Raw genomic sequence first — 45,281 nt, 5'->3', positions numbered from 1 at the left:
GTCCGCCAGTACATCGAGGGCCAGAAACGACCCATCTGACCGTCACCGAAGCCGCGCAGCGAACTCCGGCGCTGCGCGCCTCCGAGCCGAGGATGTATTTCCCTCCCCGGCTGAAGCCGGGGATACCCGGCTGAAGCCGGGGATACCCACGCAAGATCAAGGATGGTGACCGTCGGCGTGGTCGGCGGTCAGCCGCCGGCCGACTTCGCCACGAGCCTGATGGCAGCGTTTTGGAAGTCGACATCGTTCGCCACCTTCAGCGCCGACACCGTGAGTGAACCCGATCGACGTGCTGTGAGGACCGAGCAGTTCGCTGCCGCGAGCCGCGGCGAACTGCAGACGGTGGTGCACGAGACGAGCTGCTGCCGCTGGAGCAAGCCGTGCCGGCGCACCGGAAGATGGACGCCGGCGAGGTGTTCGGCAGGATCGTGCTGACTCCGTAGCTCAGCGCAGTGCGCGCGAGCCCGGGGTTTCTCCACCCACCGGTATGGACCAATTCCGTCATTCTCCTTGACACGCGGATTGGTCCATACCAACTTGGGTTGCGCATCGTTTCGCATGTCCCTGCCACTCCCGAACACCCCACGTCCTCCAGGGAGATCGCGTGCGCACCACACTCAGGCGTTCCAGACGCCGACTCCTCGCTCTGCTCGGTTCCGCCGCTCTGGCGGTCGGTGGAGCCGTCGCCCTTCCGGGCACGGCCCAGGCGGCCAACATCCTGACCAACCCCGGCTTCGAATCCGGTTCCCTCTCCCCCTGGTCCTGCACCGGGAACCTCGGCTCGGTCGTCTCCTCGCCCGTGCACGGGGGGTCCAAGGCCCTTCAGGGTGCGGTGAGTTCGAGTGACAACGCCCAGTGCAGCCAGACCGTGGCGGTGAACCCGAACACGACGTACACGCTTCAAGGCTGGGTGCGGGGCAGCTACGTCTACCTCGGCGTCGACGGCGGCGCCTCCACGTGGACGACGTCCCCGTCGGCCTACAGCCAGCTCTCGGTGTCCTTCACCACGGGTGCCTCGCAGACCAGTGCCACGATCTACGTTCACGGCTGGTACGCCCAGGGCCCCTACTACGCCGACGACATCAGCCTCGACGGCCCCGGCGGAGGTGGCGGCTCGGACACGCAGGCGCCGACCGCTCCCAGCGGACTGACCTCCACGGGCAAGTCGTCCTCGAGCGTGTCGCTGAAGTGGAACGCCTCGACGGACAACGTCGGTGTGACGGCGTACGACATCTACAGCGGCTCGAGCCAGGTGCTCAGCGCCTCCGGTACGACCGCCACGGTCGGCGGGTTGTCGCCCAGCACCTCCTACACCTTCACCGTGAAGGCGCGGGACGCGGCCGGGAACACCTCCGCGGCCTCCAACTCCGTGACCGTCACCACGGACGCGGGCACCGGTGGCGGCACCGGCTTCAAGCAGGCCGCGCCCTACCTGTACGAGGGCTGGGGCGACCCGCCGAGTCCGACGACGGTGATGAGCGCGACGGGCATCAAGTGGTTCACCATGGCCTTCGTGCTGGACTCCGGTGGCTGCAACCCCGCCTGGGACGGCAGCAGGCCGCTGACCGGCGGTGCCGACCAGACCGCCATCAACGCCGTCCGCTCCGGCGGCGGTGACATCGTCCCGTCGTTCGGCGGCTGGCAGGGCAGCAAGCTCGGCGCCAACTGCTCCTCGGCGAGCGCGCTCGCCGGGGCCCTGCAGAAGGTAATCGACGCCTACTCGCTCAAGGCGATCGACATGGACATCGAGAACACCGACGAGTTCGAGAACGAGGCCGTCCAGGCGAAGATCCTCACCGCCCTGAGGACGGTCAAGGCCAACAACCCCGGCCTGAAGACCATCGTCACCTTCGGGACCTCCACCACCGGCCCGACGTACTACGGCAACCGCCTCATAGAGCAGGCGCAGTCACTCGGCGCCAACATAGACGTCTTCACCATCATGCCCTTCGACTTCGGCGGCGGCTCCGACATGTACGGCAACACCGTGAACGCGGCCGAGGGCCTGAAGGCCAAGCTGAAGTCGACCTTCGGCTGGGACGACGCCACCGCGTACTCCCACATCGGCATCTCCGGCATGAACGGCCTGTCCGACCAGCAGGAGAACACGACCCCGGCGATCTGGACCCAGGTCAAGGACTGGGCCAACTCCCACCACATCGCCCGTCTCGCCTTCTGGTCGGTCAACCGCGACCGGCCGTGCCCGGGCGGGGGCGTGGTGAGCAACTGCTCCGGCATCAGCCAGAACAACTGGCAGTTCACCTCGGTCACGGCCGGCTTCACCGGCTGAGCGAGGAAGCCAGGAACGGGAAAGGGGGGTGCCCGGCACGTGGGCACCCCCCTGACCGTCAGAAGCGGCCCGAGCCCCGGTACAGCTCCAGCTCGCCGTCCAGCTCGACCGCGAGGACGGTGGCGTACGGGTCCAGGTCGGCCACGGACGGCGGGTCGATCCACAGCACACCGACCGCCTCGTGCAGTCCCCCGACGACCCGGTGGCCGAGTTCGGTGCCGGTGCCGAGCACGGTGACCTTGCGGACCGGTGTGGCGAGGCCCCGGACGCCGATCTCGGCGCGCGGAATGTCGAACAGGGTCAGGTAAAGGGTGCGGCGGTCGGCGGCGAGGGTGCTGGGGCCGTAGTGGTGACCGGCCGGGAGGCCGCGCACCGTTCCGTACACCGCCTCCGCATGCCTGCGGATCCACTCCCCCAGGCCTTCCAGACGCTCCACCTGGGGCTGCGGGATGGTGCCGTCCTCCCGCGGGCCGACGTCCAGGAGCAGGTTACCGCCTGAGCCGATGGTCTCGGTGAAGTAGCGGATCAGCTGGGACAGCGACTTGTGGTTGTGGTCGTGGTGCTGGTAGCCCCACGAGTCGTTGATCGTCAGGCACAGCTCCCAGGGGCCCTCCGGCGGAACGATGGGAGCACCCTGCTCCGGGGTGGCGTAGTCGCCCTCGCTGAGCATGCGGGCGTTGAAGACGACGTGGGGCACGTGACTGCGGATGAGCGCGGCGAGTTCGGGGATGCGCCACTGCTCCTCGCTGCGGTCCCACTCGCCGTCGAACCACATCAGATCGGGACGGTAGCGGGAGGCCAACTCCTCGATCTGGCCGTCCCGGTAGGCGATGAACCGTTCCCAGGCCTCAAGGTCCTCGTCCTCGGCCGCCACCTCGGAGTAGCGGTTGTCCTCCAGCTCCGGCGGGCGGCCCGGCTTGCGCGTGGAGGCGTAGTCGGGGTGGTTCCAGTCGGAGTGGGAGTAGTAGAGGCCGACCTTGAGCCCCCGCTCACGCAGGGCCTCTGCGTACGGGCCGATGTAGTCCTTGCCGAGGTTCAGGTCGCCGTACCGCGTGTCCCACAGGGCAACTCCGTCATGGTGACGGCTCGTCAGCACGGCGTACTTGGTGCCGGCGCGGGCGAACAGGTCCGCCCACGCCTTCGGGTCGTAGTTGGCGCCGGTGAAACGCTCCAGCTGGGACATGTACTGATCGTGCGGCACGATGTCGTCGTAGAACGACCAGGACTCCTGGACGCCGTCGACGGCGTAGATGCCCCAGTGCACGAAGATCCCCAACTTGGCGTCGGTGAACCAGGGTTGCATGGCCACGGGTCAGCCCCTCCGCAGACGGAGCGTCACGATCTGGAAGGGCCGAAGGGTGACGGGGACACCGCCGTCGACGAGCTCGGCGTGCTCCAGCGGACGCTCCAGCAGGTCTGTCACCTGGGCGCCGGCGAGCGGGAAGCCCGTGCGCAGCACGCCCTCGGCACGGCCGCCGCGGGACTCGTAGAGCCGTACGACGACGTCACCGGACTCGTCGTCGGCGAGCTTCACCGCCTCCACGGTCACGCCCTCGCCGTCCACGGAGACGACCGGTTCCGGCGCGCCCGCCGCCTCGGCCACCCGGAGGGGGAGATTGAGGGCGTAGCCCTCGGCGACCGCGTCATCGATGGTCGCGCCCGGGAGGAGGGAGTACGTGAAGCGGTGGCGGCCCTGATCGGCGCCAGGGTCCGGGACGCGCGGGGCGCGGACCAGGCTGAGGCGGACCGTGGTGGTCGTACCGCCGTCCTCGCGGACCGTGCGGGAGACGTCGTGGCCGTACGTCGAGTCGTTGATGACCGCGACGCCGTAGCCGGGCTCGGCGATGTGCACCCAGCGGTGGCCGGAGACCTCGAAACGGGCCGCCTCCCAGCTGGTGTTGGTGTGGGTGGGCCGCTGGATGTGGCCGAACTGGATCTCCGCGGAGGAGTGCGGGGCGCGGATGTCGACCGGGAAGCCCGCCTTGAGGAACTTCTCCGCCTCGTGCCAGTCGATGTCCGTCTCGAAGTCGATACGGGGACTGCCGGCGCGGAGCGTGATCGTCTGCGTGATCTTCGACCCCTTGCCGAAGCTCCGCTCCACGCGGATCGCGCCGAGCAGCGGGTCCTCCTCGACGACCGTCACGGAGTCGGCGTCCAGCAGATCCGTGTAGCGGTTCTTGTAGTGCTTGTCGACGTCCCAGGCGTCCCAGTAGTTGGGGAGGTCGGTGTGCAGGCGGAGCAGATTGCCCTTGTCGGCGAGGACCTCACGGCCACCGGCCCGCAGGTCGCGTACGGAGGCCAGCGTGCCGTCCTGCGCCACCTCGACGCGCACGAGGCCGTTGTCGAGCACGAGGCCGCTCACCGTGACCGGCTGCGGCGGGTCGGCGACGGCGACGGGCGCGCTGCCGTTCGCCGGCACCTCGGCGTAGGCCGGGGCGCCCGTGGTCGTGCGGACGACCTCGGCGCGGTCGAAGGGGCTGGTGTTGAAGACACGGCTGCCGCCGGCGCCCAGCGCGGCCACCGCCTGCGCCGTCAGCTCCTCCAGCTCCTGGGCGACGCGGGCGTACTCGGCCTCGGCCTCGCGGTGCACCCAGGCGATCGAGGAGCCCGGCAGGATGTCGTGGAACTGGTGCAGCAGGACCGTCTTCCACAGCCGGTCGAGCTTCGCGTACGGGTACGCGTAGCCCGGCGCGTGCAGCGCGGCCGTCGTCGCCCACAGCTCGGCCTCGCGCAGCCGGTGTTCGCTGCGCCGGTTGCCCTGCTTGGTGCGGGCCTGGGAGGTGTAGGTGGCCCGGTGCAGCTCCAGGTACAGCTCGCCCACCCACACCGGGGCGTCCGGGTACTCCTCGCGGGCCTTGGCGAAGAACGCGTCGGGGTGTTCGACCTCGACCCTGGCGGAGCCCTCCAGGTTCTTCAGCCGCCGCGCCCGTTCCATGATCTCGCGGGTGGGGCCGCCGCCGCCGTCGCCCCAGCCGAAGGGAGCCAGCGAGCGCGTCGCGCCGCCCTTCTCCGAGTAGTTGCGCACCGCCCGGGCCATCTCCTCGCCGCTGAAGCGGGCGTTGTAGGTGTCGACCGGCGGGAAGTGGGTGAAGATACGAGTGCCGTCGATGCCCTCCCACCAGAAGGTGTGGTGGGGGAACCTGTTGGTCTGGTTCCAGGAGATCTTCTGGGTGAGGAACCACTCGTTGCCGGCGAGCCTGGCGAGCTGCGGGTAGGCCGCGGTGTAGCCGAAGGAGTCCGGCAGCCACACGCCCTTGGTCTCGATGCCGAAGTGCTCGATGAAGAACCGCTTGCCGTGGATGAGCTGGCGGGCCAGGGCCTCGCCGCCGGGCAGGTTGCCGTCGGCCTCCACCCACATGCCGCCGACCGGCGCCCACTGGCCCTTCTTCACCGACTCCTGGATACGGGCCCACACGTGCGGGTAGTTGTCGCGCACCCACTCGTACTGCTGGGCCTGGGAGCAGGCGAAGACGAACTCCTCGTACTCGTCGGCCAGGGACGTGACGTTGGAGAAGGTGCGGGAGGTCTTGCGCTTGGTCTCGCGGATCGGCCACAGCCAGGCGGAGTCGATGTGCGCGTGGCCGACGCCGGAGACGATGTGCGCGCTGGCGTGCGCGGGCTTGGCGAGGACGGGCTTCAGCGCCTCGCGCACGGAGGTGGCCGAGCCGGAGATGTCGTCCAGGTCGAGCAGGTCCATCGCCCGGTCGAGGGCGTGCATGATCTCGTGCCGGCGCGGGTCGTGCTCGCCGAGCTCCAGCATCAGCTCGCGCAGCACCTGGACGTCGAGGTCGAGGTGCCAGACGTCCTCGTCGAGGATGGCGATGTCGGCGCGCTGGAAGGTGTAGAGCGGCTTGTCCCCGGCTGTGAGCACATCGCCGAGCGGGGTGGGGGCCGCGAAGTCGTTCGCGAGGATGTCCGGGTTGGAGGCGGCCTCGACCAGGTAGTGGATCTCCTCGCCGCCGACGGCCGGGTGGGCGATCGGGACGTACTGGTTGAGCGGGTTGACGGCCTTCAGCGGCCGGCCGTCGGTCAGGTGCACCAGGGCCTCCGCCTGGTTGCCGGGCCAGTCGCCCACGAAGCCGAGGTCGATGACGGCCTCGACGCGCCGGCCGGCCCACTCCGGGGGCACCTGCCCGCGCATGCGGAACCAGGTGGTGCCCCACGGCGGGCCCCAGGGGGTGCCCATCGCGAAGGGCGCGTACGACGCGGCGGCGGCCTCGGCGAACGGGACCGGCTCCCCCGGGGCCTGCCAGGCCTCCACCTCGAGGGGAACCGTGGCGGCGTAGATCGCGGTCTTGATGCGCTGGTCGTGCAGGCGCTGGACGCGCTCCTCGATCCGGCGGCGTTCGTCGTGCATGTGGTGTCTCCAGGGTGAGCGGGAGGCTAGAGAGGGAGGCAGGGGAGGGAGAAAGCGCTTGCTCCCAGGTGCTCACTTAAGGTACGCGAGCCCAGGATGGACCGCCGTGTAGCCCTCGACCAGCCTGCGGGCCACGTTCACGGAGTCGACCAGCGGATGCAGGGCGAACGCCTTCACGGCCGTCGCGCGGTCGCCGGACTCGGCGGCGGCGAGCACCTCGCGCTCCACCGCCTTGACCGCGCAGACCAGTCCGGTCGCGTGCCCCGGCAGCGGGTCGACGGCCACCGGGTGCGCACCGTTCGCGTCGACCAGGCACGGGACCTCGATCACGGCCTCGGTGTCGAGGACGGACAGGGTGCCGCGGTTGCGGACGTTGAGGATCAGGGTCGTGCGCTCGTCGCGCGCGATGGCCCGCATCAGGGCGAGCGCGACCTTCTCGTAGCCGCCGGACAGGTCGTCCGCCTCGCGCTCGCCGGCGCCCGCGCTCTCGCGGTTCTCGGCCATGTAGGTCGCCTCCCGCTCGGCGCGGGTGCGTTCCCAGGCCTGAAGGGCGGAGGCGTCCGGCCGCGCGACCTGTTCGTAGAAGTGCGCCTGCTGGTCGCGCAGGAAGGCGCCGCGGGTCTTCTCGGCGTGCTGGTAGGCGCGGACGGCCTCGCGGTTGAAGTAGTAGTAGTGCAGATACTCGTTGGGGATCGCGCCCAGCGACTGCAGCCACTCCGTCCCGAAGAGCTTGCCCTCCTCGAAGGAGCCGAGCAGGTCGGGGTCGGCGAGCAGGCGCGGGAGCTCGTCGCGGCCGGCGATGCGCAGGCCGCGGACCCAGCCGAGGTGGTTGAGGCCGACGTAGTCGATCCACGCCTCCCTCGGGTTCGCGCCGAGCACCCGGGCGATACGGCGACCGAGGCCGACCGGTGAGTCGCAGATGCCGATGACGCGGTCGCCGAGGTGGCGGGACATGGCCTCCGTGACGAGGCCCGCCGGGTTGGTGAAGTTGATGACCCAGGCGTCGGGGGCGAGCCGGGCCACCCGCCGGGCGATGTCGACGGCGACGGGGACCGTGCGCAGCCCGTAGGCGATGCCCCCGGCGCCGACCGTCTCCTGGCCGAGGACACCCTCCTCGAGGGCCACGCGCTCGTCGTTCGCCCTGCCCTCGAGGCCGCCGACGCGGATCGCGGAGAAGACGAAGTCGGCGCCGCGCAGGGCCTCGTCGAGATCGGTCGTGGCGCTCACCTCGGGCGCGTCGGGCACCCCCGTGGCCTGCTCGGCCAGGACCCGGGTCACGGCCGAGAGCCGGCCCGCGTCCAGGTCGTGCAGCACGACCCGGGTGACGCGGCCCTCGGCGCGGTCCGTCAGGAGCGCCCCGTACACGAGCGGGACGCGGAAGCCGCCACCGCCCAGAATCGTCAGCTTCACGCTTGCACCTTTCCTGCCACGATCACCTCGACGCCCGCCTCGTCCAGCGAGGAGCGGGTCGCCGCATTGACCGGCGCGTCCGAAACCACCACATCCAGGTCCTCGGGACCGCAGACCTTCGCCATACCCGTACCCGGGAACTTGGCCGAGTCGGCGAGCAGGACGACCCTGTCGCTCGCCTTGATCATGGCTCGCTTGACCGGTACCTCGACGACCGTCGTGTCCATCACCTGTCCGCCGGGCCGGACCCCGCTGGTGCCGAGGAAGAGCCAGTCCGCGTGGAGCTGGCGCAGGTTGTCCTCGGTCAGGAAGCCGACCAGCGAGCGGTACTCGCGGCGGACCATGCCGCCGAGCAGCACCAGCTCGATGCCCTCGTCGTCGGCGAGCTCCTCGTAGACGACGAGGTTGCTGGTGATCACGGTGAGCCGGCGGCCGTGCAGCTGGCGGGCCAGGCGGTAGGCGGTGGTGCCGATGTCGAGCAGCACCGACTGTCCGTCCGTGATCATCTCGGCGGCATGCGCGGCTATCGCGTCCTTCTCGGACACCCGCACCTCAGCGACCTCGGCGAAGGGCTGGTCGCCCTCCTCGACGACCGCCCCGCCGTGCACCCGCGTGAGCAGGCCGTCCTCCTCCAGCTTGACGAGGTCGCGCCGGATGGTGGCCGGGCTCACGCCGAGCTGCTCGGAGAGGTCGGTCACTGACGCGGGCCCCCCGGAGCGCAGGACCCGCAGGATGAGTTGGTGTCGTCGTTCTGCCAGCACGCCGCGAACACTACTCGTCATCTTCAATCATTTCTATGCTCACTTCTGCTTGAGTATTGACCAATCTCGTCGAGGAGCGCACGATTCCGTGCACCGAGTTTGAGCAGTTCTGACGAGAGGACCCACGCGGTGGACGACGACCGGCCCGAGGTGCTGTTGACCGGGCTGCTCTTCTACGACCTCGTCCTCACGGGCCTGGGCAAGGCACCGACGCCGGGCGAGGAGATCTGGACGGCGGGCATGGGCTGCGGCCCGGGCGGCATCGCGAACCTCGCGGTGGCCGCCGCCCGCTTCGGCCTGAGGACCTCCCTGGCCACGGTCTTCGGCGACGACTTCTACGGCGCGTACTGCCGGGACGTCATCGGCGACCAGGAACACATCGACCTCTCGCTCTCCCGCACCGCGAACGGCTGGCCCACCCCCGTCACCGTCTCGCTCGCGCTCCCCCAAGCGCTCGGCTCCTCCCCCACTCTCGGCTTCGCTCGAGCGGGGGGACCGCCACGAGCAGGGGGGACCCCCATCGCCGACCGGGCCCTGGTCACGCACGGCCAGGAGCCCCCGTACACGCAGGACGAGCTGATGGGTGAGGTGCCCGAGGCGCGCACCGCCCTGGTGCACCTCGAGGCCGAGCCCCGCGCCTGGCTCGCCAAGGCCGCCGCGAACGGCACCCAGATCTACGCCGACGTCGGCTGGGACCCCACCCGGCGGTGGTCCCGGGACCTGCTCGACCAGCTCTCCCTGTGTCACGCCTTCCTCCCCAACGAGATCGAGGCGATGGCCTACACCCGCACCGACAGCGCGGTCGCGGCGCTCGGCACGCTCTCCGAGCTGGTGCCGGTCGTCGTGGTCACGCGGGGCGGCGAGGGCGCCATAGCCGTCGACCAGACGACGGGCGAGTACGCCGAGGCCCCGGCCCTCGACGTCGACGTACTGGACGCCACGGGCGCCGGCGACGTGTTCGGCGCGAGCTTCGTCGCCGCCTCGCTCGGCGGCTGGCCGCTTCAGGAACGGCTGCGGTTCGCCGTGCTGGCCGCCGGCCTGTCCGTACAGCACCATGGCGGAGCCCTCGCGGCCCCCGGCTGGTACGGCGTCGACCGCTGGTGGCGCTCCCTGACCGACCCCGACCTCAAGCAGGCGTACGGCTTCCTGGCGGACCGCCTCCCGGCGGACGTCGGCCCACCCGTGCGCCACGCCCCCCTCACCCCGCCGATCCCTCACCCGCCCGTCGGACCACGGGCTTCCGCGCGGCGGCACTGACTCTCAACGCCCCTCAGTACCACGAACAGGAACAACAGGAGTGACCCGTGGACCTTTCTCGTAGAGGCTTCCTCCAGGCCGCCGCGCTCACCGCGGCCGCGTCCGGCCTGACCGTCGCATGCGGCGGTGGCTCAGGATCGAGCGGCACCAAGAACGGCAAGGACCTCACCTTGTGGTACTGGGGCGGCGCACTCAGCGACAAGGTGGTCGCGGAGGCCAAGACGCACTTCGGCAGCCAGGTCAAGCTGACCGTCTCCTCCATCGGCGGCGACTTCAAGCAGAAGCTCACCACCACCCTCGCGGCGGGCACCTCCGTGCCCGACATCACCGGCATCAAGGGCGAGGACATGGCGTCCTTCCTGCCCAACGCCGGCCGCTTCCTCGACCTCAACGACCTGGGCTTCAAGAAGATCTCGTCCCAGTACCTGGACTGGAAGACCAAGCTCGCCCAGACCACCGACGGCAAGCAGATCGGCTTCCCGATCGACATCGGTCCCACCGCCCTCTTCTACCGCGCGGACCTGTTCGCCAAGGCCGGGCTGCCCGCCGACCCCGACAAGGTCGCCGCCCAGGCCAAGACGTGGGAGGGCTACTTCGCGCTCGGCACCGAGCTGAAGGGGAAGCTGCCCGGCACCTTCCTGGTCAACAACATCAGCGGGGTGTTCAACATGGCCGTCGGCCAGGGCACTCAGCGGTTCATCGACAAGAACAACCACTTCATCGGCGACCAGGACCACATCCGCACCGCGTGGACCACGGCGGTGCGCCCCTACACCCTCGGCCTCGACGCCAAGATCAACGACAACACCTGGAACGCCGCCATCGGCAAGAGCCTGACCACCGAACTCGGCGCGGCCTGGCACGCGCTGGACATCGAGCAGGCCGCCCCGGGCACCAAGGGCAAGTGGCGGGTGTGCGCGATGCCCGGTGGACCGGCCAACCAGGGCGGCTCCTACCTGGCGCTGCCCAAGCAGTGCCGCAACCCCGAAGAGGCTTTCAAGATCATCAGCTGGATCCTCAGCCCGGCCAACGACGCCCGCGGCTTCACCGACGCCGCCATCTTCCCCGCCACCCCGGCCGCGTACGCGATGCCGGCCATGACGGGCCCCGACGCCTTCTTCGGCGGGCAGAAGATCATCGAGGTCTTCGGCCCGGCCGCGAAGGCCATCCCGGACAGCTACGAGGCGCCCGCCGACGCCGCCGTCATGGCCCCCTACATGACGGAACTGACCAACATCGAGGCCAAGGGCAAGAAGCCCGACGACGCCTGGAAGGACGCGGTCAGCCAGGCCAAGCAGATCGCCCGGCGACAGGGGGTGAACTGAGGTGTCGTCACCTCCGGTCACCGGCCCCGCCACGGTGCCCGAGCACCGTGCCGGGCCGGGCCCGGCCCGGTTCCGCCCGCGGCGCGCCACGCCCGCGAGCACCGTTCGGCCCAGGCGGCGCGGGCTGTTGGGGTACTGGCGGCAGTACCTGGCGATCTCGCCCTTCTACCTGATCTTCATCGCCTTCTCCTTCTTCCCCGTCTTCTACTCGCTGTATCTGGCCTTCCAGCGCTGGGACGGCATGGGCACCATGCAGTTCGTGGGCCTGCAGCAGTTCCGGTTCCTCTGGTCGGACCCGGTGTTCTGGCTGTCGATCCGCAACACCCTGGTGATCTGGGTCCTGTCCACCGTTCCCACGCTCTTCGGCGCCCTGGTGCTGGCGACGCTGCTGCACTCGGTGCGCCGCTTCAAGGGCTTCTACCGCATCGCCCTGTACGTCCCGAACGTCACCTCCATCGTCGCGGTGGCGATCTTCTTCGGGGCGGTGTTCAGCAACAACTTCGGTCTGGTCAACGCGATCCTGGGCATGGTCGGCATCTCACCCGTCCCGTGGCTGAGTAACCCGTGGCTGATCAAACTGGTCATCGCGCTGCTGATGACCTGGATGTGGACCGGCTACAACATGATCATCTATCTGGCCGGTCTCCAGGCGATCCCGACGTCGATCTACGAGGCCGCGAAGATGGACGGTGCCGGCCCCATCCGCACCTTCTTCCAGATCACCATTCCGATCATGCGGCCCATCATCCTGTTCACCGTCATCATCTCGACCATCAACGGCCTGCAGAGCTTCAGCGAACCCCAGGTCCTGTTCGCCAGCAACGCCGCCAACGCGAACCTCGGCGGCCCGGGTCAGGCCGGCCTGACGACGTTGCTGTACTTCTACCAGTCGGCCTTCCTGAACAACGACTACGGCTACGGCGCGGCCATCGTGTGGGCCTTCTTCGTACTGATCATCATGCTGGTCGCCATCAACTGGCGCATCACGCGGGGGAGGAAGTCATGACGACGGCGGACACGACGCGGCCGGCCAGGGGCGCGCGGCGGCTGCGCCGCCCCAAGGGCCTGACCGCGCACATCATCCTCGTGCTGGCCGTCCTGGTCTCGGTCTTCCCCTTCGTGTGGACGATCGTCATGGCGACCAACACCACCCAGGACATCTACAAGAGCCCGCCGAAGCTGACCTTCGGCTCCCACCTGCTGGAGAACATCCGGCACGTGCTGAACACCATCGACTTCTTCGGGTCGATGCTGAACACGGTCGTCGTCGCGTGCGTCACCACCGCCCTGGTGCTGTTCATCGACTCCCTGGCGGCCTTCACCTTCGCCAAGTTCGACTTCCCCGGACGCAAGGTGCTCTTCGGCACGCTGCTGTTGTTCATGATGCTGCCGCTCCAACTGGCCATCCTGCCCCAGTTCATCCTCATGTCCAAGATCGGCTGGGTCGGCATGCTCAAGGCGCTGGCGCTGCCCTCGCTCGCCAACGCCTTCGGCATCTTCTGGCTGCACCAGTACATAGAGAACGGCGTGCCCGACGAACTGCTCGACGCCGCGCGCATCGACGGCGCCGGGTTCTTCCGTCAGTACTGGAACATCACGCTGCCGATGATCAGGCCCGCGCTGTCCTTCCTCGCCATCTATGCCTTCGTCAACTGCTGGAACAACTACATCTGGCCGCTCGTCGTGCTCACCAACCCCGACCATGTGACGCTCCAGGTGGAGCTCGCGCAGCTCAACGTCGGCCACACCACCGACTACAGCATGGTCATGGCCGGTGTGCTCATGGCGGCCCTGCCGCTGGTCGTGGTCTTCAGCATCTTCGCCCGCGGGTTCATAGCGGGCGCCACCGAAGGAGCGGTACAGGGCAGCTGAACCGGTGGCGCGAGAAGGAGGTGACCGGTGACGTACGACGTCGGCGGAGGGCGGCCAGGGCGCGGCAAGGTGCTCGTGGTGGGCATGGACGGGGTGCGCTTCGACCGGCTGAACCGGTCGCCGTCCACGGCCCCCGTGCTGCACGGCCTGATGGCAGCGGGCGCCTTCGGCAACAGCCTGCTGCCCTACGGTGAGGTGGACGGTCAGGCCGAGAGCGGGCCGTCGACCAGCATGGCCTACACCGACTCCGGGCCCGGCTGGTCGAGCGTGCTGACCGGGGTGTGGCCCGACCGTCACGGGGTGAGGGGCAACGACTTCGTGGGCGCCGACTACGCCCGCTACCCCGACTTCCTCAGCCGCGCCGTCGCCGCCCGGCCCGGTCTGCGCGCCGCGGCCGCGGTGTCCTGGCCGGAACTGGTCCGCCGCGGCGCCCTCGGCCCCACCCTCGGCCGGCGTGTGCACTACGACGGCGAGTCCGACGGCTACGACACCGCCGACCGCCTCGTCGCCCGCACCGCCGCACGCTGGCTCATCGAGGACGACCCGGACCTCGTGTTCGTGTACTTCGGCGCCGCCGACGAGGCCGGCCACGCCACGGGCCCCCTCAGCCCCGCCTACGACCATGCCCTCCTCACCCAGGACACCCACCTCGGGCGGCTGCTGGAGGCCATCGACGCCCGGCGCTGCGACCCCGCCCGTGCGGACGAGCACTGGACCGTGCTGGTCACCACGGACCACGGGCACCTCGACACCGGTGGCCACGGAGGCGACACACGTGCCGAGCGAGAGGTCTTCGTAGTCCTCGCCGAGCCCGGCGCGCCCGGCGGCACCCTGCTCCCCACGCCCCGCCTCATCGACATCGCCCCCACCGTCCTCAACCGACTCGGCATCCCCCTCGACCCCGCCTGGGGCCTGCAAGGCCGCGTCCTGAACGGCTCCTCGTCACTCACGTCACCACCGACTTCGGATTGGTCATGACCGACCCACTTCTCGCCCTCCGCCCCTGGCAGGCCCCCGAACTGACGTCCTGGGGGCGCCTGCCCATGAACGCCGTCGACCGGCGCTCCGGAGCACTCCCCCTGGACGGCGACTGGCGCTTGCAGTTGCTGCCCACTCCGGACGCGCCGGTCGGCGGTCCCTGGTCCCCGGCCCACGTCCCCGGCGCCTGGACCCTGCAGGGCACGGACGACCTGCCGCAGTACACCAACGTGCGCATGCCGTTCCCGGACTTCCCGCCAGGCTCGCCGGACGCCAACCCTACGGGCGTGTACGAGCGTGAGGTGGACGTGCCCGCCGAGTGGGCCGGGCGGCGGATCGTGCTCCAGGTCGGGGCCGCCGAGAGCGTGCTGCTGGTGCACGTGGACGGGCGGCCCGTCGGCATCTCCAAGGACTCCCACCTGGCCGCCGAGTTCGACCTGAGCGGGGTCGTACGGCCCGGGGAGCGCGCCACCGTGCGCCTGACCGTCGTCAAGTGGTCCGACGCCTCGCACATCGAGGACCAGGACCAGTGGTGGCACGGGGGCGTCACGCGGTCGGTGCTGCTGTACGCCACCGACCCCCTGCACCTCGCCGACGTGACCGTGCGGGCGCGGCAGGACGGCGAGCTGCGCATCGACTGCCGGGTGCGCGACGCGCGCGGGGCGCTGCCCGACGGGTGGTACGTCAGCGGCGAGCTGGAGGGCCACCTCCTCGCGCAGGACACGGAGTTCGACCGCGTCAACGCCGAGGACGACCGCGTCTCCGACTTCCTCGGCGAGGCCCGCATCCGCGCCACCGTCCCCGACGTGCGCACCTGGAACGCCGAGACGCCGGAGCTGTACGGCCTCACCGTCCGCCTGCACCGCGCCGACGGAACGGTCGCCGACGCCTCGCGGCACCGCGTCGGCTTCCGCGACGTCGAGATCGTCGGCCGGGACCTGCTGGTCAACGGCGAGCGCGTGTTCATCCGGGGCGTGAACCGGCACGACTTCCATCCGCTGACCGGCCGCACCGTGTCGTACGACGACATGCGCGCGGACCTGGTGCTGCTGAAGCGGTTCGGCTTCAACGCGATCCGCACCTCCCACTACCCGAACGACCCCAGCCTGTACGACCTCGCCGACGAGCTCGGCTTCTACGTCGTCGACGAGGCAGACATCGAGTCCCACGACCACGCCCACGAGATCGCCGACGACCCGCGCTATCTGAACGCCTTCGTGGACCGGGTCTCGCGGATGGTGCTGCGCGACAAGAACCACCCGTCGATCATCATCTGGTCGCTGGGCAACGAGTCCGACTACGGCGCGAACCACGACGCGGCGGCCGGCTGGGTGCGGCGGCACGATCCGACGCGGCCGATCCAGTACGAGGGGGCCGCCAAACTCGACTGGGCGGCGACCGACGACGCCTCCGACATCGCCTGTCCCATGTACGCGCCGCTCGAGGACTGCGTGGCCCACGCCCTGTCGGGCCGGCAGACCCGGCCCCTGATCCAGTGCGAGTACTCGCACGCCATGGGCAACAGCAACGGCACGCTGGCGGACCATTGGGCGGCCATCGAGTCCACGCCGGGTCTTCAGGGCGGGTTCATCTGGGAGTTCTGGGACCACGGAATCCTGCAACGCGTGAGCGACGGCAGACCCGCCGGGCGCGCGGGCGCCGGGCTGTACGACAACGGTGTCGCCGCGCCCGGACATCGCTGGGCGTACGGCGGCGACTTCGGTGAGACCATTCACGACGGCGCGTTCATCGCGGACGGTGTCGTCTTCCCCGACCGCACCCCGAAGCCCGCGCTGTACGAGCACCGGGAGATCGCGGCGCCGGTGCGCATCGAGTGCTTCAAGCACGAGGGCGTCGTCCTCGGCAACCACCAGCACTTCAGGGGCCTGGACTGGCTGACCGGCCAGTGGGAGCTGTCCCTCGCGGACGGCCGCACGCTGACCGCGGCCGCCGAACTGCCCGATCTGCGGCCCGGCGAGACCGCGGCGGTACCGCTGCCCTTCGAGGTGCCCCGCGACGGCGGCGAGGCCTGGCTGACGCTGCGGATGACCGTGGCCGAGGACCAGCCGTGGGCGCCGCGCGGCACAGAGGTGTGTGTGCCGCAGGTCCGGCTGCGCGGGCCCGACCTGACCGGGGACACCGCCGTTGACCGGCTCGTGGAGGTCGACGGCGAGGGCCTGCTGGTCCACCCCCTGCTGACGGCCGCCCCGACGCTGTCGCTGTGGCGGGCGCCGACCGACAACGACGAGCTGGGCGGCATGGCGCTGCGCTGGCGGACCTGGGGGCTCGACTCGCTGGTCCGCAAGGTCGTGTCGGTGCGGCAGGACGGCGGCCGGGTGACCGTGGACGCCGAGTACGCCGGAGCCGTCGGGGTCGTGCGGCACCGGCAGGTGTTCACGCCGGTCGAGGGCGGCGTCCGGGTGGACGAAGAGGCCGAGCTGCCCGAGGAGTTCGACGACGTGGCGCGGGTCGGGTCGGTGTTCGAGACGACGCCTGGTCTGGATCTGCTGGAGTGGTTCGGGCAGGGGCCCTGGGAGTCGTACCCCGACCGCGGCGCGGGCGCGCCGGTCGGCCATCACTCCGTCCGCGTCGACGACCTGTTCACCCCTTATCTGCGTCCGCAGGAGAGCGGCGGCCGGCACGGCGTACGCCGGTTCACGCTGTCGGCCCCGGACGCGACCGGCCTCGCGGTCGTGCTGGACGAGCCGCGCCAGGTCTCCGTCACCCGGCATCGCGCCGAGGACCTGACAGCCGCCACACACCACGACGAGCTGGTGCCGCGTTCCGGGTGCGTGGTGCACATCGACGCGGCACACCGGGGGCTGGGCACGGCGTCGTGCGGCCCCGACACCTTCCCCGAGTACCGCATCCCACCGGGGGTCCACCGCTGGAGCTGGACCCTGCGCGTTCTGTAACCCCCCGCCTTTCTTGTCACGTCACCACTCACGGAGCACACGTGTGTACGTCGCATGACCACCATCAGGGCGAGGCCGCGCAGGCCGGTGCCGGAAGACGCAGTTTTCTCAGGGCCGCCGCGCTGCTGGGCGCCGCCGCCACGGCCGGGGGCACGCTGCCGGCCATCGCCGAGGCGGCCGAGAAGAGCAGCTGGCGACCCGATGTCGACAGCCGTCGCTTCACCCTCGCGGTGATGCCCGACACCCAGTACCTCTTCGACGGGCCGAGCATCAACCCGGCGCCCATCGAGGCCTCCCTGCGCTATCTGCTGGAGCATGGCAGGGACGAGAACATCGTCTTCCTCTCCCACCTCGGCGACCTCACCCAGAACGGCGCCGCAGAGGAATTCACCGCCATCAGCGAGGCGTTCGAGATCCTCGACCGGCGGGGCGTCGGCTACAGCGTCCTGGCCGGCAACCACGACATCAAGTCGTCGACGGACGACCAGCGCGGCCCGACGCCGTACCTGGACGCGTTCGGGCCGCAGCGCTTCAGGAGCAAGTCGACGTTCGGGGGCGCCTCCTCGGACGGCTACAACACCTACCACCTGTTCCAGGCGGCCGGGCGCGAGTGGCTGGTGCTGGCGCTGGACTGGCGGCTGTCGGCGAAGGGGTACGCCTGGGCGAAGGACGTGCTCGCCCGGCACCCGAAGGCGCCGGTCATCCTCACCACGCACGAACTCATCGTCGAGGACGACCAGTTGTCGACATACGGCCGGCAGCTGTGGGACCAGCTGATCGAGGACCACGACCAGATCTTCCTGACCCTCAACGGCCACTACTGGCCCGCGGGCCGCGCCACCCGAGAGAACGCGGCGGGCAACGAGGTGCACCTGCACCTGACGAACTACCAGAACCGCTATTTCGGCGGCGCGGCGATGATCCGCCTGTACCACTTCGACCTGGACCGGAACGTCATCGACGTGGAGACGGTCTCCCCGTGGATCCTCGGGCGGGCCGCGAAGGGCCTCAACGAGCTGGAGCGCCAGGAGATCGAGCTGAGCGGTGACGCCGACCGGTTCTCGGTGGAGATCGACTTCGCGGAGCGCTTCTCCGGCTTCGACCCCGTGCCCGCCCGCCCGGCGCGGCCCGTGTCGCAGATGCTGGTACCGGGCACGGTCGCCTACTGGCGCTTCGAGTCGCCCGTCTCCGGCACCCTCCGCGACCTGTCCGGTCGCGGCAACGACCTCACCGTGGTCTCGGTGGGCGGCGGCTCGCTCGGCTGGTCGTCGGACCACCACCCCGACCAACCGGGCCACGGCAGCCTGGAGTTCCAGGGCTTCAAGTCGCCGCTGAAGGGCGCGTATCTGCGCACGGTGGACGGAGCTCCGCTCAACTCGGCCACCTTCGAGGACGGATACACCATCGAGGCCTTCTACTGGCTGCCCGCTGACTGGGACCCCGACCACAACGCCTGGTCGGGCATCGTCAGCCGTACGGGCACGGGCGGCGCGGCCGGAAAGGCCGCTGACGACCCCGACGAGCCGCTGGCCACCCTCTCGCTGTCCAACGACCGCGAGCCGCAGTGGGCGATGCGCCCGCTCAACCAGGAGGGCATCGCCACCAACTGGGGCCAGGAGACCCCGCTGGAGACCTGGTGGCACCTCGCGGTCGTCAACGACGGCGAGCACACGACGCTGTACGTCGAGGGCTGCCCGGTCGTCCGCAACCCGAAGGCCGCCGCGGTCGGGATCACCTCCGTCGGGCTGCCGTGGCTGCTCGGCGGCTACGAATACGCCGGGAAGATCGACCAGATCCTGCACGGCCGCCTCGGCGACGTACGGATCGTCGAAGGCGCGCTGCCTGTCACGTCGTTCATGAACCAGCCGACTGCTCGCCGCCAGGGCGTGGGGCTAGCGGGCTAGCGGGTGACGGGGCCGACGATCACGGTGTGGTCGTCGGGACCGTCGCCCTTGGCGGGCAGGTTCACCCTGAGCCGCAGGATGTGCGGGTGGATCTCACGCGGCAGGGTGATCACCGCGCGGGTGAAGGTCACTCCGCTGCCGCCACCGTAGTTCTGCGGCACGACCAGCAGGAAGGTCGCGCTCCGGCCCGGGCTGAGGACGACGGTGTGCGGGGCTTCGACGCTTCGCCGGGCCCGGACGTGTCCGTCCTTGCCGACCAGGTCCACGTCCGGGAAGCCGTGCAGGGTGCAGGGGGCGGGGCCGGAGTTGGTCAGTCTCACCGGAATGTTCGAGTATGGGCCCTTGCCGTACGCGTCGCCCTTGGCGAAGGTCAGATGGGCGGTCCCGCACCGGGCAGCGGCCCTCACGGTGGTGCGCGGTCCCGCGGACGCCGAGGTGGAGCCGGGCGTCGTGGCCGAGCCGGACGCGCTGCTCGTGCCGCCGGTCGCGGTGCCGGAGGTGGCCGCCGCCGAGGTGCCGCCGCCTGCCGGACCGCTGCCGGAGCCCTGGGAGGCCCCTGACGCGGACGCGGTGGCGGACGGAACGGAGCTCACTCCACTGGTCTTGCCGCCGTCGCCGTTGCAGGCGGTGAGCGCGAGTCCCGCCGCGAGCACCACGGCGGCGGCCGGAACCTTGCGGAACTTCTGGACGCGCATGGGCTTCCCCCTGGTCTGGACGCGGGACCTGCCACGCGGGCCCTGCATGCAAGTTAGACGGGGGAAGGGCGGGCGAGGTTGCGGCGGGCGCGGGGAGGACTCCCGTGCGCATTGTCACCCGCCGCCGGAGGAACCCGGTCGGGGCTTCCGACGTGCGTCCCGCGCCCTGCCCCTGCCCCTGCCCCAGACCGAACGCGCCTGCCTTCGAACGCGCGCCTGAGGCAGAACGCCCTGCCTCAGGCGTAGAACCGCGACAGGCTCTGCAGGACGGCCGCGGGCTTCCCGCCGCCCTCGATCTCTATCGTGCCGTCGACGGCGATCTGCACCCCGCCCGGCACGTCCTCCACCGAGGCGAGCTTCGCGACCAGCCGGATGCGGGAGCCGACCTTCACCGGTGCCGGGAAACGCACCTTGTTCAGGCCGTAGTTGACCTTCGTCGACACGCCCTCGACCTGCAGCAGCTCGGTGAAGAGCGGGATGAAGAGGGACAGGGTCAGATAGCCGTGCGCGATGGGCGCGCCGAACGGGCCGTCCTTCGCCTTCTCCGGGTCGACGTGGATCCACTGGTGGTCGCCCGTGGCATCGGCGAAGGTGTTGATCCGCTCCTGGGTGACCTCGATCCACTCGCTGGTGCCGAGGTCGCTGCCGGCCAGCTTCTTGAGTTCGTCGAGGCCGTTGACGGTGATGCTCATCTGTGGTCCTTTGCCTGGGAGTGGGTGCCGTACCGGGAGCGGACCCGGGACTTCAGGAGCTTTCCGGAGGCAGTGCGCGGGAGGGCGTCCGCGATCACCACCGACTTGGGGATCTTGTACTTGGCCAGCCGACCGGAGAGTGAGGCGATCACCTCGTCCGGGTCGAGCGTGGCGCCCTCGCGCGGGACGACGACCGCGCGCGGCACCTCGCCCCACTTCTCGTCGGGCACGCCGATGACGGCGCACTCGACGATGTCGGGGTGCGCGAGGAGCTGGTCCTCGATCTCGGCGGGATAGACGTTCTCGCCGCCCGAGATGATCATGTCCTTGATGCGGTCGACGATGTAGACGTACCCGTCCTCGTCCACGCGGGCCGCGTCCCCGCTGCGGAACCAGCCGTCGGCGAAGACGGCCGCGGTCTCCTCCGGCAGACCCCAGTAGCCGGACATGACGTGCGGGCCGCGCACCACCACCTCGCCCGTCTCGCCGACGTCGACCGGTGCGAGGTCGGGTCGCACCACCCGTACGTCGCTGAAGAAGTGCGGCACACCGGCCGAACCGGCCTTGCCGACCGCGTGCTCGGCGTCCAGGAAGAGCGTGCCGGGCGCGGCCTCCGTCATGCCGTAGCCCTGGAGGAAGGTGAGCCCGCGCTTCTGATACTTCGCGATCAGCGGGGTCGGCACCGGGGAGCCGCCGCAGGTGAGGATGCGGAGGCTGGACAGGTCGGCCCCGTCCCAGCGCGGATGCCGGGCCACCTGGTCGAACATGGTCGGCACCCCGAACATGAAGGTGATCCGGTGGCCTTCGATCAGGTCGAAGGTGGCATCCGGGTCGAAGGACTTGACCAGGACGCAGGTGCCGCCCTTGAGCAGGACGGGCAGGGTGAGCATGTTCAGCCCGGCCGTGTGGAACAAGGGGGCGGAGACCAGGGCGCGTTCGTCGGCGATCAGGTCGTGGTCGACGAGGACGTTGAACGCGTTCCAGACCAGGTTGCCGTGCGTGAGCATGGCGCCCTTGGGGCGACCCGTGGTCCCCGAGGTGTACATGATGATGCAGGTGTCGTCGAGGGCTACGGGCTGGTCGATCGGCTCGTCGCTCGCGGCGGCCAGCAACTCCTCGTACTCGGCGCCCACTTCCACGTACGTCCGCACATCGGTGCTGCCCGGCAGCCCGGCGACGAGCGCGGCCAGCGAGGGCGCGTAGAGAAGCGCCTTGGCGCCCGAGTCGGCGAGCTGGTAGGCGATCTCGGGTCCGGCGAGGCGGATGTTGAGCGGGACGAAGACCGCGCCGAGGGTGCCCGCCGCGAACAGCGTCTCCAGGTAGGCGGGGTGGTTGGGGCCGAGGTAGGCGATCCGGTCGCCGCGACGGACGCCCCGGGCGCGCAGGGTGTGCGCGAGGCGGGTGGTGCGTTCGTACAGCTCCGCGTAGGTGACGCTCCGGTCGCCGTGGATCAGGGCGGTGCGGTGCGGGGTCTTGCGGGCCCGGCGTGCGGGCCACGAACCCAGTCCCTCGTTGCGCATCTCACGGCCCCTTTACGCTTTCGTCAGCCCGAGCAGGCGGGCGGCGTTCTCCTTGAGGATCTTCGGCCGCACCTCGTCCTTGATCGACAACTTCGCGAAGTCGGCGAGCCAGCGGTCGGGGGTGAGGACGGGGAAGTCGGAGCCGAAGAGCACCTTGTCCTTGAGCAAGGTGTTGGCGTACTGCACGAGCTGCGGCGGGAAGTACTTCGGCGACCAGCCGGACAGGTCGATGTGCACGCCGGGTTTGTGCGTGGCGACCGCGAGGGCCTCGTCCTGCCAGGGGAACGACGGGTGCGCCAGGATGATCTTCAGGTGGGGGAAGTCGGCGGCGACGTCGTCCACGTGCAGCGGGTTGGAGTACTTGAGCCTTATCCCGCCCCCGCCGGGTACGCCGGCGCCGATCCCGGTCTGGCCGGTGTGGAACAGGGCGATGGCGCCGGTCTCCTCGATGATCTCGTACAGGCCGTACGCCACCGAGCGGTCGTTGGGGAAGAAGCCCTGGATGCTGGGGTGGAACTTGAAGCCCTTCACCCCGTACTCCTCGACCAGACGGCGGGCCTGCCTGACGCCGGCCTTGCCGCGGAAGGGGTCGATGGAGGCGAAGGGGATCAGCACGTCCGGGTTCGCGGCGGCGGCCTCGGCGACCTCCTCGTTGGGCACGGGCTCGGTGCCGGTGGCGGACTCGGCGTCGACCGTGAAGATCACGGCGGCCATTTTCCGCTCGCGGTAGTACGCAGCCGTCTCCTCCAGGGTCGGTTTCCGCTTGCCCTCCACCTTGAAGTAGGCGGAGGAGGCGTCGTGCAGGTCGTCGTCCAGCGAGGAGTGCCCCTTGGAGGAGACCTCGGCGTGGGTGTGGACGTCGATCGCGACGAGTTCGTTCAGGTCCATCACGCCTCCGGGAACTTCGGCGCGGGGATGCCGACGGTCTGCGGTTCGGCGCCGACCGAGGTGGCCCACACGTCGGCGAGGGTGTCGGGGGACCAGCCGCCGTCCGCGTACGCCGTCCTGATCTCCTGCGGATGCGACCAGAGTGCCACCTTGTCGCCGCCGATGCCGATGCACTGTCCGCTCACGCCGCGCGCCGCCTCGGAGGCGAGGAAGGGCACGAGGGCGGCGCAGTCCTCGGGGGTGCCGAAGCCCTCGCCCTTGCGGAGGAAGTCCGGCAGCGGCTCGCCGTTCTTCATCGCCTCGATGTAGGGGGCGAAGGCCGGGATGGTCTCGGTCATGGCGGTGGCGGCGACCGGCACGATCGCGTTGACGGTGATGTTCGCACGGGCCAGCTCCATCGACCAGGTGCGGGCCATGGCGGCGATGCCGGCCTTCGCTGCGGCGTAGTTGGTCTGGCCGAAGTTGCCGCGCTGGCCGGCCGGGGAGCCCACCAGGATCAGGGTTCCGCCCTCACCCTGCTCGCGCATCCGGACGGCGGCGGCGCGGGCGCACGTGAACGTGCCGCGCAGATGGGTGGTGATCACCGCGTCGAAGTCGTCGTCGGTCATCTTCCACAACACCTTGTCGCGCAGGATGCCGGCGTTGGTGACCAGGATGTCCAGTCGGCCGAACTCCTCCACGGCGCGGGCCACCAGCCGGTCGGCGGCCTCGCTGGTGCCGACCGCGACGACCTCGGCCACGGCCTTGCCGCCCGCCTCTGCGATGGACTTCACGGCCTGCTCGGCGACGGCCTCGTCGACGTCGTTCACGACCACGGCGGCGCCGTGGGCGGCCAGTGCGTGGGCGTAGGCCAGGCCGAGGCCACGGCCGCTTCCGGTGACGACGGCCACCTTGCCGGTGAGATCGATGCTGGACACGAGCGGGTCCCTTCCAGACGGGTCGGCCACCGGGGCGCGCCGCGGCAGGGCGCCTGCGGGCCGCGGTGGCGTGCGGCTTCGAGATCGAAGCTAAAGACAATCATTGTTGCCGTCAATAGTTGTTGTCGACCGGTCCGTGCGGCATGCTGTGGGCAGCAGTCCGTACCGCCTCCGTCCGGAGGCCCGGCCCAGGGAGCCCGTCATCACCGGCCATCAGCACGTCCCGACCTCCGCCGACCCCATCGACGCCCGGGAGCCGTGGATGCGCGGGCTGCACGCGGACACCGGCTACCTGCTGTATCGGCTCGGGCTGCGCTCGGGTCAGCTGTTCAACGCCTTCCTCCAGGAGTCCGGCCTGCGGCTGCGCCACTACGCGCTGCTGCGCTTCCTGGCCACCTCCGAGGGCGCCCTCCAGCGGGAGCTGAGCACCTCCCTCGGCTACGACCCGAGCGCGATCGTCGGCCTGGTCGACGACCTGGAGAAGCTTGGCTTCGCAGAGCGCCGCCCCTCCCCGGACGACCGGCGCAGCCGTATCGTCGTGCTGACCGAGGCCGGCCGGGCCTTCCTGCGCGACACCGACGAGGCCGGACTCAGAGTCACGGGCGAACTGCTCCGGCCGCTCGAAGCCGACGAGCGGGAGGTCCTGCACGCGCTGCTGCTCAGAGTCGCCGAGACCGGGCTCGGGTGACCCGATACCGATGACCGCCGACGCCCTGCCCTCTCAGGTGGCCCGCTCCGCGCCGGACCGGCTGCTCGCCGTGCTCGCGGCCTTCGACCACGCGCATCCGGCGCTCTGCCTCACCGACATCAGCCGCCGGGCCGGGCTCACCCTCACCACCACGCACCGGCTGGTGGGGGCGCTGACCGAGTGGGGCGCGCTGGAGCGGGACGCGGACGGTGTCTACCACGTGGGCCTGAGGCTGTGGGAGGTCGCGGCGCTCGCCCCGCGCGGGCTGGCGCTGCGGCAGGTGGCGTTGCCGTACCTGGAGGACCTGTACGAGGCGACGCACGAGAACGTGCAGCTGGCGGTGCGCGACGGCACGGACGTCGTGTACATCGAGTGGCTCTCGGGGCGCTCGGCCGTCGGCGTGCACATCCGGGTCGGTGCCCGCTGGCCGCTGCACGCCACCGGGGTGGGGCTGGCGCTGCTGGCCCACAGCGAGCAGGCCTTCCAGGAGGAGTACTGCGAGGGACCGCTGGCCGCGTTCACCCCGTACACCTTCACGGATCCGGTGCGGCTGCGCCGCGAACTGGCCGAAGTACGGCGCTCGGGCGCCGCAGTGAGCAGCCGTCAGATCACGGACGACGCCGTGTCGGTGGCGGCCCCGGTACGCGGCCGCGACGGCAGGGTGACCGCAGCGGTGTCGGTCGTGGTCCCGCACGCGACGGCCCAGGTACCGGCCCTTGTCCCGGCGGTGCGGCTCGCCGCGCGGGGGATCTCGCGAGCGCTGGGCTGGCAGCCGGAGGCGCGGTGAGACCCGAGGGCGCGGCTTCAAGCCTTGGGGCAGGACCCTGAGGTGTCGGCACCCTTGGGCAGGAGCCGCGTTCGCCTGCGGCCGGCGGACGATGGAAGGCACGGCGGAGCCCCCCGGCCAGGCGTCGGGATCGAACGGGAGCGTCGGGGCGCCCCACACGCTCACGCTGAACGACGCTGTCGCGACCACCCTCCCTTCATCCCCTGAACTTCCTCACGCCCGAAGGACTTTCTCTGCTTCACCTCTTGACGACCCGGGTGGCGGAGAGCACATTGAGCGCGCAACCATCGTTGAGAGCGCTCTCAAAGAGCCGCGGGCGCTCTCGGCAGGCACCCGCGCATCGACTCCCCGTACCCGAGAGGCCCCCCATGAGCGATTCCCCCGGCATACCCCGCAGACGGCGCAGTGTGAGGCGGGCGTTCGTCGCCGCCCTCGGCACGACGGTGCTCGCCGTGGCCGCCGCCACGGTCGCCACGCCGTCCGCGAACGCCTCCGCTCCCGCTCCCCCGTCGGGCTGGAGCCAGGTCTTCCTCGACGACTTCAACGGCGCGGCCGGCTCCGGCGTCGACACGTCCAACTGGCAGTACGACACCGGGACGTCGTACCCGGGCGGCCCCGCCAACTGGGGCACCGGCGAGGTCGAGACGATGACCTCCAGCACCGGCAACGTCTCGCTGGACGGCAACGGCAACCTGCTCATCACTCCGCGCCGCGACGCCTCCGGTCACTGGACCTCGGGCCGCATCGAGACCACCCGCACCGACTTCCAGCCGCCGGCCGGCGGCAAACTGCGTGTCGAGGCCCGCCTGCAGATGCCGAACGTGACCGGCACCGCCGCCGAGGGCTACTGGCCCGCGTTCTGGATGCTGGGCGCGCCCTACCGGGGGAACTACCAGAACTGGCCCGGTGTCGGCGAGCTGGACGTCATGGAGAACGTCCAGGGCCTGAACAAGACCTGGGCCACGATGCACTGCGGCACCAACCCGGGCGGTCCGTGCAACGAGACCAGCGGCATCGGCAACTCCACCGCGTGCCCGAACACGACGTGCCAGTCCGGCTTCCACACCTACACCATGGAGTGGGACCGCTCGGTGAGCCCGGAAGCGATCCGCTTCTACGTCGACGGCGTCAACTACCACACGGTCACCGCCAACCAGGTCGACGCGACGACCTGGACCAACGCCACGAACCACGGGTTCTTCGTCATCCTCAACGTGGCGATGGGCGGCGCCTTCCCGGACGCGCTCGGCGGCGGCCTGGACAACGACACGCAGCCCGGCCATCCGATGGTGGTCGACTATGTGCAGGTTCTCCAGTCCTCGGGTGGTGGGAGCGGTACCACGCCTCCGCCGTCGGGCAACCGGGACGCCTACAGCGCGATCCAGGCCGAGTCGTACGACAGCCAGTCCGGCGTGGCCACCGAGACGACCTCGGACACGGGTGGCGGCCAGGACATCGGCTCGCTGGCGAACGGCGACTGGGCCCTGTACAAGGGCGTCGACTTCGGCTCCACGGCCGCGAAACAGTTCTACGGTCGGGTCGCGAGCGGCGCGGCGGGCGGGGTGAGCGGACTGGTCGAGGTGCGCCTCGACAGCCGGAGCAACGCACCGATCGGCAGTTTCGCGGTGGCCAACACCGGTGGCTGGCAGAGCTGGAGGACGGTCCCGGCCAACATCACTGCCGTGACCGGCACGCATGACGTCTATCTGACCTTCACCAGCGGTCAGCCGGGCGACTTCGTGAACGTGAACTGGTTCGACTTCGGGCACTGACCACCTGACGCCCCCCACGGGAATGGGGCCCCACGCGCGCGTGGGGCCCCATTCCCGTGCGCGGGACTCAGCGCAGCTCCGCCCGGAACGCCGCCGGCGTCGTGTCCGTGTGCTGGTGGAAGAACTTGGAGAAGTTCGCCGCGTCGGGGAAGCCCACGGCGGCGCCGACACGGCCTATCGGCAGGTCCGTGTGCGCCAGCAGACGCTTGGCCTCGAGGATGACGCGCCTGTCGATGAAGCCCTTGGGCGTCTGACCGGTGGCGGCGCGGACGGCGCGGACCAGGGTGCGGCGGGAGTAGCCGAGGGCGTCGGCGTAGGCGCTGACACTGTGGTTGGTCGCGAAGTCCTTCTCCACCGCGTCGCGGAAGCGGGTGAAGGTGGTGTCGATCTGGCCGCGGGCCGCCTCCGCGGAGCTGGTCGCGAGGTGCGCGAGGCGGACCAGGAACGCGGTCAGCGAGTGCCGCAGCACTTCGGTGTGCAGGGCGAGCGGCAGCGTGGTGGTGTCCTCGTACTCGCGCCTCAGCTGGGCGAGGGCAGCCCGGAGTGCGGCGAGCTGGGCGGGGTCGGGGTGCAGCAGCGGCGGCAGATCATAGCGGTAGAGGCCCGTGGCCTCCACCGTGTCACGGGGCAGGAAGCCGGGCTGCATGGTGAGCACGGTGCCGCGGTACTCGCTCGCCCGGGAGAAACGGTGGACCTGCCCGGGGCGGATCCACAGAAGGTCGCCGTCGGTCATCTCGTACTCGGCGAAATCCACCATGTGTGTCACGGGGCCGCCAGTGAAGAGCATCAGGACATGGAAATCGATGCGGTGGACACGGTCCAGCGGCGCGTCGTCGTGCCAGGTGCGACCGGGCTCCATGGGGCCCACCTGCATACCGACGCCGCACACGCTCCGGTCGACCGGGAACGCGTACGTCCTGATCCCGTCGCCGTCTTGCATGGTTCTGTCCGCCATGTCCTTCTCGTGCCGCCTCGGTACCACTGCCGATGTCCCACTTTCACCGAAGGCTGACACAGGCGCACCTTCCCCGGCAAAAGTCAGACTTTTAGGTTTGAACGCGTTCCACCAGCGATTCCGCATCCAGTGAGGACTTTTTGAAGATGAGTGCGCAGAGCACCGACGGATTCGAATGGACCGAGCTCGACCGGCGCGCCGTCGACACCGCCCGTATCCTGGCGGCCGACGCCGTGCAGAAGGTCGGCAACGGCCACCCGGGCACCGCGATGAGCCTGGCCCCGGCCGCGTACACGATCTTTCACAAGGTGATGCGCCATGATCCGGCGGATCCGGAGTGGACGGGCCGTGACCGTTTCGTCCTCTCCCCCGGCCACACCTCACTGACCCTTTACACGCAGCTCTTCCTGGCCGGCTACGAGCTGGAGCTGGACGACCTGAAGGCGTTCCGCACGCACGGTTCGAAGACGCCCGGTCACCCGGAGTACGGTCATACGGCCGGTGTCGAGACCACCACTGGTCCGCTCGGCCAGGGTGCCGCGAACGCGGTGGGCATGGCGATGGCCGCCCGCTACGAGCGCGGTCTGTTCGACCCGGAGGCCCCCGCGGGCGAGTCCCCCTTCGACCACACGATCTGGGCCATCGTCTCCGACGGCGACCTGGAGGAGGGCGTCTCCGCCGAGGCCTCCTCGATGGCCGGCCACCAGAAGCTCGGCAACCTCGTCTTCCTGTACGACGACAACCACATCTCCATCGAGGGCGACACCGCGACCGCGTTCTCCGAGGACGTGCTGAAGCGGTACGAGGCCTACGGCTGGCACACCCAGCGCGTCGAGCCCGCCGAGAACGGCGACATCGACGTCCACGCGCTGTACGCGGCGCTGAAGGCGGCGCAGGCCGAGACCGAGCGCCCCTCGATCATCGCGATGCGCACGATCATCGCCTGGCCGGCCCCGAACGCGCAGAACACCGAGGCCGCCCACGGTTCGGCGCTCGGCGCGGACGAGGTCGCCGCCACCAAGCGCGTCCTCGGCTTCGACCCGGAGAAGTCCTTCGAGGTCGCCCCCGAGGTCCTCGCCCACACCCGCCAGGCCCTGGACCGGGGTGCCGAGGCGCACGCCGCCTGGGACAAGCGGATCGCCGAGTGGCGCGGTGCCCAGCCCGAGCGCGCGAAGCTGTACGACCGTGTCGTGGCCGGTCAGCTCCCCGACGGCTGGGAGCAGGCGCTCCCGGAGTTCGAGGAGGGCGCGTCCGTCGCCACGCGTGCCGCCTCCGGCAAGGTGCTGCAGGCGCTCGGTGCGGTCATCCCCGAGCTGTGGGGCGGCTCCGCCGACCTCGCCGGGTCGAACAACACGACGATCGACAAGAACAGCTCGTTTCTCCCGGTCGGCAACCCACTGCCGGAGGCGAGCCCGTACGGCCGCACCGTCCACTTCGGTATCCGCGAGTTCTCCATGGCCGCGGAGATGAACGGCATCGCCCTGCACGGCAACACCCGTATCTACGGCGGCACGTTCCTCGTGTTCTCCGACTACATGCGCAACGCGGTCCGCATGTCCGCCCTCATGCAGCTGCCGGTGACGTACGTGTGGACGCACGACTCCATCGGCCTCGGTGAGGACGGCCCCACCCACCAGCCGATCGAGCACCTGGCCTCGCTGCGCGCGATCCCGGGCCTGAACGTCGTCCGCCCGGCCGACGCCAACGAGACCGCCATCGCCTGGGCCGAGATCCTCAAGCGGCACTCCACCAACCCCGCCCCGCACGGCCTCGCGCTCACCCGCCAGGGCGTGCCGGCGTACGCCCCGAACCCCGAGGCGGCCAAGGGCGGTTACGTCCTGCAGGAGTCCTCCACCGGGACCCCGGACGTCATCCTGATCGCCACCGGTTCCGAGGTGCAGCTCGCCGTCGCCGCGAGGGAGCGGCTGGAGGCCGAGGGTGTGGGCAGCCGGGTGGTGTCGATGCCGTCCGTGGAGTGGTTCGAGGAGCAGTCCGCCGAGTACCGCGAGCGCGTCCTCCCGCCGTCCGTGAAGGCCCGGGTGGCCGTCGAGGCCGGTATCGGCCTGACCTGGTACCGATTCGTCGGTGACGCCGGACGCATCGTGTCCCTGGAGCACTTCGGCGCCTCCGCCGACGCCAAGACCCTGTTCGCCGAGTTCGGCTTCACCCCCGAGAACGTGGCCGCCGCAGCCCGGGAATCCCTTGCCGCCGTCCGCGGTTGATCCGATCGCCCGAAGGAAGATGATCACAGTGACCGAAGCAACCGCAGCAGCGGAGCCCCTGAAGCGCCTGTCCGAGGCGGGCGTGTCGATCTGGCTGGACGACCTGTCCCGCAAGCGGATCGCGTCCGGCAACCTCGCCGGACTCATCGAGACCAAGCACGTGGTGGGCGTCACCACCAACCCGTCCATCTTCCAGGCCGCCATCGGCTCCGGAGAGGGTTACGAGGAGCAGCTGGCCGACCTGGCCGTGCGCGGTGTGACGGTCGAGGAGGCCGTCCGCATGATGACCACCGCCGACGTCCGGGCCGCCGCCGACATCCTGCGGCCCGTGTACGACGCGACGGACGGCCGGGACGGCCGGGTCTCCATCGAGGTCGACCCGCGCCTCGCCCACAACACGGCGGCGACCGTCGCCGAGGCCAGGCAGCTGGCCTGGCTCGTCGACCGCCCCAACGTGATGATCAAGATTCCGGCGACCGAGGCGGGCCTGCCGGCCATCACCGAGGTCATCGGCCAGGGCATCAGTGTCAACGTGACGCTGATCTTCTCTCTGGAGCGCTACCGCCAGGTGATGGACGCCTACCTCGCGGGCCTGGAGAAGGCCCGGGCGGCCGGGCTCGACCTGTCCGCCGTCCACTCCGTCGCCTCCTTCTTCGTCTCGCGCGTCGACACCGAGATCGACAAGCGCCTGACGAAGCTCGGCACCGACGAGGCCCTCGCCCTCAAGGGCCGGGCTGCGCTCGCGAACGCGCGACTCGCGTACGAGGCTTATGAGAAGGCGTTCGCCTCCGAGCGGTGGAGCGCGCTGGAGACCGCGGGAGCGAACAAGCAGCGCCCCCTGTGGGCCTCCACCGGTGTGAAGGACCCGGCGTACAAGGACACCCTGTACGTCGACGAACTTCTCGCGCCGGGCACGGTCAACACCATGCCGGAGGCCACCCTGAAGGCCACCGCCGACCACGGCCACATCCGGGGCGACACGGTGACAGGCGGCTACGAGCAGGCCCGCGCCGACCTCGCGGCGCTGGAGCGGCTCGGGATCTCCTACGACGAGGTCGTGCAACTGCTCGAGGACGAAGGCGTCGCGAAGTTCGAGACGGCCTGGCAGGACCTGCTGGACGCCGTGACGAAGTCCCTGAACAGCAAGGGAGTTGACGCGGAATGACCGACGAGACCATGGCACAGGGCGCGGCTCCGGCCGAGAGCACGCTGGTGCTCGAAGCCGCCCTCACCCCTCCCGACAGCGGTTCGTCCGCCTGGGACAACCCGCTGCGCGACCCCCGGGACCGCCGTCTGCCGCGTATCGCGGGCCCTTCCGGACTGGTCATCTTCGGTGTCACCGGTGACCTGTCCCGCAAGAAGCTGATGCCGGCGGTCTACGACCTGGCCAACCGCGGTCTGTTGCCGCCGGGCTTCTCCCTCGTCGGGTTCGCCCGCCGAGACTGGGCCGACCAGGACTTCGCGCAGGTGGTGCACGACGCGGTGCGCGAGCACGCCCGTACGCCCTTCCGCGAGGAGGTCTGGCAGCAGCTCGCCGAGGGCATGCGGTTCATCCCCGGTGACTTCGACGACGACACCGCGTTCAAGCAGCTGAAGTCCGCGGTCGACGAGTTGGACGCCTCCCGGGGCACCAGCGGCAACTACGCCTTCTACCTGTCGGTGCCGCCGAAGTTCTTCCCGAAGGTCGTCCAGCAGCTGAAGAAGCACGGCCTCGCCGACGCTCCCGAGGGTTCCTGGCGCCGCGCGGTCATCGAAAAGCCGTTCGGCCACGACCTGGCGAGCGCCCGCGAGCTGAACCGGATCGTGCATGAGGTGTTCGAGCCGGACCAGGTGTTCCGCATCGACCACTACCTGGGCAAGGAGACCGTCCAGAACATCCTGGCGCTGCGCTTCGCCAACCAGATGTACGAGCCGATCTGGAACCGGTCCTTCGTGGACCACGTCCAGATCACGATGGCCGAGGACATCGGCATCGGCGGCCGCGCCGGCTACTACGACGGCATCGGCGCCGCCCGCGACGTGATCCAGAACCACCTGCTCCAGCTGATGGCCCTGACGGCTATGGAGGAGTCCATCGCCTTCGACGCGGGATCGCTGGTCACCGAGAAGATGAAGGTCCTGAAGTCGGTGAAGCTGCCGGAGGACCTCGGGGCGCACACCGTGCGCGGCCAGTACGCGGCCGCGTGGCAGGGCGGCGAGAAGGTACGCGGCTACCTGCGGGAGGAGGGCATCGACCCCGCGTCCACCACGGACACCTACGCGGCGATCAAGCTGGAGGTCGACAACCGCCGCTGGGCGGGCGTGCCGTTCTACCTCAGGACGGGCAAGCGCCTGGGCCGCCGGGTGACCGAGATCGCGGTCGTCTTCCAGCGGGCCCCGCACTCCCCCTTCGACACCACGGCCACCGAGGAGCTGGGCCAGAACGCGATCGTCATCCGGGTGCAGCCCGATGAGGGGATGACCGTTCGCTTCGGTTCGAAGGTGCCGGGTACCTCGATGGAGATCCGGGACGTCACGATGGACTTCGCCTACGGCGAGTCGTTCACCGAGTCCAGCCCGGAGGCGTACGAACGGCTGATCCTGGACGTACTGCTCGGCGACGCCAACCTCTTCCCCCGCACGGAGGAAGTGGAGGAGTCCTGGAGGATCCTCGACCCGATCGAGGAGTACTGGGCGACGCACGGCAAGCCCGCGCAGTACGCCTCGGGCAGCTGGGGTCCCGGGGAAGCCGACGAGATGCTCGCACGAGACGGACGGAGCTGGCGCAGGCCATGAAGATCGACCTGACCGACACCACGGCAAGCAAGATCAACAAGGCGCTGGTGCAGGGCCGCCGCGCCCTCGGCACCCCCGCCGTGGGCATGGTCCTGACCATGGTCATCGTGACCGACGAGGAGAATGCCTACGACTCGATGAAGGCGGCCGAGGACGCCTCGCACGAGCACCCCTCGCGAACCCTGGTGGTCATCAAGCGCCAGGCCCGCACCCCGCGCGACCGCACCCAGTCGCACCTGGACGCCGAGGTCCGGGTGGGCGCCGACGCCGGCACCGGCGAGACGGTCGTGCTGCGGCTGTACGGCGAGGTGTCCGACCACGCCGACTCGGTGGTCCTGCCGCTGCTGCTGCCCGACGCGCCCGTCGTCGTGTGGTGGCCGGTGGACGCGCCGGACGACCCGGCGGGGGACCCGCTGGGCGCCCTCGCGCAGCGCCGCATCACCGACCTGTACGCCGTCGAGGACCCGCAGCGCGTGCTGCGGGCCCGGGTCGCCTCGTACGCGCCGGGTGACACGGACCTCGCCTGGACCCGGCTGACGCCGTGGCGGTCGATGCTGGCCGCCGCGCTCGACCAGGCCCGTACTGAGGTGATCTCCGCGGCCGTGGAGGCCGAGGCGGAGAACCCGGCCGCCGAGCTGCTGGCCCGCTGGCTGGAGGCCCGCCTGAAGGTCTCCGTGGACCGGGTCGTCACCGCGGGACCGGTCGTCACGGCCGTCCGGCTGGGCACCGACAAGGGCGAGATCGTCATCGACCGTCCCGAGGGCCCGCTGGCCACGCTCACCCTGCCGGGTCAGCCCTCGCGCACCCTGGCGCTGAAGGTGCGCCCGACCTCCGAACTGATCGCCGAGGAGCTGCGCCGCCTCGACGCGGACGAGATGTACGCCATCGCCCTGCGCGGCGGCGACGGTGCCAAGGAGGGTGCCGCTCATGTCTGACAGCCCGAGGCTCACCCGGCGGCCCGAGTGGGCCGAACTGGAGGACCACCGCGCCCAGTGGCACGCGCACCTGCGGGAACTGTTCGACCAGGACCCCGGGCGTGCGGAACGCTACGTCGTGCGCGTCGGTGATCTGCGCATCGACTACTCCAAGCACCTGATCACCGACGAGACCCTGGCGCTGCTCCAGGAACTGGCGACCGCCACCGACGTGTTCGGGCTGCGCGACGCCATGTTCCGCGGCGAGAAGATCAACACCACGGAGCGCCGGGCCGTGCTGCACACCGCGCTGCGCGCCCCGCGTGATGCGGTGATCGAGGTCGACGGCGAGAACGTGGTGCCCAAGGTGCACGCGGTGCTCGATCAGATGACCGACTTCGCGAACCGGGTTCGCTCGGGCGAGTGGACCGGGTACACCGGCAAGCGCATCAAGAACGTCGTCAACATCGGCATCGGCGGCTCGGATCTGGGCCCGGCGATGGCGTACGAGGCGCTGCGCGCCTACACCGCACGGGAGTTGACGTTCCGGTTCGTGTCGAACGTGGACGGCGCCGACCTGCACGAGGCGGTGCGGGACCTGGACCCGGCTGAAACGCTGTTCATCGTCGCGTCGAAGACGTTCACCACGATCGAGACGATCACGAACGCGACCTCGGCCCGGTCCTGGCTGCTGGACGCGTTGGACAGTGACGAGAAGGCGGTCGCCAAGCACTTCGTCGCCCTGTCGACGAACGCCGGGAAGGTCACCGAGTTCGGCATCGACCCGGACAACATGTTCGAGTTCTGGGACTGGGTCGGCGGCCGCTACTCGTACGACTCGGCCATCGGACTGTCGCTGATGATCGCGATCGGTCCCGAGCGGTTCCGGGAGATGCTGGACGGCTTCCGCATCGTCGACGAGCACTTCCGCAATGCGCCGGCCGAGGCCAACGCGCCGCTGATCCTGGGTCTGCTGGGCGTCTGGTACGGCAACTTCTTCGACGCCCAGTCGCACGCGGTGCTGCCGTACTCGCACTACCTGTCCAAGTTCACCGCCTACCTGCAGCAGCTGGACATGGAGTCCAACGGCAAGTCGGTGGACCGCGACGGGCACCCCGTGCAGTGGCAGACCGGCCCGGTGGTGTGGGGCACCCCGGGCACCAACGGGCAGCACGCCTACTACCAGCTCATCCACCAGGGCACCAAGCTGATCCCGGCCGACCTCATCGGCTTCGCGAACCCCGTCGCCGAGCTCGCCGACGAGCTCAAGGCGCAGCACGACCTGCTGATGGCCAACCTGTTCGCGCAGGGCCAGGCGCTCGCCTTCGGCAAGACGGAGGAGGAGGTGCGCGCGGAGGGCGTGCCCGAGGAGCAGGTGCCGCACCGTACCTTCAAGGGCAACCACCCCACCACCACGGTCCTGGCCACCGAGCTGACCCCGTCGGTCCTCGGCCAGCTCATCGCCCTCTACGAGCACAAGGTGTTCGTGCAGGGCGCGATCTGGAACATCGACTCCTTCGACCAGTGGGGCGTCGAACTCGGCAAGGTGCTCGCCAAGCGCGTCGAGCCCGCCCTGACTCACGGCGCCGATGTCCCCGGCCTCGACCCGTCCACCGCCGCCCTCGTGGCCGCCTACCGCACGCTCAAGAACGCTCAGGAAGAAGTGAACTGACATGCAGCTCGGACTCATCGGTCTCGGCAAGATGGGCGGCAACATGCGCGAGCGGATCCGCCGCGCGGGCCACACCGTCGTCGGCTACGACCGCAACCCCGAGGTCTCGGACGTCAAGAATTTGGGCGAACTCGTCGAGAAGCTCGAAGCTCCGCGTGTGGTCTGGGTGATGGTTCCGGCCGGCGCCCCCACCCAGTCCGTCATCGACGAACTCGCCGCCCTGCTCTCCCCCGGCGACATCGTGGTGGACGGCGGCAACTCCCGCTGGACGGACGACGAGAAGCACGCCACCGAGCTCGGCATCAAGGGCATCGGTTTCATCGACGCGGGCGTCTCCGGCGGTGTGTGGGGCCTGGAGAACGGCTACGCGCTGATGGTCGGCGGCGACAAGGAGCACGTCGACCGGCTCCAGCCGATCTTCGACGCGCTCAAGCCGGAGGGACCGTACGGCTACGTCCACGCGGGCAGGGTCGGTGCCGGCCACTTCTCGAAGATGGTCCACAACGGCATCGAGTACGCCATGATGCAGGCCTACGCCGAGGGCTGGGAACTGCTGGAGAAGATCAAGTCCGTGGACAACGTCCGCGAGGTCTTCCGCTCCTGGCAGGAGGGCACCGTCATCCGCTCCTGGCTGCTCGACCTCGCGGTCAACGCGCTGGACGAGGACGAGCACCTGGACAAACTGCGCGGCTACGCCGAGGACTCCGGCGAGGGCCGCTGGACCGTCGAGGCCGCCATCGACAACGCCGTCCCGCTCCCGGCGATCACGGCGTCCCTCTTCGCCCGCTTCGCCTCGCGGCAGGACGACTCCCCCCAGATGAAGATGATCGCCGCGCTGCGCAACCAGTTCGGCGGCCACGCGGTCGAGTCCGCGAAGGAGTAACAAGCCGTGGGCGACCTCCTGCTGGTCCGCCACGGCGAAACCGAGTGGAGCGTTACGGGACAGCACACCAGCTTCACCGACCTCCCGCTCACCCAGCGGGGTGAGGAACAGGCCAAGTCCCTCGCCCCGCTGCTCGCCGGACGCACCTTCGCGCGCATCCTCACCAGCCCCCTCGGCCGTGCGATACGCACCGCCGAACTCGCCGGACTCTCCGGCGCCGTCCCCGACCCGGATCTGCACGAGTGGGACTACGGCTGCTACGAGGGCATCACCACCGTCGAGATCCACCGCACCCGCCCCGACTGGTACCTGTGGACCGACGGCGTCCCGCAGGGCCCGCCCGGACACCCCGGTGAGTCGCCGGACGAGGTCGGGGCACGTGCGGACCGGGTACTGGCCCGCATCGCGCCCGACCTCACCGAGGGCGACGTGATCCTCGTGGCCCACGCCCACTTCCTGCGCGTCCTCACCGCGCGGCACCTCGGCCTCTCGGCCGCCGAGGGGCGGCTGTTCCAGCTCGCCACGGGCACGCTCAGCCGGCTCTCCACCGAACACGGCCGACCCGTGATCGCGGAGTGGAACACGACCGGAACTTCCGCGACTCCCCGTCAGTTCTCCTCTCGGTTGCTGTAGAGATCTTCAGGGACGAGGGCCCGCCCGCCGGGGGCGGGCCCTTCTCCACGACATAGGGAGTCCGCATGGCTCTGTGGGACCGCATCAAGGAATCCGCCTCGACGATGCAGACGCAGCTCGTGGCGAAGAAGAACGATCTGAAGAGCGGCGCGTTCCGCGACGCGAGCATGGCGATGTGCGCGCTCGTCGCCGCGGCCGACGGCACCGTGGACCCGTCGGAGCGTCAGCGCGTGGCGCAACTCATCGCCACCAATGAGGTGTTGCAGAACTTCCCGGCCGACGACCTGCGCCGCCGCTTCGAGGAGAACCTGAACAAGCTGACCGCCGACTTCGACTTCGGCAAGGTCAGTGTGTTGCAGGAGATCGGCAAGGCGAAGAAGAAGCCGGCCGAAGCGCGGGCCGTCATCCAGATCGGCATCGTCATCGGTGGCGCCGACGGCGACTTCGACAAGGACGAGCAGGCGGTGGTCCGGGAGGCGTGCTTCGCACTGGACCTGCCGCCGCACGAGTTCGACCTGTAGTCCCGTAACCCCGTGACGCCCTTCGTCAACGCACCGGTCGGCTCGCGTGCTGCGCCGCCAGCCGCACCGGTGCGTTCCGGGCGCCGTACCCCCGGTAGCCGCCGTCCCGCTGGACCAGTTCGAAGAAGACGCGGCCTACGGTGTGCGTGTAGCAGTGCAGGAAGACGCCGTCCGCGTCGCGGTCGTAAAGAATGCCGAGGTCGCGGTACGTCTCCAGCTCGCCGTCGGAGAACTCGTACTGAGCGGCCAGGTCGTCGTAGTAGTTCGCGGGCACCTGAAGGAGCCGGCCGCCCGCCTCGCGGAAGCGGCGGGCCGCCGAGACCACGTCTTCGGTGGCGAGCGCGATGTGCTGGGCCCGGGCGCCGTCGTCGGTCGGGGCGGGCCCGATGCTCAGGGCGATGCGCACGCTGCCGTCGGCGTTGGTGACCGCGCGGCTGCGGTGCAGTCCGTAGGGGTCTGCGACCTCGACGCTTTCCTGGGCGTGCAGCCCGAGCACGCTGCGATGGAACAGGGCCGCCTCGTCGAACTGGTGCCAGGGCTGGGTGAGGGCGAGATGGTCGACGCGGTCGATGTCGGCGGCCGGGGCCTTGTGCGGAACGTCCTGGAAGTCCCCGCGCCAGTCGGGGAGTCGGGCCCGTTCGGTGGCACAGAAGAACAGCTCCGTGCCGTCGGGCGCGGACACCGCCTCCAACGGCGCGTCCTGCGGGGCGCGGCGGCGCGGCAGGACCGGGGCGAGCAGCGCCTCGGCGCGCCGGGCGGCTCCTTCCGGGTCCGGGGACTCCAGGCCGATGGCGGCGAGGACGGTGCCGTCACGGCGTGCGGCCGGGCCGGTGTTGACGAGGACGCGGGCGGCGCCCTGCTCCCACAGGTCCACGGGTTTCGTACGGTGCCGGGCCGTGCGGGCGAAGCCGAGCGCGCCGAGGACCGCGGAGACCGGGTCGACGTCCGGGGTGACGAGTTCCGCGAAGGCGACACCGGTCGGCACCACGGGCGGAGGCGGGGCCGCGAGCCCGGTCGCCTCCTGGAGGACGAGCAGTGAGCGGCGGGCGTCCACGGCGGTGAGGGCGGCCTCGGCCTGACGGAAGACGTCGTTGAAGACCTCCAGGGACAGCGGACCGGTGTAGCCGGCGCGCAGCACATGGGCGAGGAGCCCGGCGAGGTCGAAGCCGCCCTGGCCGGGGAAGCAGCGGTAGTGGCGGCTCCACTGCAGGACGTCCATGGCCATCAGCGGGGCGTCGGCCAGTTGCAGGAAGAAGATCTTCTCGCCGGGGATGTCCTCGATGGCCTTCGGGTCGCTGCCCCGGGCGAGGATGTGGAAGCTGTCCAGACAGACGCCGAGCGCCGGGTGATCCGCGGCCTCGACGATGCGCCACGCGTGGTCGTACGTGCTCACGTGCCGCCCCCAGGCCAGTGCCTCGTAGGCGACGCGGATCCCGAACTCCTGGGCGAGGTCGGCGAGTCGGTGCAGATGCCGGGCGGCGAGAGCGTCGTCGTCCTCGGCGTGCGGGGAGACGCTGGAGCAGACCAGGACCGTGTCCGCGCCGAGCCGGTTCATCAGTTGGAACTTGTGCCGGGCCCGGCGCAGATTGCGCTCGAAGGCCGCGGCCGGCACGGCCTCGATGTCGCGCATCGGCTGGTAGAGGTCGATGCTCAGGCCGAGGTCGGCGCAGCGGCCCCGGATCTCCTCGGGGCTCAGCGGGCCGGCGAGCAGGTCGTTCTCGAAGATCTCGATCCCGTCGAACCCGGCGCGGGCCGCGGCGGTGAGCTTCTCGGTGATGGATCCGCCGATCGAGACGGTGGCGATGGAGGTACGCACCAGGGGTCCTTCCCTACTGACGGGCGGCCGTGGCCCCGGCCAGTTCGGTGATGTCCGTGAGCATGCGCATGCCGTCCGGTTCCCGCCCGGTGAAAAGGCGGAACGCGTCGGCGGCCTGGAAGACGGCCATGCCGCCGCCGTCGAGCGTGGCGCAGCCGAGCGCGCGGGCGGTGCGCAGCAGTTCGGTCTCCAGCGGGCGGTAGACCACCTCGGCGACCCACAACCCGGGATGCAGCAGCCGGGCCGGGAGCGGCAGCCCGGGGTGGGCGGCCATGCCGGTGGGCGTCGCGTGCACGAGGCCGTCGGCGCCCGTCAGGACCGCCGGCAGCGCGTCGAGGGCGGCTGCGGTCGCGCGCTCGGCGCCGAAGTGCCGGCCCAGGGAGGCGGTGAGGTCCGCCGCGCGCGCGGGCAGGGCGTCGACGACGGTGACGTGACCGGCGCCGAGCGTCAGCAGGGCGTGCGCGACGGCCGCGCCCGCGCCGCCCGCACCGAGCTGCACCACGCGGTCCAACGGGGCGTCGGGCAGCCCGCGGGCGAAGGAGGCGGCGAAGCCGGTGACGTCCGTGTTGTGGCCGACGGCCCGGCCGTCCTCGAAGACGACGGTGTTCACGGCACCGAGCGCCTCGGCCTGCGGGGCGAGCGCGTCGAGGTGCGGGATGACCAGCTGCTTGCACGGGTGGGTGATGTTGAGCCCGTCGAAGCCCAGGTCTCGGGCGGCCCGGACGAGATCGCCGACGGCCGCGGGACCGGCTCCGAGACGGTCGAGGTCGATCAGCCGGTACAGGTAGCGCAGGCCCTGCCGGTCCGCCTCCCTCTCGTGCAGGGCGGGGCTGAGCGAGGGACCGATGCCCGAACCGATGAGACCGACGAGATACGAGTCCTGGGGCACCGGCGTCCTCCTGGCAGTAATGTACGAACTAGTACGTTAGTCATAGCAGCAGCTGCCGGCCGGCGGAAGCCCTTCAGGGAACGGGATGCCCCCGGGCTTCTACAATCACGGGCACGCGAACGAGTCAGACCGCTCTTCCCTCGTCCCAAGGAGCCCCATGACCAGCGTCGACGAACCGGCACGACCGAACGGCCGCATCCGCGACGCCGCCCGTACGAAGGCCGAGATCCTCGACGTGGCCACCCAGGAGTTCGCCCGCGCCGGGTACGACGGGGCCCGGGTCGACGAGATCGCCGCCCGCACCCGCACCACCAAGCGGATGATCTACTACTACTTCGGCGGCAAGGAGCAACTGTTCACGGCCGTCCTGGAGCGGGCCTACGGGGTGATCCGCCAGGCCGAGCAGGAACTGGACGTCGAGCACCTGGACCCGGTCGCGGCCATCCGCCGGCTCGCCGAGGTCACCTTCGACCACCACGAGCAGCACCCCGACTTCATCCGCCTGGTCAGCATCGAGAACATCCACGACGCCGAGCACATCGCCGCCTCCGAGGAGCTCGGCACGATCGGCTCGCCGGCCCTGGAGGTGACCGGCCGCATCCTCGAGGCGGGCCGGAAGTCCGGACTGTTCACGGCCGACGTCGACGCCGTCGACCTGCACGCGCTGATCAGCTCGTTCTGCTTCTTCCGGGTCGCCAACCGGCACACCTTCGGCGCCCTCTTCGGCCGGGACCTGGTCGCCGCGGACCAGCGCGGACACTACCGCCGGATGCTCGGGGACATGGTGATCGCATATCTGACGGCGGACCGCACGGAAGACTGACCGCCCCACCGGCGCCGTACCGGCGGTCGCGGCACGACCTCTTGACACCGGGGAAACGCGGGCGCAACATCCCACGCACCGCTACTAACTATCCAGTGGGTTAATTAGTCGAATCCGGCGCCTCTCCCCACCTCTCTCCCCATACGCCCACTCCGCCCGCTCGTCTACGGTGGAGTCCCTCGAAGGAGCCCGTCGTGTCCGTCCCCGCCCCGCCCGACGACGCCGCCGCCCCGCCAGGCCAGCCGAGAAAGGCCGCGACGGCCGCCTGGATCGGCAGCGCCCTGGAGTACTACGACTTCTTCGTCTACGGCAGCGCGGCCGCGCTGATCTTCCCGAAGGTCTTCTTCGACGCCTCCGACCCGGCCACCGCGACCCTGCTGTCGCTGGCCACCTTCGGTGTCGCGTACGCGGCCCGTCCCCTCGGCGCGCTGTTCCTCGGCCACTACGGCGACCGGGTCGGCCGTAAGAAGATCATGGTGTTCACGCTGGTCCTGATGGGCCTGTCGACGTTCCTCATCGGCTGTCTGCCCACCCGCGCCGAGGTCGGCACCCTGGCCCCCGTCCTGCTGGTGCTGTGCCGCGTCCTGCAGGGGATCTCGGCGGCCGGCGAGCAGGCGAGCGCCAGCTCCATGAGCCTGGAGCACGCGCCCCCGCACCGGCGCGGGTTCTTCACCAGTTTCACGCTCAGCGGCACCCAGGGCGGCCAGCTCATCGCCACGCTCGTCTTCCTTCCGGTCGCCGCGCTCCCGGAGAGGCAGTTGCTGTCCTGGGGCTGGCGCCTGCCGTTCTGGCTGAGCGTCACGGTCGCCGTCGTCGGCTACGTCATCCGCCGCAGGCTCGCGGAGACACCGGCCTTCGCCCGGCAGGCCGACGCCGAGGGGCCGGCCCGACTGCCGCTGGCGGTGCTGCTGCGCGAACACTGGGCGGACGTACTGCGAGTGATCGCGGGTGCCCTCATCGCCTCGGTGAGCACCATCTTCACGGTCTGGGCGCTGGCGTACGCGACGAGCGACGCGGTGGGCGTGTCCCGCTCCTCCATGCTGTGGGTGGGCGCGCTCGCCAACCTCGTCGCCCTCGCCGCGATCCCCCTGTGGGCGGCACTGTCCGACCGCATCGGCCGCCGCCCGGTGTACCTCGTCGGTGCCGTGGGCAGCGCGGTGACGATGTTCCTGTACCTGTGGGCGATCTCCAGCGGCTCCTATCCGCTGATCCTGCTGACGGGCGTCGTCGCCTTCGGTGTCGTCTACAGCGCCGCGAACGGCGTGTGGCCCTCCTTCTACGGTGAGATGTTCTCCACCCGGGTCCGGATGTCGGGCATGGCGATCGGCACACAGATCGGCTTCGCGGTCGCCGGATTCGCGGTGACGTTCGCCGCCGAGATCGCCGGGCCGGACGGCACCGACTGGCCGTCGGTGGCCCTGTTCACCGCGGCCCTGTGCGTGCCGCCCGTCGTGGCCGCGCTCACCGCCCGCGAGACGCACAAGGTGCCGACGGAACGGCTCGGCGAGCGCCCGGCGGGCGAGGCGGCGAGCCGGGAGACGGTCGCGGCCTGAGCCCCGCGCGTCCGGGTCCCCGACCGCGGCCGCGGTCGGGGACCCGGACGCGCCACCCCCGCCGCTCCCGCGGCGACCGCCCGCGCACCCTCCGCACCCCCGCGCCCGCCCCGGCCCGGGCCGCACACCGTGCGCCCGCCGTCCGAGTGGCCGGCGCCCCGTGTGACCCGCCCGTCATCCGCGCGCCCTAGCCTGGCCGCATGCCCCGTCGTCCGTCCCGTCGTCCCGTACGTGCCCTCACCCTGGCCGCCTCCGTCCTCGCCACGCGGGCGCGACCGTCCGGGCCGTCGGCCGAGCCGCCCTGCGCACCCGTACCGGCTCCGACCGGGCGCCCGATCCGGCCCGTGCCCGGGCGGGTGCTGCACCTGGTCACCAACGGGCTGCCGCACCAGCGCACGGGCTACGGCCTGCGCACCCAGGCGCTCGCCCAGGCACAGTCGGAGGCGGGGCTCGATCCGCACGTGGTGACGCGCATCGGATTCCCGGTCACCCACGGTGTGTTCGACGCCCGGTCGCTGGATCTGTTGGACGGAGTGCCCCAGCACCGGCTCCTGCCCCGGTGGCTGCCCCACGGCGACGGGCCGCTCCTCGCGCGCAACGCCGAGCTGGCGGCGCGGCTCGTCGAGCGACTGCGGCCCTCGGTGCTGCACGCGGCGGGCGACCACGGCAACGGCCGTGTGGCACTCGCCCTGCGCGAGACGTACGGGCTGCCCGTGGTCTACGAGGTGCGCACCCTTCCGGCGGAACCCTGGCCGGCGCGGAGCCCCGGACGTTCGGCCGACGAACCGCGCCTCACCCTGCACCCGTCGCAGACGTACTGTCTGCGCGAGGCCGACGCAGTGCTGGCTCCGAGCGAGGCGCTGAAGGCCGAAATCGTCGTACACGGGGTGCCCGAGGAGCGGGTGCGCGTCGTCCCGGACGTCGTCGATCCCGTCCTTCTCAAGTCCCCGCCCGACGGTGGCGCTCTGCGCGCGCGGTTCGGCATCGTCGCCCGTGACCGCACCTGGTCGCAGATCGCCGCCACGACCCGCGCGGTGTATCAGTCACTCGGATGCCTGTGAGACGTCATGCCTGTGAGACGTCCGACTGTCTCCGGCCTCCTCACCCGGCCCGGCATAGAGCGCGGCACCGAACTGTTGGTACAGCCGAGGGACGTGGTGTCGGCGGCACCCTGATCCCCCGACCGCGGCTCCCCCCAGGTGCCGTGACCCCCCACCAGGCCGCCACCATCCGGAGCAGGAATGAGCGCTGCCACCCCCACTACATCCGCGACCAGGATCCTCCAGGTCTGGCGCCGGGCAGCGCCACACCCGCTCTTCCTGGTCATCCCCCTGGTCTTGATCATCTCCATCCCCGCGGCCGACGCGTTCCTGCCGCCGGACATCCACCTCGCCCATCTCCTGGTCGTCGCCACCGCGGTCACCGCCATCGGTGCCGGTCCGCGACCCACGGCGCTGATCGGTGCCCTCGCGGTACTCGCGCTGGTCGCCGCGGGGGCGGAGAGGCGGACCCTGATCACCGAGAGTGTCCTGGTCGAAATCGCGTCACTCGCCGCGCTCTCCGTCCTCCTGGTCGCCTTCACCCACCTGCGGGACCGGCACCATCGGGAACTCATCAGGGCGCGCACGGTCTCGGACACCGCTCAGCGCGTCGTCCTGCGCCCGCTCCCGGAGCGGACCGGGCCGGTGTCCCTCGCCGCGGAATACCACAGTGCCGAGGCCGACACCTACATCGGCGGCGACCTGTACGCAGCGGCCCGCACCCCCGACTCCACCCGCCTGATCATGGGGGACGTCCGCGGCAAGGGCCTCCCGTCCATCAGCGACACGGCGATCGTGCTGGGTGCCTTCCGCGCCGCGGCCCACCGGCAGATCCCGCTGACGGAACTGGTCGCCTACGTCGAGGACGCCGTCCGCTGGGGCCTGGCGGAGTTCTCGGAATGCGAGCCCGACGCCGCCGAACGCTTCGTGACCGCCGTGGTGCTCGACATCCCGGACGACGAGCCGGTGGTCCACATGATCAGCTGCGGCCATCCGCCGCCGCTGCTGCTGCGCCGGGCGACCGGGACCGCCACCGCGCTCCGCGTGACCGAACCGGCCCCACCGCTCGGCCTCGGCGCCATGTCCGACACCACGTACACGGCGGCGACCTTCCCCTTCCACGAGGGGGACAGGATCCTTCTCTACACCGACGGCGTCACCGAGACCCGCGACAGCGAGGGCACGTTCTACCCGCTTGCCGAACGCGTCGTGCGGTGGACCGACCAGGCGCCCGGGCCGCTCCTGAAGGAGATCACCACCGACCTGCGGGCTTACGCGGGCGGCCTGCTCAACGACGACATGGCCATGATGCTCGTACAGCGGGGGCCGGAGACTGCCTAGTGCTGTGGCCGGAAACGTTTGGATGCACCGCACCGGACGCCGCTGGATGTACTCGGGCGATGCGACAACGCGGCGAGGTGCCGTGCCGGACGTCGCGAGCCGGACCTTTCCGGCCACAGCACTAGGCGCTGTTTCTCGGATCATGAGCGGAGCCAGATGATGAGTGCTGCGAGGGTGACGGTGCCGAGGTAGATGTAGGCCCGTTTCTCGTAGCGT

General features: G+C 70.5%; 35 protein-coding genes and 1 pseudogene. 24 read left to right on the top strand and 12 right to left on the bottom strand.

All coding sequences use genetic code 11. The features are described 5' to 3' along the window. Positions 1 to 159 precede the first annotated feature (159 nt). Positions 160 to 443, top strand: a pseudogene (locus ACZ7L1_RS35210) (zinc-binding dehydrogenase); the annotation flags it as partial. 161 nt (positions 444 to 604) lie between these two features. After that, positions 605 to 2,290, top strand: coding sequence for a carbohydrate binding domain-containing protein (locus ACZ7L1_RS35205; protein ID WP_471443250.1), 1,686 nt, complete (start codon positions 605 to 607; stop codon positions 2,288 to 2,290). A gap of 58 nt (positions 2,291 to 2,348) precedes the next feature. Here the strand turns inward: ACZ7L1_RS35205 and ACZ7L1_RS35200 are convergent, their stop codons facing one another. The 4 genes from ACZ7L1_RS35200 to ACZ7L1_RS35185 form a co-directional block, all read right to left on the bottom strand. Beyond that, positions 2,349 to 3,599, bottom strand: a complete 1,251-nt coding sequence (locus tag ACZ7L1_RS35200; RefSeq protein ID WP_471443248.1) for an alpha-L-fucosidase — start codon at positions 3,597 to 3,599, stop codon at positions 2,349 to 2,351. A 3-nt stretch (positions 3,600 to 3,602) separates the two neighbouring features. Continuing rightward, positions 3,603 to 6,647 (bottom strand): alpha-mannosidase, encoded by a 3,045-nt coding sequence (locus ACZ7L1_RS35195; protein WP_471443246.1) that lies wholly within the window; start codon positions 6,645 to 6,647, stop codon positions 3,603 to 3,605. 72 nt (positions 6,648 to 6,719) lie between these two features. Beyond that, entirely contained in the window at positions 6,720 to 8,057 is a 1,338-nt protein-coding gene (locus ACZ7L1_RS35190; RefSeq protein WP_471443244.1) for a 6-phospho-beta-glucosidase, read from the bottom strand. Further along, positions 8,054 to 8,818: a DeoR/GlpR family DNA-binding transcription regulator gene (locus ACZ7L1_RS35185; protein ID WP_471443242.1), complete on the bottom strand. Its 765-nt coding sequence runs from the start codon at positions 8,816 to 8,818 to the stop codon at positions 8,054 to 8,056. The genes ACZ7L1_RS35190 and ACZ7L1_RS35185 overlap by 4 nt, the downstream gene beginning before the upstream one ends. A gap of 129 nt (positions 8,819 to 8,947) precedes the next feature. Between ACZ7L1_RS35185 and ACZ7L1_RS35180 the strand changes: the two genes are divergently transcribed. The 7 genes from ACZ7L1_RS35180 to ACZ7L1_RS35150 all read left to right on the top strand — a co-directional run bounded on the left by ACZ7L1_RS35180 (position 8,948) and on the right by ACZ7L1_RS35150 (position 19,069). After that, on the top strand, positions 8,948 to 10,075 hold the full coding sequence (locus ACZ7L1_RS35180) for a PfkB family carbohydrate kinase (protein WP_471443240.1): 1,128 nt from the start codon (positions 8,948 to 8,950) through the stop codon (positions 10,073 to 10,075). Between the two features lie 47 nt (positions 10,076 to 10,122). Beyond that, the gene (locus ACZ7L1_RS35175) at positions 10,123 to 11,400 is read left to right on the top strand and encodes an extracellular solute-binding protein (protein ID WP_471443238.1); all 1,278 of its coding nucleotides are present in this window, start codon (positions 10,123 to 10,125) and stop codon (positions 11,398 to 11,400) included. Between the two features lie 124 nt (positions 11,401 to 11,524). Continuing rightward, the gene (locus tag ACZ7L1_RS35170) at positions 11,525 to 12,406 is read left to right on the top strand and encodes a carbohydrate ABC transporter permease (RefSeq protein WP_471443252.1); all 882 of its coding nucleotides are present in this window, start codon (positions 11,525 to 11,527) and stop codon (positions 12,404 to 12,406) included. Further along, entirely contained in the window at positions 12,403 to 13,272 is an 870-nt protein-coding gene (locus tag ACZ7L1_RS35165) for a carbohydrate ABC transporter permease (protein WP_471443236.1), read from the top strand. The genes ACZ7L1_RS35170 and ACZ7L1_RS35165 overlap by 4 nt, the downstream gene beginning before the upstream one ends. A gap of 27 nt (positions 13,273 to 13,299) precedes the next feature. Beyond that, positions 13,300 to 14,250: an alkaline phosphatase family protein gene (locus ACZ7L1_RS35160; RefSeq protein ID WP_471443234.1), complete on the top strand. Its 951-nt coding sequence runs from the start codon at positions 13,300 to 13,302 to the stop codon at positions 14,248 to 14,250. Beyond that, positions 14,247 to 17,165 carry a glycoside hydrolase family 2 TIM barrel-domain containing protein gene (locus ACZ7L1_RS35155; protein WP_471443232.1) on the top strand — a complete coding sequence of 973 codons (2,919 nt, stop codon included), beginning with the start codon at positions 14,247 to 14,249 and terminating at the stop codon, positions 17,163 to 17,165. Before ACZ7L1_RS35160 ends, ACZ7L1_RS35155 begins: the two co-directional genes overlap by 4 nt. A gap of 41 nt (positions 17,166 to 17,206) precedes the next feature. Next, positions 17,207 to 19,069 (top strand): LamG-like jellyroll fold domain-containing protein, encoded by a 1,863-nt coding sequence (locus ACZ7L1_RS35150; protein ID WP_471443230.1) that lies wholly within the window; start codon positions 17,207 to 17,209, stop codon positions 19,067 to 19,069. On the opposite strand, the gene ACZ7L1_RS35145 is transcribed toward ACZ7L1_RS35150, so the two are convergent. The 5 genes from ACZ7L1_RS35145 to ACZ7L1_RS35125 form a co-directional block, all read right to left on the bottom strand. Beyond that, positions 19,066 to 19,764, bottom strand: coding sequence for a DUF4232 domain-containing protein (locus ACZ7L1_RS35145; RefSeq protein WP_471443228.1), 699 nt, complete (start codon positions 19,762 to 19,764; stop codon positions 19,066 to 19,068). The two genes, ACZ7L1_RS35150 and ACZ7L1_RS35145, sit on opposite strands and share 4 nt — an antisense overlap. Before the next feature lie 236 nt (positions 19,765 to 20,000). After that, on the bottom strand, positions 20,001 to 20,456 hold the full coding sequence (locus ACZ7L1_RS35140) for a MaoC family dehydratase (protein ID WP_471443226.1): 456 nt from the start codon (positions 20,454 to 20,456) through the stop codon (positions 20,001 to 20,003). After that, positions 20,453 to 21,976 carry an o-succinylbenzoate--CoA ligase gene (gene menE / locus ACZ7L1_RS35135; RefSeq protein ID WP_471443224.1) on the bottom strand — a complete coding sequence of 508 codons (1,524 nt, stop codon included), beginning with the start codon at positions 21,974 to 21,976 and terminating at the stop codon, positions 20,453 to 20,455. Before menE ends, ACZ7L1_RS35140 begins: the two co-directional genes overlap by 4 nt. A gap of 12 nt (positions 21,977 to 21,988) precedes the next feature. Further along, on the bottom strand, positions 21,989 to 22,864 hold the full coding sequence (locus ACZ7L1_RS35130) for an amidohydrolase family protein (RefSeq protein ID WP_471443222.1): 876 nt from the start codon (positions 22,862 to 22,864) through the stop codon (positions 21,989 to 21,991). Further along, positions 22,864 to 23,781 carry an SDR family NAD(P)-dependent oxidoreductase gene (locus ACZ7L1_RS35125; RefSeq protein WP_471443220.1) on the bottom strand — a complete coding sequence of 306 codons (918 nt, stop codon included), beginning with the start codon at positions 23,779 to 23,781 and terminating at the stop codon, positions 22,864 to 22,866. Before ACZ7L1_RS35125 ends, ACZ7L1_RS35130 begins: the two co-directional genes overlap by 1 nt. Before the next feature lie 262 nt (positions 23,782 to 24,043). Between ACZ7L1_RS35125 and ACZ7L1_RS35120 the strand changes: the two genes are divergently transcribed. The 3 genes from ACZ7L1_RS35120 to ACZ7L1_RS35110 all read left to right on the top strand — a co-directional run bounded on the left by ACZ7L1_RS35120 (position 24,044) and on the right by ACZ7L1_RS35110 (position 27,028). Continuing rightward, the gene (locus ACZ7L1_RS35120) at positions 24,044 to 24,469 is read left to right on the top strand and encodes a MarR family winged helix-turn-helix transcriptional regulator (protein ID WP_388990563.1); all 426 of its coding nucleotides are present in this window, start codon (positions 24,044 to 24,046) and stop codon (positions 24,467 to 24,469) included. Positions 24,470 to 24,479: 10 nt separating this feature from the next. Next, the gene (locus tag ACZ7L1_RS35115) at positions 24,480 to 25,256 is read left to right on the top strand and encodes an IclR family transcriptional regulator (protein WP_471443218.1); all 777 of its coding nucleotides are present in this window, start codon (positions 24,480 to 24,482) and stop codon (positions 25,254 to 25,256) included. 368 nt (positions 25,257 to 25,624) lie between these two features. Next, on the top strand, positions 25,625 to 27,028 hold the full coding sequence (locus ACZ7L1_RS35110; RefSeq protein ID WP_471443216.1) for a glycoside hydrolase family 16 protein: 1,404 nt from the start codon (positions 25,625 to 25,627) through the stop codon (positions 27,026 to 27,028). A gap of 67 nt (positions 27,029 to 27,095) precedes the next feature. Here the strand turns inward: ACZ7L1_RS35110 and ACZ7L1_RS35105 are convergent, their stop codons facing one another. Then, on the bottom strand, positions 27,096 to 27,983 hold the full coding sequence (locus ACZ7L1_RS35105) for a helix-turn-helix domain-containing protein (protein WP_471443214.1): 888 nt from the start codon (positions 27,981 to 27,983) through the stop codon (positions 27,096 to 27,098). A gap of 146 nt (positions 27,984 to 28,129) precedes the next feature. Between ACZ7L1_RS35105 and tkt the strand changes: the two genes are divergently transcribed. From tkt to ACZ7L1_RS35065, 8 genes are all read left to right on the top strand, one after another. After that, positions 28,130 to 30,205: a transketolase gene (tkt, locus tag ACZ7L1_RS35100; RefSeq protein ID WP_471443212.1), complete on the top strand. Its 2,076-nt coding sequence runs from the start codon at positions 28,130 to 28,132 to the stop codon at positions 30,203 to 30,205. 19 nt (positions 30,206 to 30,224) lie between these two features. Then, positions 30,225 to 31,370 carry a transaldolase gene (tal, locus tag ACZ7L1_RS35095; RefSeq protein WP_471443210.1) on the top strand — a complete coding sequence of 382 codons (1,146 nt, stop codon included), beginning with the start codon at positions 30,225 to 30,227 and terminating at the stop codon, positions 31,368 to 31,370. Continuing rightward, a complete protein-coding gene (zwf, locus tag ACZ7L1_RS35090; RefSeq protein ID WP_471443208.1) occupies positions 31,367 to 32,980 on the top strand; it encodes a glucose-6-phosphate dehydrogenase in 1,614 nt (537 codons plus the stop codon). Before tal ends, zwf begins: the two co-directional genes overlap by 4 nt. Continuing rightward, on the top strand, positions 32,977 to 33,915 hold the full coding sequence (gene opcA, locus ACZ7L1_RS35085; RefSeq protein WP_471443206.1) for a glucose-6-phosphate dehydrogenase assembly protein OpcA: 939 nt from the start codon (positions 32,977 to 32,979) through the stop codon (positions 33,913 to 33,915). The genes zwf and opcA overlap by 4 nt, the downstream gene beginning before the upstream one ends. After that, positions 33,908 to 35,566: a glucose-6-phosphate isomerase gene (gene pgi / locus ACZ7L1_RS35080; RefSeq protein ID WP_471443204.1), complete on the top strand. Its 1,659-nt coding sequence runs from the start codon at positions 33,908 to 33,910 to the stop codon at positions 35,564 to 35,566. The genes opcA and pgi overlap by 8 nt, the downstream gene beginning before the upstream one ends. A gap of 1 nt (position 35,567) precedes the next feature. Further along, positions 35,568 to 36,449, top strand: coding sequence for a phosphogluconate dehydrogenase (NAD(+)-dependent, decarboxylating) (gene gnd / locus ACZ7L1_RS35075; protein WP_471443202.1), 882 nt, complete (start codon positions 35,568 to 35,570; stop codon positions 36,447 to 36,449). 6 nt (positions 36,450 to 36,455) lie between these two features. Beyond that, positions 36,456 to 37,082 (top strand): histidine phosphatase family protein, encoded by a 627-nt coding sequence (locus ACZ7L1_RS35070; RefSeq protein WP_471443200.1) that lies wholly within the window; start codon positions 36,456 to 36,458, stop codon positions 37,080 to 37,082. 65 nt (positions 37,083 to 37,147) lie between these two features. Continuing rightward, positions 37,148 to 37,603 carry a tellurite resistance TerB family protein gene (locus ACZ7L1_RS35065; RefSeq protein ID WP_366026164.1) on the top strand — a complete coding sequence of 152 codons (456 nt, stop codon included), beginning with the start codon at positions 37,148 to 37,150 and terminating at the stop codon, positions 37,601 to 37,603. Between the two features lie 25 nt (positions 37,604 to 37,628). Here ACZ7L1_RS35065 and ACZ7L1_RS35060 read toward each other — a convergent pair whose 3' ends face one another. Both ACZ7L1_RS35060 and ACZ7L1_RS35055 read right to left on the bottom strand, forming a co-directional pair. Next, positions 37,629 to 39,419 (bottom strand): bifunctional sugar phosphate isomerase/epimerase/4-hydroxyphenylpyruvate dioxygenase family protein, encoded by a 1,791-nt coding sequence (locus tag ACZ7L1_RS35060; RefSeq protein WP_471443197.1) that lies wholly within the window; start codon positions 39,417 to 39,419, stop codon positions 37,629 to 37,631. A gap of 13 nt (positions 39,420 to 39,432) precedes the next feature. Continuing rightward, positions 39,433 to 40,308, bottom strand: coding sequence for a shikimate dehydrogenase (locus ACZ7L1_RS35055; RefSeq protein WP_471443195.1), 876 nt, complete (start codon positions 40,306 to 40,308; stop codon positions 39,433 to 39,435). 157 nt (positions 40,309 to 40,465) lie between these two features. On the opposite strand from ACZ7L1_RS35055, the gene ACZ7L1_RS35050 reads away from it, so the two are divergent. The 4 genes from ACZ7L1_RS35050 to ACZ7L1_RS35035 all read left to right on the top strand — a co-directional run bounded on the left by ACZ7L1_RS35050 (position 40,466) and on the right by ACZ7L1_RS35035 (position 45,065). Further along, the gene (locus ACZ7L1_RS35050) at positions 40,466 to 41,131 is read left to right on the top strand and encodes a TetR/AcrR family transcriptional regulator (RefSeq protein ID WP_471443193.1); all 666 of its coding nucleotides are present in this window, start codon (positions 40,466 to 40,468) and stop codon (positions 41,129 to 41,131) included. A 194-nt stretch (positions 41,132 to 41,325) separates the two neighbouring features. After that, positions 41,326 to 42,684 carry an MFS transporter gene (locus ACZ7L1_RS35045; RefSeq protein ID WP_471443191.1) on the top strand — a complete coding sequence of 453 codons (1,359 nt, stop codon included), beginning with the start codon at positions 41,326 to 41,328 and terminating at the stop codon, positions 42,682 to 42,684. A gap of 200 nt (positions 42,685 to 42,884) precedes the next feature. Next, a complete protein-coding gene (locus tag ACZ7L1_RS35040) occupies positions 42,885 to 43,745 on the top strand; it encodes a glycosyltransferase (protein WP_471443189.1) in 861 nt (286 codons plus the stop codon). 180 nt (positions 43,746 to 43,925) lie between these two features. Continuing rightward, positions 43,926 to 45,065 (top strand): PP2C family protein-serine/threonine phosphatase, encoded by a 1,140-nt coding sequence (locus tag ACZ7L1_RS35035; protein WP_471443188.1) that lies wholly within the window; start codon positions 43,926 to 43,928, stop codon positions 45,063 to 45,065. Positions 45,066 to 45,281: the final 216 nt, after the last annotated feature.

The organism is Streptomyces sp. NPDC107546 (genome assembly GCF_055639175.1).
This window is presented reverse-complemented; position numbering and strand designations above follow the sequence as displayed.

Excerpts from the sequence above, each read along its gene's own strand:
- gnd (WP_471443202.1), top strand. The coding sequence starts at position 35,568 with ATGCAGCTCGGACTCATCGGTCTCGGCAAGATGGGCGGCAACATGCGC.
- ACZ7L1_RS35035 (WP_471443188.1), top strand. The coding sequence starts at position 43,926 with ATGAGCGCTGCCACCCCCACTACATCCGCGACCAGGATCCTCCAGGTC.
- menE (WP_471443224.1), bottom strand. The coding sequence starts at position 21,976 with ATGCGCAACGAGGGACTGGGTTCGTGGCCCGCACGCCGGGCCCGCAAG.
- tal (WP_471443210.1), top strand. The coding sequence starts at position 30,225 with ATGATCACAGTGACCGAAGCAACCGCAGCAGCGGAGCCCCTGAAGCGC.
- tkt (WP_471443212.1), top strand. The coding sequence starts at position 28,130 with ATGAGTGCGCAGAGCACCGACGGATTCGAATGGACCGAGCTCGACCGG.
- ACZ7L1_RS35115 (WP_471443218.1), top strand. The coding sequence starts at position 24,480 with ATGACCGCCGACGCCCTGCCCTCTCAGGTGGCCCGCTCCGCGCCGGAC.
- ACZ7L1_RS35165 (WP_471443236.1), top strand. The coding sequence starts at position 12,403 with ATGACGACGGCGGACACGACGCGGCCGGCCAGGGGCGCGCGGCGGCTG.
- zwf (WP_471443208.1), top strand. The coding sequence starts at position 31,367 with ATGACCGACGAGACCATGGCACAGGGCGCGGCTCCGGCCGAGAGCACG.
- ACZ7L1_RS35195 (WP_471443246.1), bottom strand. The coding sequence starts at position 6,647 with ATGCACGACGAACGCCGCCGGATCGAGGAGCGCGTCCAGCGCCTGCAC.
- ACZ7L1_RS35050 (WP_471443193.1), top strand. The coding sequence starts at position 40,466 with ATGACCAGCGTCGACGAACCGGCACGACCGAACGGCCGCATCCGCGAC.
- opcA (WP_471443206.1), top strand. The coding sequence starts at position 32,977 with ATGAAGATCGACCTGACCGACACCACGGCAAGCAAGATCAACAAGGCG.
- ACZ7L1_RS35140 (WP_471443226.1), bottom strand. The coding sequence starts at position 20,456 with ATGAGCATCACCGTCAACGGCCTCGACGAACTCAAGAAGCTGGCCGGC.
- ACZ7L1_RS35040 (WP_471443189.1), top strand. The coding sequence starts at position 42,885 with ATGCCCCGTCGTCCGTCCCGTCGTCCCGTACGTGCCCTCACCCTGGCC.
- pgi (WP_471443204.1), top strand. The coding sequence starts at position 33,908 with ATGTCTGACAGCCCGAGGCTCACCCGGCGGCCCGAGTGGGCCGAACTG.
- ACZ7L1_RS35065 (WP_366026164.1), top strand. The coding sequence starts at position 37,148 with ATGGCTCTGTGGGACCGCATCAAGGAATCCGCCTCGACGATGCAGACG.
- ACZ7L1_RS35145 (WP_471443228.1), bottom strand. The coding sequence starts at position 19,764 with ATGCGCGTCCAGAAGTTCCGCAAGGTTCCGGCCGCCGCCGTGGTGCTC.
- ACZ7L1_RS35120 (WP_388990563.1), top strand. The coding sequence starts at position 24,044 with ATGCGCGGGCTGCACGCGGACACCGGCTACCTGCTGTATCGGCTCGGG.
- ACZ7L1_RS35130 (WP_471443222.1), bottom strand. The coding sequence starts at position 22,864 with ATGGACCTGAACGAACTCGTCGCGATCGACGTCCACACCCACGCCGAG.
- ACZ7L1_RS35105 (WP_471443214.1), bottom strand. The coding sequence starts at position 27,983 with ATGGCGGACAGAACCATGCAAGACGGCGACGGGATCAGGACGTACGCG.
- ACZ7L1_RS35110 (WP_471443216.1), top strand. The coding sequence starts at position 25,625 with ATGAGCGATTCCCCCGGCATACCCCGCAGACGGCGCAGTGTGAGGCGG.
- ACZ7L1_RS35155 (WP_471443232.1), top strand. The coding sequence starts at position 14,247 with ATGACCGACCCACTTCTCGCCCTCCGCCCCTGGCAGGCCCCCGAACTG.